Origin of the sequence: Pseudomonas sp. 7P_10.2_Bac1 (genome assembly GCF_025465935.1) — a bacterium.
In the GTDB taxonomy this organism is placed as follows: Bacteria; Pseudomonadota; Gammaproteobacteria; order Pseudomonadales; family Pseudomonadaceae; genus Aquipseudomonas.
Genome location: NZ_JANLNV010000078.1, coordinates 57672 through 115004 on the forward strand (window position 1 = coordinate 57672; position 57333 = coordinate 115004).

Annotated in this window: 54 protein-coding genes (1 of these 54 cut by a window edge); 25 read left to right on the top strand and 29 right to left on the bottom strand. The window is 58.0% G+C overall.

Annotated elements, in window-relative coordinates; all coding sequences use genetic code 11:
• Positions 1 to 67: 67 nt before the first annotated feature.
• Positions 68 to 922: a bifunctional methylenetetrahydrofolate dehydrogenase/methenyltetrahydrofolate cyclohydrolase FolD gene (gene folD / locus NTD86_RS16275; protein WP_262203696.1), complete on the top strand. Its 855-nt coding sequence runs from the start codon at positions 68 to 70 to the stop codon at positions 920 to 922.
• A gap of 136 nt (positions 923 to 1058) precedes the next feature.
• Here the strand turns inward: folD and cysS are convergent, their stop codons facing one another.
• On the bottom strand, positions 1059 to 2441 hold the full coding sequence (gene cysS, locus NTD86_RS16280; RefSeq protein ID WP_262203698.1) for a cysteine--tRNA ligase: 1383 nt from the start codon (positions 2439 to 2441) through the stop codon (positions 1059 to 1061).
• A gap of 21 nt (positions 2442 to 2462) precedes the next feature.
• Positions 2463 to 4160, bottom strand: a complete 1698-nt coding sequence (locus tag NTD86_RS16285; protein WP_262203699.1) for a glutamine--tRNA ligase/YqeY domain fusion protein — start codon at positions 4158 to 4160, stop codon at positions 2463 to 2465.
• 273 nt (positions 4161 to 4433) lie between these two features.
• Here NTD86_RS16285 and NTD86_RS16290 point away from each other — a divergent pair, with 273 nt between their 5' ends.
• Positions 4434 to 4937: a peptidylprolyl isomerase gene (locus tag NTD86_RS16290; protein ID WP_262203700.1), complete on the top strand. Its 504-nt coding sequence runs from the start codon at positions 4434 to 4436 to the stop codon at positions 4935 to 4937.
• Complete coding sequence (gene lpxH / locus NTD86_RS16295) at positions 4934 to 5689, top strand: UDP-2,3-diacylglucosamine diphosphatase (protein WP_262203702.1); 756 nt, start codon at positions 4934 to 4936, stop codon at positions 5687 to 5689. The genes NTD86_RS16290 and lpxH overlap by 4 nt, the downstream gene beginning before the upstream one ends.
• Positions 5690 to 5789: 100 nt before the next feature.
• Here the strand turns inward: lpxH and NTD86_RS16300 are convergent, their stop codons facing one another.
• The 5 genes from NTD86_RS16300 to NTD86_RS16320 form a co-directional block, all read right to left on the bottom strand.
• Positions 5790 to 7319, bottom strand: coding sequence for a DHA2 family efflux MFS transporter permease subunit (locus NTD86_RS16300; protein ID WP_262203704.1), 1530 nt, complete (start codon positions 7317 to 7319; stop codon positions 5790 to 5792).
• Between the two features lie 63 nt (positions 7320 to 7382).
• Complete coding sequence (locus tag NTD86_RS16305) at positions 7383 to 8588, bottom strand: HlyD family efflux transporter periplasmic adaptor subunit (protein ID WP_262203706.1); 1206 nt, start codon at positions 8586 to 8588, stop codon at positions 7383 to 7385.
• A 14-nt stretch (positions 8589 to 8602) separates the two neighbouring features.
• On the bottom strand, positions 8603 to 10072 hold the full coding sequence (locus NTD86_RS16310) for an efflux transporter outer membrane subunit (RefSeq protein ID WP_262203707.1): 1470 nt from the start codon (positions 10070 to 10072) through the stop codon (positions 8603 to 8605).
• A complete protein-coding gene (locus tag NTD86_RS16315) occupies positions 10069 to 10542 on the bottom strand; it encodes a MarR family winged helix-turn-helix transcriptional regulator (protein WP_262203708.1) in 474 nt (157 codons plus the stop codon). The genes NTD86_RS16310 and NTD86_RS16315 overlap by 4 nt, the downstream gene beginning before the upstream one ends.
• 204 nt (positions 10543 to 10746) lie before the next feature.
• Positions 10747 to 11355 (bottom strand): tRNA-(ms[2]io[6]A)-hydroxylase, encoded by a 609-nt coding sequence (locus NTD86_RS16320; RefSeq protein WP_262203709.1) that lies wholly within the window; start codon positions 11353 to 11355, stop codon positions 10747 to 10749.
• Positions 11356 to 11575: 220 nt separating this feature from the next.
• Here NTD86_RS16320 and NTD86_RS16325 point away from each other — a divergent pair, with 220 nt between their 5' ends.
• Entirely contained in the window at positions 11576 to 12430 is an 855-nt protein-coding gene (locus tag NTD86_RS16325) for a universal stress protein (RefSeq protein ID WP_262203710.1), read from the top strand.
• Between the two features lie 63 nt (positions 12431 to 12493).
• Here NTD86_RS16325 and NTD86_RS16330 read toward each other — a convergent pair whose 3' ends face one another.
• Positions 12494 to 12961 (bottom strand): DUF1289 domain-containing protein, encoded by a 468-nt coding sequence (locus NTD86_RS16330; protein ID WP_262203711.1) that lies wholly within the window; start codon positions 12959 to 12961, stop codon positions 12494 to 12496.
• Between the two features lie 406 nt (positions 12962 to 13367).
• On the opposite strand from NTD86_RS16330, the gene acnB reads away from it, so the two are divergent.
• Entirely contained in the window at positions 13368 to 15968 is a 2601-nt protein-coding gene (gene acnB, locus NTD86_RS16335) for a bifunctional aconitate hydratase 2/2-methylisocitrate dehydratase (protein ID WP_262203776.1), read from the top strand.
• Positions 15969 to 16038: 70 nt separating this feature from the next.
• Here the strand turns inward: acnB and NTD86_RS16340 are convergent, their stop codons facing one another.
• Both NTD86_RS16340 and NTD86_RS16345 read right to left on the bottom strand, forming a co-directional pair.
• A complete protein-coding gene (locus NTD86_RS16340; protein WP_262203713.1) occupies positions 16039 to 17109 on the bottom strand; it encodes an AI-2E family transporter in 1071 nt (356 codons plus the stop codon).
• A gap of 32 nt (positions 17110 to 17141) precedes the next feature.
• Complete coding sequence (locus NTD86_RS16345; RefSeq protein WP_262203715.1) at positions 17142 to 17381, bottom strand: sulfurtransferase TusA family protein; 240 nt, start codon at positions 17379 to 17381, stop codon at positions 17142 to 17144.
• A gap of 127 nt (positions 17382 to 17508) precedes the next feature.
• On the opposite strand from NTD86_RS16345, the gene NTD86_RS16350 reads away from it, so the two are divergent.
• Positions 17509 to 18939, top strand: a complete 1431-nt coding sequence (locus NTD86_RS16350) for a M48 family metalloprotease (RefSeq protein WP_262203716.1) — start codon at positions 17509 to 17511, stop codon at positions 18937 to 18939.
• A gap of 101 nt (positions 18940 to 19040) precedes the next feature.
• On the opposite strand, the gene nadA is transcribed toward NTD86_RS16350, so the two are convergent.
• From nadA to fabF, 3 genes are all read right to left on the bottom strand, one after another.
• A complete protein-coding gene (gene nadA / locus NTD86_RS16355) occupies positions 19041 to 20099 on the bottom strand; it encodes a quinolinate synthase NadA (RefSeq protein ID WP_262203718.1) in 1059 nt (352 codons plus the stop codon).
• A gap of 228 nt (positions 20100 to 20327) precedes the next feature.
• Positions 20328 to 21014, bottom strand: coding sequence for a type 1 glutamine amidotransferase domain-containing protein (locus tag NTD86_RS16360; protein ID WP_262203720.1), 687 nt, complete (start codon positions 21012 to 21014; stop codon positions 20328 to 20330).
• A 233-nt stretch (positions 21015 to 21247) separates the two neighbouring features.
• Positions 21248 to 22516 carry a beta-ketoacyl-ACP synthase II gene (gene fabF, locus NTD86_RS16365; protein WP_262203722.1) on the bottom strand — a complete coding sequence of 423 codons (1269 nt, stop codon included), beginning with the start codon at positions 22514 to 22516 and terminating at the stop codon, positions 21248 to 21250.
• A gap of 105 nt (positions 22517 to 22621) precedes the next feature.
• On the opposite strand from fabF, the gene NTD86_RS16370 reads away from it, so the two are divergent.
• Positions 22622 to 23125, top strand: a complete 504-nt coding sequence (locus tag NTD86_RS16370; protein WP_262203723.1) for a winged helix-turn-helix transcriptional regulator — start codon at positions 22622 to 22624, stop codon at positions 23123 to 23125.
• 120 nt (positions 23126 to 23245) lie between these two features.
• On the opposite strand, the gene NTD86_RS16375 is transcribed toward NTD86_RS16370, so the two are convergent.
• Complete coding sequence (locus tag NTD86_RS16375; RefSeq protein ID WP_262203724.1) at positions 23246 to 23764, bottom strand: hypothetical protein; 519 nt, start codon at positions 23762 to 23764, stop codon at positions 23246 to 23248.
• A gap of 197 nt (positions 23765 to 23961) precedes the next feature.
• Between NTD86_RS16375 and NTD86_RS16380 the strand changes: the two genes are divergently transcribed.
• Both NTD86_RS16380 and NTD86_RS16385 read left to right on the top strand, forming a co-directional pair.
• Positions 23962 to 24435, top strand: a complete 474-nt coding sequence (locus NTD86_RS16380) for a MarR family winged helix-turn-helix transcriptional regulator (protein ID WP_262203726.1) — start codon at positions 23962 to 23964, stop codon at positions 24433 to 24435.
• Positions 24436 to 24704: 269 nt separating this feature from the next.
• The gene (locus tag NTD86_RS16385; RefSeq protein ID WP_262203728.1) at positions 24705 to 25124 is read left to right on the top strand and encodes an organic hydroperoxide resistance protein; all 420 of its coding nucleotides are present in this window, start codon (positions 24705 to 24707) and stop codon (positions 25122 to 25124) included.
• Between the two features lie 72 nt (positions 25125 to 25196).
• On the opposite strand, the gene NTD86_RS16390 is transcribed toward NTD86_RS16385, so the two are convergent.
• The 3 genes from NTD86_RS16390 to NTD86_RS16400 all read right to left on the bottom strand — a co-directional run bounded on the left by NTD86_RS16390 (position 25197) and on the right by NTD86_RS16400 (position 28892).
• Complete coding sequence (locus NTD86_RS16390) at positions 25197 to 26372, bottom strand: cystathionine gamma-synthase (RefSeq protein WP_262203729.1); 1176 nt, start codon at positions 26370 to 26372, stop codon at positions 25197 to 25199.
• The gene (locus NTD86_RS16395) at positions 26369 to 27745 is read right to left on the bottom strand and encodes a pyridoxal-phosphate dependent enzyme (protein ID WP_262203731.1); all 1377 of its coding nucleotides are present in this window, start codon (positions 27743 to 27745) and stop codon (positions 26369 to 26371) included. The genes NTD86_RS16390 and NTD86_RS16395 overlap by 4 nt, the downstream gene beginning before the upstream one ends.
• A 169-nt stretch (positions 27746 to 27914) precedes the next feature.
• Positions 27915 to 28892, bottom strand: coding sequence for a LysR family transcriptional regulator (locus NTD86_RS16400; protein WP_262203733.1), 978 nt, complete (start codon positions 28890 to 28892; stop codon positions 27915 to 27917).
• 146 nt (positions 28893 to 29038) lie between these two features.
• Between NTD86_RS16400 and NTD86_RS16405 the strand changes: the two genes are divergently transcribed.
• The 9 genes from NTD86_RS16405 (at position 29039) to NTD86_RS16445 (ending at position 38913) form a co-directional block, all read left to right on the top strand.
• Positions 29039 to 30352 carry an MFS transporter gene (locus NTD86_RS16405; protein WP_262203734.1) on the top strand — a complete coding sequence of 438 codons (1314 nt, stop codon included), beginning with the start codon at positions 29039 to 29041 and terminating at the stop codon, positions 30350 to 30352.
• Positions 30349 to 31104, top strand: a complete 756-nt coding sequence (locus NTD86_RS16410) for a class II aldolase/adducin family protein (protein ID WP_262203735.1) — start codon at positions 30349 to 30351, stop codon at positions 31102 to 31104. The genes NTD86_RS16405 and NTD86_RS16410 overlap by 4 nt, the downstream gene beginning before the upstream one ends.
• Before the next feature lie 2 nt (positions 31105 to 31106).
• Complete coding sequence (locus NTD86_RS16415; RefSeq protein WP_262203736.1) at positions 31107 to 32039, top strand: 2-hydroxyacid dehydrogenase; 933 nt, start codon at positions 31107 to 31109, stop codon at positions 32037 to 32039.
• A 59-nt stretch (positions 32040 to 32098) separates the two neighbouring features.
• Positions 32099 to 33115 carry a histone deacetylase family protein gene (locus tag NTD86_RS16420; protein WP_262203737.1) on the top strand — a complete coding sequence of 339 codons (1017 nt, stop codon included), beginning with the start codon at positions 32099 to 32101 and terminating at the stop codon, positions 33113 to 33115.
• 332 nt (positions 33116 to 33447) lie between these two features.
• On the top strand, positions 33448 to 34173 hold the full coding sequence (locus tag NTD86_RS16425; protein WP_262203738.1) for an energy transducer TonB: 726 nt from the start codon (positions 33448 to 33450) through the stop codon (positions 34171 to 34173).
• A 79-nt stretch (positions 34174 to 34252) separates the two neighbouring features.
• Complete coding sequence (locus NTD86_RS16430) at positions 34253 to 34981, top strand: MotA/TolQ/ExbB proton channel family protein (protein WP_262203739.1); 729 nt, start codon at positions 34253 to 34255, stop codon at positions 34979 to 34981.
• Positions 34981 to 35406 carry an ExbD/TolR family protein gene (locus NTD86_RS16435; protein ID WP_262203740.1) on the top strand — a complete coding sequence of 142 codons (426 nt, stop codon included), beginning with the start codon at positions 34981 to 34983 and terminating at the stop codon, positions 35404 to 35406. Before NTD86_RS16430 ends, NTD86_RS16435 begins: the two co-directional genes overlap by 1 nt.
• A gap of 113 nt (positions 35407 to 35519) precedes the next feature.
• Positions 35520 to 37640 carry a TonB-dependent receptor gene (locus tag NTD86_RS16440; protein ID WP_262203742.1) on the top strand — a complete coding sequence of 707 codons (2121 nt, stop codon included), beginning with the start codon at positions 35520 to 35522 and terminating at the stop codon, positions 37638 to 37640.
• 7 nt (positions 37641 to 37647) lie between these two features.
• Positions 37648 to 38913 carry a histidine-type phosphatase gene (locus NTD86_RS16445; RefSeq protein ID WP_262203743.1) on the top strand — a complete coding sequence of 422 codons (1266 nt, stop codon included), beginning with the start codon at positions 37648 to 37650 and terminating at the stop codon, positions 38911 to 38913.
• Between the two features lie 27 nt (positions 38914 to 38940).
• Here NTD86_RS16445 and NTD86_RS16450 read toward each other — a convergent pair whose 3' ends face one another.
• From NTD86_RS16450 to ptrR, 6 genes are all read right to left on the bottom strand, one after another.
• On the bottom strand, positions 38941 to 39795 hold the full coding sequence (locus NTD86_RS16450) for a helix-turn-helix transcriptional regulator (RefSeq protein WP_262203744.1): 855 nt from the start codon (positions 39793 to 39795) through the stop codon (positions 38941 to 38943).
• 32 nt (positions 39796 to 39827) lie between these two features.
• The gene (locus NTD86_RS16455; RefSeq protein ID WP_262203746.1) at positions 39828 to 40451 is read right to left on the bottom strand and encodes a YbhB/YbcL family Raf kinase inhibitor-like protein; all 624 of its coding nucleotides are present in this window, start codon (positions 40449 to 40451) and stop codon (positions 39828 to 39830) included.
• A 217-nt stretch (positions 40452 to 40668) separates the two neighbouring features.
• Entirely contained in the window at positions 40669 to 41553 is an 885-nt protein-coding gene (locus NTD86_RS16460) for a LysR family transcriptional regulator (RefSeq protein WP_262203747.1), read from the bottom strand.
• 57 nt (positions 41554 to 41610) lie between these two features.
• Positions 41611 to 42363 (bottom strand): Asp/Glu racemase, encoded by a 753-nt coding sequence (locus tag NTD86_RS16465; RefSeq protein WP_315974753.1) that lies wholly within the window; start codon positions 42361 to 42363, stop codon positions 41611 to 41613.
• 25 nt (positions 42364 to 42388) lie between these two features.
• Positions 42389 to 43708 (bottom strand): MFS transporter, encoded by a 1320-nt coding sequence (locus NTD86_RS16470; protein WP_262203748.1) that lies wholly within the window; start codon positions 43706 to 43708, stop codon positions 42389 to 42391.
• 268 nt (positions 43709 to 43976) lie between these two features.
• Positions 43977 to 44864: a putrescine utilization regulator PtrR gene (ptrR, locus tag NTD86_RS16475; RefSeq protein WP_262203779.1), complete on the bottom strand. Its 888-nt coding sequence runs from the start codon at positions 44862 to 44864 to the stop codon at positions 43977 to 43979.
• A 103-nt stretch (positions 44865 to 44967) separates the two neighbouring features.
• Here ptrR and NTD86_RS16480 point away from each other — a divergent pair, with 103 nt between their 5' ends.
• Positions 44968 to 46359 (top strand): aldehyde dehydrogenase family protein, encoded by a 1392-nt coding sequence (locus NTD86_RS16480; protein WP_262203749.1) that lies wholly within the window; start codon positions 44968 to 44970, stop codon positions 46357 to 46359.
• 923 nt (positions 46360 to 47282) lie between these two features.
• Entirely contained in the window at positions 47283 to 47774 is a 492-nt protein-coding gene (locus tag NTD86_RS16485) for a GNAT family N-acetyltransferase (protein WP_262203751.1), read from the top strand.
• Positions 47775 to 48198: 424 nt separating this feature from the next.
• On the opposite strand, the gene NTD86_RS16490 is transcribed toward NTD86_RS16485, so the two are convergent.
• Both NTD86_RS16490 and NTD86_RS16495 read right to left on the bottom strand, forming a co-directional pair.
• Positions 48199 to 49068, bottom strand: a complete 870-nt coding sequence (locus NTD86_RS16490; RefSeq protein ID WP_262203752.1) for an NAD(P)-dependent oxidoreductase — start codon at positions 49066 to 49068, stop codon at positions 48199 to 48201.
• A 15-nt stretch (positions 49069 to 49083) separates the two neighbouring features.
• Entirely contained in the window at positions 49084 to 49710 is a 627-nt protein-coding gene (locus NTD86_RS16495) for an RraA family protein (RefSeq protein WP_262203754.1), read from the bottom strand.
• A 99-nt stretch (positions 49711 to 49809) separates the two neighbouring features.
• On the opposite strand from NTD86_RS16495, the gene NTD86_RS16500 reads away from it, so the two are divergent.
• The gene (locus tag NTD86_RS16500) at positions 49810 to 50709 is read left to right on the top strand and encodes a LysR family transcriptional regulator (RefSeq protein ID WP_262203756.1); all 900 of its coding nucleotides are present in this window, start codon (positions 49810 to 49812) and stop codon (positions 50707 to 50709) included.
• 61 nt (positions 50710 to 50770) lie between these two features.
• Here NTD86_RS16500 and NTD86_RS16505 read toward each other — a convergent pair whose 3' ends face one another.
• From NTD86_RS16505 to NTD86_RS16520, 4 genes are all read right to left on the bottom strand, one after another.
• A complete protein-coding gene (locus tag NTD86_RS16505) occupies positions 50771 to 52120 on the bottom strand; it encodes an MFS transporter (protein ID WP_262203758.1) in 1350 nt (449 codons plus the stop codon).
• Between the two features lie 207 nt (positions 52121 to 52327).
• The gene (locus NTD86_RS16510) at positions 52328 to 52720 is read right to left on the bottom strand and encodes a VOC family protein (RefSeq protein ID WP_262203760.1); all 393 of its coding nucleotides are present in this window, start codon (positions 52718 to 52720) and stop codon (positions 52328 to 52330) included.
• A gap of 138 nt (positions 52721 to 52858) precedes the next feature.
• Entirely contained in the window at positions 52859 to 53809 is a 951-nt protein-coding gene (locus tag NTD86_RS16515) for a D-2-hydroxyacid dehydrogenase (protein WP_262203762.1), read from the bottom strand.
• Positions 53806 to 54474, bottom strand: a complete 669-nt coding sequence (locus NTD86_RS16520; RefSeq protein ID WP_410016988.1) for an RraA family protein — start codon at positions 54472 to 54474, stop codon at positions 53806 to 53808. The genes NTD86_RS16515 and NTD86_RS16520 overlap by 4 nt, the downstream gene beginning before the upstream one ends.
• Positions 54475 to 54658: 184 nt before the next feature.
• On the opposite strand from NTD86_RS16520, the gene NTD86_RS16525 reads away from it, so the two are divergent.
• The 4 genes from NTD86_RS16525 to NTD86_RS16540 form a co-directional block, all read left to right on the top strand.
• A complete protein-coding gene (locus tag NTD86_RS16525; RefSeq protein WP_262203763.1) occupies positions 54659 to 55564 on the top strand; it encodes a LysR family transcriptional regulator in 906 nt (301 codons plus the stop codon).
• A gap of 118 nt (positions 55565 to 55682) precedes the next feature.
• The gene (locus NTD86_RS16530) at positions 55683 to 56216 is read left to right on the top strand and encodes a winged helix DNA-binding protein (RefSeq protein WP_262203765.1); all 534 of its coding nucleotides are present in this window, start codon (positions 55683 to 55685) and stop codon (positions 56214 to 56216) included.
• Between the two features lie 348 nt (positions 56217 to 56564).
• Positions 56565 to 57272 carry a 5-oxoprolinase subunit PxpB gene (gene pxpB / locus NTD86_RS16535; RefSeq protein WP_262203767.1) on the top strand — a complete coding sequence of 236 codons (708 nt, stop codon included), beginning with the start codon at positions 56565 to 56567 and terminating at the stop codon, positions 57270 to 57272.
• A protein-coding gene (locus NTD86_RS16540) for a biotin-dependent carboxyltransferase family protein (protein WP_262203768.1) crosses the window boundary here: on the top strand, positions 57269 to 57333 show its 5' portion. 892 nt of this gene lie beyond the right edge of the window; only the first 65 of its 957 coding nucleotides appear in the window; its start codon is at positions 57269 to 57271; its stop codon lies beyond the right edge, outside the window. Before pxpB ends, NTD86_RS16540 begins: the two co-directional genes overlap by 4 nt.

A 57333-nucleotide genomic window follows, 5' to 3' on the forward strand; every position in this document is an offset into this window, starting at 1 on the left:
CCCATACGCCACGGCATGCGAGAATGCACGTCCTTTCTCCACCCTTTACGATGGTTAATCACGCGTAATGACTGCACAACTAATCGACGGCAAGACGATCGCCGCCAACCTGCGCCAGCAGATTGCCAAACGCGTCGCCGAGCGTCACGAGCAAGGCCTGCGCACTCCTGGTCTGGCAGTGATTTTGGTCGGCAGCGATCCTGCCTCCCAGGTTTATGTTTCGCACAAGCGTAAAGACTGCGAAGAGGTAGGCTTTCTGTCACAGGCCTATGACCTGCCGTCCGACACTACCCAGCAAGCGCTTACTGATCTGATTGACCGTCTTAACGAAGACGCAAACATCGACGGCATCCTGCTGCAACTGCCGCTACCAGAGCACCTGGACGCCTCCAAGCTGTTGGAGCGCATCCGCCCTGACAAAGACGTCGACGGCTTCCACCCTTATAACGTAGGGCGCCTGGCCCAACGCATTCCCCTACTGCGCCCTTGCACACCCAAAGGCATCATGACCCTGCTGGAAAGCACCGGTCAGGACCTGTACGGCATGGACGCAGTGATTGTCGGCGCGTCCAACATCGTAGGGCGCCCGATGGCCATGGAACTGCTGCTGGCCGGCTGCACCGTTACCGTTACCCATCGCTTCACCAAGGACCTGGCTGGCCACGTTGCTCGAGCCGACCTGGTGGTTGTGGCTGCGGGCAAACCCGGCCTGGTCAAGGGCGAGTGGATCAAGGAAGGCGCCATCGTGATTGACGTCGGCATCAACCGCCAAGCGGATGGCAAACTGGTAGGCGACGTGGTTTACGAGACCGCCCTGCCCCGCGCCGGCTGGATTACCCCCGTGCCTGGGGGTGTTGGCCCGATGACCCGTGCCTGCCTACTGGAAAATACGCTGTACGCGGCCGAGACATTGCACAGCTAAGTTTTAGCGTCTCGAAAAAAACGGCACCCTAGGGTGCCGTTTTTTATTGCCCGCTTTCATTGCTCGCCATCAAGATCAAAAAGATCGCGAACAAACTCGCTTCTACAGGGAATGTCGCCACCCCTGCAGGAGCGCCTTAGTCAGCCAGGCGCCAGGTGGTGCCTCCCTTGCCGTCTTCCAGCACCACACCCATTGCAGTGAGCTGGTCGCGAATACGATCCGACTCGGCCCAGTCCTTGCCCGCGCGCGCAGCCAAACGGGCAGCAATCAGCGCGTCCACTTGCGCAGCATCCACTCGCCCTTCAGCGCCGGCCTGCAAAAAGTCATCGGCTTCGAGCTGCAATACACCCAGCACATCAGCCAACTCTTTAAGACGCGCCGCCAAGCCGGCAGCAGCTTGCAGATCAGTGTCGCGCAAGCGGTTAATCTCACGGACCATCTCGAACAACACCGCACAGGCTTCAGGCGTACCGAAGTCATCGTTCATCACGTGCGTAAAGCGCTCGACAAACGCCTCACCGCCGACCGGCGCTACTTTCGGCAGACCTTTAAGCGCGTGATAGAACCGCTCAAGCGCTGCTTTCGCATCCTTGAGGTTTTCTTCGGAGTAGTTGATGGAACTCCGGTAGTGGCTGGAGACCAACAAGTAACGCACCACCTCTGGATGATATTTCTCCAGAACATCACGAATGGTGAAGAAGTTGTTCAAGGATTTGGACATCTTCTCGCCATTGATGCGAATCATCCCGCAGTGCATCCAGGCATTGGCGTAGGTTTTACCTGTAGCCGCCTCGCTTTGGGCGATTTCGTTTTCATGGTGCGGAAACTCCAGATCGCTGCCGCCACCATGAATATCGAATGTCTCACCCAGGCAGCAGGTCGACATCACCGAGCACTCGATGTGCCAGCCCGGACGACCCGGCCCCCATGGCGACTCCCAGCTCGGCTCGCCCGGCTTGACGCCTTTCCACAGCACGAAGTCCAGCGGATCATCTTTCGCCTCATCGACTTCGATGCGGGCACCGATGCGCAGATCTTCGATCTTCTTGCGCGACAACCTGCCATAGCCCATGAACTTGGCTACGCGGTAGTACACGTCGCCATTGCCCGGTGCGTAGGCATAACCCTTGTCGATCAAGGTCTGAATCATCGCGTGCATGCCGGCGATATGATCGGTGGCACGCGGCTCCATGTCCGGCTTTTTGATGTTCAGACGGGCTTCGTCTTCGTGCATCGCGGCGATCATGCGCTCTGTCAGCGCTTCAAACGTCTCACCGTTTTCATTCGCACGATTGATGATCTTGTCGTCGATATCGGTGATGTTGCGCACATACGTCAAATCGTAACCGCTAAAACGCAGCCAGCGTGTCACCAGGTCGAAGGCCACCATACTGCGCCCATGCCCCAGGTGGCAGTAGTCGTACACGGTCATGCCGCACACATACATACGCACCTTGTTGCCATCCAGAGGCTTGAACACTTCTTTGCTCTTGGTGAGCGTGTTGTAGATCGTTAGCACGAGCTCTTCCTTAAAACTTGATCACTGGCCCCACGAATCACGCAGGGTCACGGTACGGTTGAATACCGGCTGACCTGGTTTCGAGTCCTTGATATCCGCGCAAAAGTAACCTTCGCGCTCGAACTGGAAACGGTCTTCCGGCTGTGCATTGCCCAACGAGGGTTCAGCACGACAACCGGTCAGCACTTGCAGTGAGTCAGGGTTGATGTTTTCCAGGAAGCTGGCGCCATCTTCTGCCTTTTCAGGGTTCGGCGAACGGAACAGGCGATCATACAGACGCACCTCACACTCGACGCTGGCGGCCGCTGGCACCCAGTGCACAACACCCTTGACCTTGCGGCCTTCAGGGTTCTTGCCCAGAGTCTCAGGGTCGTACGAGCAATGCAGCTCAACGATGTTGCCGTCAGCATCTTTAATGGCTTCATCGGCACGGATCACATAGCTGCCACGCAGACGCACTTCACCGGCAGGCTCAAGACGCTTGTAACCTTTTGGTGGCTCTTCCATGAAGTCGTCACGGTCGATGTAGATCTCACGCGCGAAAGGCAGCACCCGCACACCCATGTCTTCTTTAGGGTGGCAAGGCAGCTCAAGGTTCTCGACCTTGTCTTCAGGGTAGTTGGTGATGATCACTTTCAATGGGCGCAATACGCACATGGCGCGCGGCGCGCTGTGATCCAGATCGTCACGGATGCTGAATTCCAGCATGCCGAAGTCCACCACACCATCGGAGCGGTTGGTGCCGACCATGTCGCAGAAGTTGCGAATCGACTTGGGTGTGTAGCCACGACGGCGGAAACCCGACAGCGTCGACATACGCGGGTCGTCCCAGCCGTTCACGTGCTTTTCATCCACCAGCAGCTTGAGCTTGCGCTTGCTGGTGATGGTGTAGTTCAGGTTCAGGCGCGAAAACTCGTACTGACGCGGCTTGCTCGGCACCGGCAAGCTGTCGAGGAACCACTCATACAGAGGGCGATGGCCTTCGAACTCAAGGGTGCAGATCGAATGGGTAATGCCTTCGATCGCGTCCGACTGGCCATGAGTGAAGTCATAGTTCGGGTAGATGCACCACTTATCACCGGTCTGGTGGTGATGAGCGTGGCGAATGCGATACATGATCGGATCGCGCAGGTTCATGTTCGGCGAAGACATGTCGATCTTGGCCCGCAGCACGCGCTTGCCGTCTTCGAACTCGCCCGCCTTCATGCGCGCAAACAGATCAAGGTTTTCTGCCACGCTGCGATCACGGAACGGGCTGTTCTTGCCAGGCTCGGTCAGATTGCCGCGGTATTCCTTGGCTTGCTCTGGCGTCAGGTCGCAGACATACGCCTTGCCCTGCTCGATCAGGTAAACCGCCCAGTCGTGCAACTGATCGAAATATTGCGACGCATAGCGCACTTCGCCAGACCACTGAAAGCCCAGCCACTTCACGTCGTTTTCGATCGCGTCGATGTATTCCTGGTCTTCCTTGGCCGGGTTGGTGTCGTCAAAACGCAAGTGCGTGACGCCGCCGAATTCCTCGGCCAGCCCAAAGTTCACGCAAATGGATTTGGCGTGACCAATGTGCAGATAGCCATTAGGCTCAGGCGGAAAGCGGGTCACGATCTGTTGGCATTTACCCGAGTCAAGGTCCGCCTGCACGATTGGGCGCAGAAAATTGGCCGGTACAGCTGGGCCAGCCTTTGGATTCAGAGTGGGGTCGACAGTGGGCTTGCTCATAGGATCCTTGAACGTAACGGGTGCGCGGCCTCAAGCGGCCGACTGAATCAAAGCGCCTATCATAGCCGATGCTGTCAAGTCCCTGACAGAGCAGGCGACCAATCAAAGCAATTGAAATGGGGCTTTTAGCCCCCATATCGCAAAAACACCATCGAAATGCTCTGCGGGCAGGCTAAACTTCACCCGCGGCTGTATCTACCCAGCCTGCCTGGGGCGGACGGTGTCATACGGATTTCCCAAGCCCAACGAATTTTCTGATAGAGCGATAACGACATGTCAAAAGTAAAACTGACCACCAACCACGGCGACATCGTGATTGATCTGAACGCTGAAAAGGCGCCGATTACCGTCGCCAACTTCCTCGAATACGTAAAAGCCGGCCACTACGAAAACACTGTTTTCCACCGCGTGATCGGCAACTTCATGATTCAGGGCGGCGGTTTTGAACCTGGCATGAAAGAAAAGAAAGACAAGCGCCCAAGCATCCAGAACGAGGCTGACAACGGCCTGTCGAACGACAAATACACCATCGCCATGGCCCGCACCATGGAGCCGCATTCGGCTTCGGCCCAGTTCTTCATCAACGTAGCTGACAACAGCTTCCTGAACCACAGCGGCAAAAACGTTCAAGGCTGGGGCTACGCCGTGTTCGGCAAAGTGACCGAAGGCCAGGACGTTGTTGACAAGATCAAGGGCGTTGCGACCGGCTCCAAGGCTGGTCACCAGGACGTACCAGCAGAAGATGTGATCATCGAGAAAGCCGAGATCATTGAGTGATACTGCTGATTTCAGATTTGCATCTGGAAGAGGAGCGCCCGGACATCACCCGGGCGTTTCTGGATTTACTGTCCGGGCGAGCGCGCTCGGCACAGGCGCTGTATATCTTGGGAGATTTTTTTGAAGCCTGGATTGGCGACGATGCAATGACGCCCTATCAGCGCTCCATCTGCCAAGCGCTGCGTGAATTGAGTGACAGCGGTACGAAAGTGTTTCTGATGCACGGCAATCGCGATTTCCTGATCGGCCAGGCCTTTTGCAAGGCCGCTGGCTGCACCCTGCTTAAAGACCCGAGCGTCGTGGATTTCTACGGCGAGCCGGTTTTATTGATGCACGGCGACAGCCTGTGCACACGCGACGAGGCTTACATGCGTTTGCGGCGCTACCTGCGCAACCCGCTGACGTTGTGGATATTGCGCCATCTGCCGCTGAGCGCCCGCCACAAACTGGCACGCAAACTGCGCAGCGAAAGCCGAGCGCAGACCCGCATGAAAGCTAACGACATTGTCGATGTGACCCCCGAAGAAATACCGCGGATCATGGAGCACTTTGGCGTCAAGACACTGATCCATGGCCACACCCACCGCCCCGCGATCCACAAATTGCAACTCGGCGATTACGCTGCCAAGCGCATCGTACTCGGCGACTGGGACAAACAAGGCTGGGCCTTGCAAGTGGATGAACAAGGCATGCAACTGGCGCCATTCGACTTCGTCAATGTGCAACTGGCGCTACCTCACGCCACCCAATAAACACTGCCCACTGTAGGAGCGAGCTTGCCTCGCGATCTTTTAAAAGATCAAAAGATCGCGAGACAAGCTCGCTCCTACGAGGTTTGCGTCCAATCAAGCGTTAATGCCCGCTCGCCTCCGGCCCGGCCTTGGCTGCAAACGGTGGCTTGGCCAGCCATACCAGCAAAATCAAACCGGTAAACATCCAGCCCAATAGCGTGAAGTAATCCACGGTCGACAGCATATAAGCCTGGCTGGTCAGTACCTGATCGAGTTGGGCATAGGCCTGAGTACTCGCCCCGCCCAACGTGTCCAGCGCATGCCGAGTGATCGGGTCATAGGTACTTATGCTTTCGCTCAAGTAGGCATGATGCTGATCGGCACGACGAATCCAGATCCAGGTGGTCAGGGATGCGGCAAAACTGCCGCCCAATGTCCGTAAGAACGTGGCAAGCCCTGCACCGTCAGCAATCTGTTGCGGCGGCAAGTCCGACATCAAAATGCTCAAGGTCGGCATGAAGAACAGCGCGACACCGATACCCATGAACAACTGCACCAGCGCAACGTGCTGGAAGTCCACTTCATTGGTGAAATCAGCCCGCATAAAGCAACTCAGGCCGATGGCCAAGAAGGCCAGCCCCGCCAGCAAACGCAGGTCGAACTTGTTCGCATACTTACCTACAAACGGTGACATTACGACTGGCAAGATACCGATGGGCGCCACCGCCAACCCCGCCCAGGTCGCGGTGTAACCCATCTGGGTTTGCAACCATTGCGGCAGAATCAAGTTGATGCCGAAGAATCCGGCATAGCCCAATACCAGCACGATAGTGCCGATTCGGAAGTTGCGATACGCAAACAGACGCAGGTTCACAATCGGGTGTTTGTCCGTCATCTCCCAAATGACAAAGGCCGCCAGCGCCACCACTGACAAAGCAGTGCCAATGAGGATGAAATTGGATTCGAACCAGTCCAGATCGTTACCCTTGTCGAGCACAATCTGTAGTGCGCCAACACCAATGATCAGCGTGATAAGCCCGACATAGTCCATGGGCTGACGGGTGATGACCACCGGACGCGCCATGAGCTGCTGGCGAACCACCAGCACCGCAAAAATGCCGATCGGGATGTTAATAAAGAAGATCCACGGCCAACTGTAACTATCCGTGATCCAGCCACCCAGAATCGGCCCGGCAATGGGCGCCACCACCGTGACCATCGCCAGCAGTGCCAATGCCATCCCCCGTTTCGCGGGAGGGTAAACAGCAATCAGCAAGGTCTGCGTCATCGGATACAGCGGCCCGGCTACCAACCCTTGCAATACCCGAAAGCCAACCAGCTCAGGCATCGAGGTTGAAATACCGCACAAAAATGACGCCAGCACAAACAGCACTGTGGCCCATAAAAACAGCTTCACTTCACCAAAGCGGCGGCTCAACCAGCCGGTCAATGGCAAGGCAATCGCGTTACTCACCGCAAAAGAAGTAATTACCCACGTACCCTGCTCCGAACTCACCCCCAGGTTGCCGGAGATCGTCGGCAGCGCAACGTTGGCGATGGTGGTATCGAGCACTTGCATAAACGTCGCCAGCGACAGGCCGATAGTGGCGAGCAACAGGCTGGGCGGGGTAAAAGACGCGTTTGTACTCATCGCAAATCCTTTAAAACCAGACGTGCAGCCCCGCCAGCGCAGCGGGGCTTATGGATTGGCGAATCAGCGTGGAGCGGCGGAAGTTTCCGCCACAGCGCCGTTGCTTTCGATCAGGCGAGTAATCAGAGAATCGGCTTCAGCCAACTGTTGCTCGTACACATTGGTGGTGAACATCGCCTTTTGTGGCGGCTGTTGCGCCAGTACCGGGCCACTCTGGTCATGCAGGTTCACGTCAACGGTGGTCGACAACCCGATTCGCAGCGGGTGCTCGGCCAACTCATCGGCATTGATGTGGATACGAACCGGCACACGCTGAACGATTTTGATCCAGTTACCAGTGGCATTCTGCGCGGGCAACAGGGCAAAAGCGCTGCCGGTGCCGGCGCCGATGCTATCGACGGTGCCGCTGTATTTCACACTGCTGCCATACAGGTCAGACTCAATGTCTACCGGCTGGCCGATGCGCATTTTGTTCAGTTGGGTTTCTTTGAAGTTAGCGTCGATCCACAGCTGGTTGAGCGGAACCACCGCCATCAACGCAGTCCCGGGCTGAACCCGCTGCCCCAACTGCACCGTGCGTTTGGCAACATAGCCGGTGACCGGCGCAACCAACGTGGTGCGAGCATGCTCCAGATAGGCCTGACGCAACTGGGCAGCAGCGGCCAGCACATCCGGGTGGTTGGCAATAGCCGTGTTGTCGACCAGCGCGCTGGTGGTATCGAGTTGTTGCTCACTGTTGCGCAAGGCACTTTGAGCAGACGCCAGATCATCGCGCGCATGGGACAACTCTTCTTGCGAAATGGCCCCGCTTGCGGCCAGGTTCTTCCGGCGATTGAAATTGTCCTGAGCTTTTTGTACCGCGATTTTTTGCGCCGCGACCTGCGCCTTGGTACCGCTCACATTACTGAAAAGACCGCGAACCTGACGCACCGTGCGGGCCAGATTGGCTTCGGCACTCTGCAGCCCGACCCGCGAATCGTTGGGGTCGAAGTTGAGCAGCACCTGGCCCTCATGAACCAAGTCACCATCATCGGCGCCGATACTCACAACTGTACCCGCCACTAACGGGGTGATTTCCACCACGTTGCCGTTGACATAAGCGTCGTCGGTGCTCTCGCTCCAGCGGCCATACAGTTCATGCCAGCCCCAGACGCCCAGGCCGACCAAAATGACCAGAATGGCCAAGCCACTCAGCCACAGTTTACGTTTGCGCTGATTAACAGCGTCCTGATCGTGTTGCGCTTGATTCGGTGTTTGCACAGTAGCCATGACGATTACCTAAATTATTCTGCCAGGGAGGCTTGAACAGGACCGGCCGCAGCCGTTTTGCCGGGCTCGAAGCCACCGCCCAGGGCTTGCATCAGTTGTATCGAAAGAGTGATCTGCTCAGCGTTCAAGTCAGCCAGTTGGCGCTGCGCCTGGAGCAATTGCTGCTCGATGCTAAGTACATCCAGGTAACTACCGATGCCGGATTCATAGCGCTGCAATCCCGAGTCATAGGATTGCTGGGCAATATCGGCGGCACGCTGCTGAGTGCTGATCTGCTCGCGCATGGCGTTCAGTTGCTCGAGGGTATCGCTGACATCACCGAGCGCCGTCACCAGCGTTTTGTTGTACTGCCCGACAGCCAGGTCGTAATTGGCGTCCTCGGCATCCAGCCCGGCACGCAGACGACCACCATCGAAAATCGGCAGTGAAATGGCAGGCGCAATATTCATGAAGCGACTGGCCGAACCAAACAGCGCATCACCCAGCAACGACTGAGTACCCGCCGCTGCCGTCAGGTTGAGATTGGGGTAAAAGCGCGTTTTGGCGGCAGCAATATTTTTACTCGCCGCCTCGACCCGCCAGCGTGCCGCCACAATATCCGGGCGGCGACCCAGCAACTCGGCAGGCAACGTGCTGGGCACGGCCACGGCAGCCGGGGTCAAACTATTCGGCCGGGCAATCTCGAAACCACGATCAGGGCCTTTACCCAATAACACTGCCAGGGCAATACGGGCACTTTTGACCTGCTTCTGAGCATTGATCACCTGCTCTTGCGAGCTGGCTTCCAGGCTTTCGGTCTGCTGGTACTGATAGTGGCTGTCGATACCGGCCTGCAACCGCTGCTTGCTCAAATCGAGCATTTTGCGGGTGCGCTTGAGGTCATCTGTCGACAAATCCAGAACGCTGTAGGCATGTCCGAGGTTGCTGTAGGCCTTTGCCACATCAGCAGCCAGAGTCAGGCTCGCCGCATGACTGTCGACCTCGGCAGCACGCGCCTCGCCCAATGCGGCTTCCCAGGCATCACGCTGGCCGCCCCACAGATCAAAGGTGTAATTAAACGTCAGGCCAATATCGCGCAAGGTGTCGTAACGACCGCCCACGCCCGTCGGGTCCTGGGAGCGAGACAGCCGTGAGCGCGTCACATCGGCCTCGGCGTCCAGCGTCGGCATGCGAGCCGCATCGGCCGCACCGGCAGCAGCGCTAGCCTGATGCGCACGCGCACTGGCGATTTGCATGTCGGGGCTGTCACGCAGCGCTTCGTCGATCAATCCATTCAATTGGCGGTCGCCCAGGCGCGTCCACCAGTTTTTTTCCGGCCAGGCGGCAGGCGTCACCTGGATGCCATTCAGGGCCTGGGCAGCCTTGAGGTGCTGGGTATCCAGGCGGGTGCCTTCGGTTACCAACCCGCTGTAGTTGGCACACCCCGCCAACGCAAGGGACACACACATCAGGCTCAAGCCTGTTCGTAGCGTTTTGTTGCTCATTGTTCACCCAAGCGTTGGATAGTGATCGGATCACCGGCCGCCAGCAGTATTTTTTTGAGAATGTGTTCCAGGCTCTGCAGCTCTTGCGCAGTGATTGCCCCCGCCAACTGATTCATGGCATCAGCGCCAATCTGAGGTAACAGGGCTACCAGCCCCTGGCCGTCTTCAGTCAACACCAGACGCACTTGACGCCTGTCGGCCTCGGAGCGCTGGCGAATCAGCAGGTTTTTCTGCTCAAGACGATCAAGCATCCGTGTCATTGAGCCACTGTCCACCGAGAGGTTGCGGCACAGCTCAGCCGGCGTATCGACCGCAAACTGCTCCATGATGATCAGCACCTTGAACTGCGCCGCAGTGATGCCAAAAGGCTCCATATGGGTGTCGATGATGCGATCTTTGAGGATCGCTGCACGCCCCAGGAGCAGACCCAACATGCAGTTCTGAAAAGTATCGGGATGGAAATGTTTCATCAGGGCACCAGAAAGCTGCCTAGGCAGTAATGTAACCAAATACTACTGCTTAGGCAGCTAATGTCAAGATTATAAATAGCAGGCTAACTATATGGATATAGCAATACGACCCGCCCCGGCTGCAATCTTTGATACAAAGACCGCAGCAGAGGCAGCTCCGATTAGGCTGGGAACACAGAAACCCGTAGTCGGTACACCGGCTACTTAAGGCTGAGCGGGCACGCCGCTGTGGAAACGGAATTCAACATCCGGGGATTCAATCAGGTCTTGCTCGGCGGCGCGCACCCGCTCAATCACCTGCGCGATGTCTTTGGCGTCGCCATATTGATAAGCGAGTTTCAGATAGCCCTGAAAATGCCGCGCCTCACTCTTGAGCAAGCCGTAATAGAACTTGCCGAGTTCTTCGTCCAAATGCGGCACCAAGGCTTCAAAACGCTCACAACTGCGAGCTTCGATAAACGCCCCGACCACCAGCGTGTCGACCAGTTTGACCGGTTCGTGGTTACGCACCACTTTGCGCAAACCCGAGGCATAACGCCCCGCCGATAGCTGGCGCAGTTCGATCTTGCGCTTTTTCATCAAGCGCATGACCTGCTCGTGATGCACCAGCTCTTCGCGGGCCAGACGCGACATCATATTGATGAGGTCAACATGGGAGTGGTACTTGGCGATCAGGCTCAAAGCGGTGCTAGCGGCCTTGAACTCACAATTCTTGTGATCGATCAGCAAGGTTTCCTGGTCAGCCAGTGCCGCCGCAATCCAGCCGTCCGGGGTACGGCAGCCCAGGAACTCATGAATTTCAGGAAGATTCATGCACACGCTCCCGAATACTGGAGATTGCACAACGGGCCGAAGGTGTTTTGAAAAATCGCGGACATGAGGCTCACACAGGCTGGACGAGGCGAAAGGCGGCGATTATACGGGCCATGTGCTACAGCACCAACCGCGCCGCTTGATATGTATCAACGTCGAGATAACTGAGGAGCAACTATAGTGAGCGCGTCCGCCTTAATTACACATGGAGTGATCGGTCATGCAAACCCTACGCAGCCTGCTGGTCGTCATCGAACCGCAACTGATGGAAAGTTTCGCGCTCAAGCGCGCCAAGGAAATCGCCAAAAACACCCAGGCGCACCTGCACCTGCTGATCAGTGACAAGGAACACGATCATTCAGCCTTGCTCAACGTGCTGACCAACAGCCTGGTGAACGAAGGCTACAGCGTGACCTCGCGCCAGACCTGGCACGAAAATCAGCACACCACCATCATCAAGGAGCAACAGATCGAGGGCTGCAACCTGGTGATCAAGCAGCACGTTGACGACTCCATCCTGCGAAAAATACTGCTCACACCTGAAGACTGGAAACTGCTGCGCGACTGCCCTACTCCGGTCCTGCTGGTCAGAACCACCAGACCGTGGAGCAACGGCGTCGTGCTGGCAGCCGTCGACGTGGGCAATGGCGACGAAGACCACATGGCCCTGCACAAAAGCATCATTGATCAGGGTTTTCGCATTGCCAGCCTGATCCACGGCGAGCTTCACGTGGTCAGCGCACACCCGGCACCGACCTTGGCCGTGATGGATGCGGCCTACCCGATCGACACCGAGTACGAAGCCAGCTTCCGGGCGGCGAGTAAAGAATTCCAGCGCCGCTTCGAGATCAGCGACGAACGCATGCACATCAAGCAAGGCCCGGCCGACATCATCATTCAGCAGGTCGCCAGAAAGCTCGATGCCGTGGTGACCGTTATCGGCACCGTAGCGCGCACCGGTTTATCCGCCGCCTTGATCGGCAACACTGCAGAAATCGTGATCGACAAGCTGGAGTCCGACATTCTGGTGCTCAAGCCGGATGACATCGTCAAGGAACTGGAAAACAACGTGTAGGAGCGAGTTTGCCTCGCGATCTTTTGATCGTTCAAAGATCGCGAGGCAGAGGGCCAGGCCCCATTACCCCATCGCATCCTTGAGAAAACCCGGTGCGATGTAGCGCTCGTAATGGGCTTCGGACAAGAGGAAAAATTCCCGATCAATGGCGTCACGCAACTCTGGCAGCGCCCACTCGCGAAACTCCGGCAACAGCACCATGCCGTACATTTCCAGCTGGTTGATCACCCGCGCGCCACGGGCAATCAACTGGTACGCCCAGCAGTATTCGGACTGATGCGGCACGAAACGGATTTTGCGCGTGACCAACTGATTACGCAGCGCCTCACGGTCAAACACTTCAACCTTGGCCGCCATCACCTGCACCAGAAGGTGTTCCAGCCGCAGCCAGACAGCCCGCTTCTCGTCTTCGTTGTAACCGTTCCAGTGGATCACTTCATGGTGGAAACGTTTGCAGCCACGGCACACGAGATCACCGTAAACGGTTGAGCAAAGGCCGATACAAGGCGTCTTGATGGTTTGGTTGGGCATGGCGAAATAGAGCACTGCAGAGCGAAACAGACGGCCATGTTAGCCCTTTGTCTAACGCAGATCACCCCTCAACCTTCAGGGTCCAACTTACCTTTAACAAGTTTTTGCCGTAGAATCGGCCTGCCTTTTAAGGCGCCAATGTCCGTTGGAAGCTGTTTTCAAAGCGTCACGAGCACAGTTGATCCTGAAGAACGGTGTTGATGCGGGGTATTTGCACGGCAAATGACCGCATCAACATTCATCATCCCCACCGTTTGGATGGCGTAAAACTTTGAAAACAGCTTCTGTTGGGAATCCTTGAAACTCTGGCTAAGCGGCCCAAAAAGCCCTGCAGCGCATGAGTACCTGGCATTCCTGGATGAGCGTCCCGGACACCCATTTGGGACCAATGATGAGGGTAATAACTGTGCTTGAAGCCTACCGCAAACATATCGAAGAGCGCGCAGCACTGGGTATCGTTCCCCAGCCGCTTAACGCCGAACAAACTGCAGGCCTGGTTGAGCTGCTGAAAAACCCGCCTGCCGGTGAAGAAGAATTCCTCGTTGACCTGATCACCAACCGCATTCCACCAGGTGTTGACGAAGCTGCCTACGTTAAAGCCGGCTTCCTGGCCGCCATCGCGAAAGGTGAAGCAACCTCCCCTCTGATCACCAAAAAACGCGCTGTTGAACTGCTTGGCACCATGCAAGGCGGCTACAACATCGTGACTCTGGTTGAGCTGCTGGACGACGCAGAGCTGGCACCGGTTGCCGCCGCGCAACTCAAGCACACCCTGCTGATGTTTGACGCCTTCCACGACGTCGCTGAAAAAGCCAAAAAAGGCAATGCTCACGCTAAAGCCGTGATCGAGTCCTGGGCTGACGGCGAGTGGTTCAAGAACCGTCCGACCCTGGCTGACAAAATCAGCCTGCGCGTGTTCAAGGTGACTGGCGAAACCAACACCGACGACCTGTCCCCTGCTCCAGACGCCTGGTCGCGCCCTGACATCCCGCTGCACGCCCTGGCCATGCTGAAAATGGCACGTGACGGTATCGTGCCGGACGTTCAAGGCTCCATCGGCCCGATGAAGCAAATCGAAGAAATGCGCGGTCAGGGCTTCCCTATCGCCTACGTCGGTGACGTAGTCGGTACCGGTTCGTCGCGTAAATCGGCCACCAACTCCGTACTGTGGTTCTTCGGCGACGACGTACCTTACGTACCGAACAAGCGTGCCGGTGGTTTCTGCTTCGGTAGCAAGATCGCTCCAATCTTCTACAACACCATGGAAGATGCTGGCGCACTGCCAATCGAGTTCGACGTCAGCAACATCAACATGGGCGACGTGATCGACCTGTACCCGCACGCCGGCAAAGTCTGCAAGCACGGTACTGACGAAGTCATCACCACCTTCGAACTGAAAACCCCGGTTCTGCTGGACGAAGTTCGCGCTGGCGGCCGTATCCCGCTGATCATCGGCCGTGGCCTGACCGAGAAGGCTCGCGCCGAGCTGGGTCTGCCTCCTTCTGATCTGTTCAAAAAGCCGGAAGCACCTGTTGAAAGCACCAAGGGTTACACCCTGGCGCAGAAAATGGTCGGCAAGGCATGCGGCGTAGCTGGCGTTCGTCCAGGTACTTACTGCGAACCGAAGATGACCACCGTAGGCTCTCAGGACACCACCGGTCCTATGACCCGTGACGAACTGAAAGACCTGGCGTGCCTGGGCTTCTCCGCTGACCTGGTCATGCAGTCGTTCTGCCACACCGCGGCGTATCCTAAGCCGATCGACGTGACCACGCACCACACCCTGCCAGACTTCATCATGACCCGCGGCGGCGTTTCCCTGCGTCCGGGCGACGGCATCATCCACAGCTGGCTGAACCGCATGCTGCTGCCAGACACCGTCGGCACCGGTGGCGACTCCCACACTCGTTTCCCAATGGGCATTTCCTTCCCTGCTGGTTCGGGTCTGGTAGCGTTCGCCGCAGCCACTGGCGTAATGCCACTGGACATGCCGGAGTCGGTTCTGGTTCGCTTCAAAGGCGAAATGCAGCCAGGTATCACCCTGCGCGACCTGGTACACGCCATTCCTTACGTCGCTATCCAGAAAGGCCTGCTGACGGTAGAGAAGAAAGGCAAGATCAACGAATTCTCGGGTCGCATCCTGGAAATCGAAGGTCTGGACAACCTGAGCATCGAGCAAGCGTTCGAACTGTCCGACGCCTCGGCAGAACGTTCGGCAGCTGGCTGCACCATCAAGCTGTCCAAAGAGTCGATCACCGAATACCTGAACTCCAACATCACCCTGCTGCGCTGGATGATTGCTGAAGGTTACGGCGACGTGCGTACCCTTGAGCGCCGCGCTCAAGCGATGGAAGCGTGGATTGCCAACCCTGAGCTGATGGAAGCCGATGCTGACGCCGAATACGCGCACATCATCGAAATCGATCTGGCCGACATCAAAGAGCCTGTACTCTGCGCGCCAAACGACCCGGATGATGCCCGTCTGCTGTCCAGCGTTGCTGGCGAGAAAATCGACGAAGTGTTCATCGGTTCGTGCATGACCAACATCGGCCACTTCCGTGCGGCAGGCAAGCTGCTGGACAAGGTCAAAGGTCAGCTGCCTACTCGTCTGTGGCTGTCGCCTCCGACCAAAATGGACGCTCACCAACTGACCGAAGAAGGCTACTACGGCATCTACGGCAAAGCGGGCGCACGTATGGAAATGCCAGGCTGCTCGCTGTGCATGGGTAACCAGGCACGCGTTGAGCCGAACTCCACCGTGGTATCGACTTCGACGCGTAACTTCCCGAACCGTCTGGGTGATGGCGCGAACGTTTACCTGGCTTCGGCTGAGTTGGCGTCGGTGGCTTCGATCCTGGGTCGCCTGCCTACCGTTGAGGAATACCTGGCCTACGCGGCAGAGATCAACACCATGGCAACGGACGTATACCGTTACCTGAGCTTTGATCAGATCGCAGAATTCCGTGAGTCGGCAGCCAATGCCAACATCCCGGTCATTCAAGCGTAAGCTGATGGCGTAACGAAAAAGCCCCGGCTCGCAAGAGCCGGGGCTTTTTCATATCAGCCTTAAAAGGGCTTTATAGCAACGGCGCTACCACCTGCTGCTCTCGTGGCCAGGCATCCAGCACTGCCTTGCACAGGGTCGCCAGCGGGATGGCAAAAAACACACCCCAAAAGCCCCACAACCCACCGAACAGCAAAACCGCACAAATGATGGCAACCGGGTGCAGACTCACCGCCTCGGAAAACAACAGCGGCACCAGCACGTTACCGTCCAGTGTCTGAATGATCCCGTAGACCGCCATCAGGTAGATGAACTGATCGCTCCAGCCCCACTGAAACAGCGCAATCAGCAGCACTGGCACCGTCACCACCACCGCGCCGACATACGGCACCACCACCGACACACCCACCAGCAACGCCAACAAGGCCGCGTAGTTCAGGCCCATAGCGACGAAGGCGATGTAGGTCACGCCACCACAGATAATGATTTCAATGACCTTACCGCGAATGTAGTTGGCGATCTGCCGATTCATTTCTTCAGCCACACGGGTAATCAGCGCGCGCTCGCGGGGTAAATAACCCCGGACCCAACGGCTGATCAACACCCGATCCTTCAGGAAGAAGAACACCAGAATCGGCACCAGCACCAGATAGATCATGATGTTGACCAGCAGCGGCAAACTCGACAGGGAGAACGTCAACGCCAGCTGGCCAAACTTGCCGATCTCACCACGTGCTACTTCGATGGCTTGCAGCACTTGCTCATCCGACACCAGATGCGGGTAGCGTTCCGGCAGCAGCAACAGCAGCGACTGCCACTTGGCGAGCATGCCCGGTAATTCATTGAACAACGTGATCAACTGGTGCCACAGCAAAGGGACGACCACCACCATAAACACCAGCAGCAGCCCCATGAACAGTGCAAACACCAAGCCGACCGCCGCCCCCGCCGGCACTCGCAGCCGCTCCAGCGCCACCACCAGACCCTGCATCAGATACGCCAGCACCATGCCCGCCAATACCGGCGCGAGCATTCCGCCCAACGTCAGCACCGCAGTGAAGGCCAGCACCAACAGCACCGCCAGCACCACGGCCTCCTCATCAGAGAAGTAGCGCTGGACCCAATTTCGTAACACTTTGAACATCGACATTCCTTAAGAGAAAGCGCCGCCAGGCCTCAGGCCTTGCGTAACCAGTAGCGATAGGTGCCAGCATCTTCTTCTTCACGTAGCAGCTCATGCCCTGCCAGGCGTGCGAAAGTTCGAAAATCGCGCTGCGAACCGGCATCCGTCGCGATCACTTTCAAGGTCTGGCCCTGGGCCAGACGGTTGAGCTCCAGCTTGGCCTTGAGCAACGGCAATGGACAGTTCAGGCCACTGGCATCCACTAGCGCATCATGCGCCAACGCATCAGTCATGTTTACTTCCTCAGGCATGCCTATGGGTGGCATTTTTTAGCTCGCTAGAATACCCCAAGCAGACCGCCACTGGTCGCCAGCCAAGTGTCCAGCTACAGTAAGCGCTTTATTGACTAGAGCTTTGTGCATGAATTTTCTGCGCCCGACCCTGTTGACGCTCGCTTGCCTGCTCGCATCACCGAGTTTTGCAGACGATTTACCGTCTCTGGGTGACGCCAGCTCAGCCATCGTTTCTCCGCAGCAAGAATACCAACTGGGCCGGGCCTGGTTGAGCATGCTGCGCAGTCAGGTGTCACAGCTTAACGACCCGCAACTCAAGGACTATGTCGAAACCAGCGTGTACAAACTGGTTGAAACCAGCCAGGTGCAGGACCGTCGCCTGGAATTCATTCTGATCAACAGCCCGCAGCTCAACGCCTTTGCGGCGCCGGGCGGGATTATCGGGGTCAACGGCGGGCTGTTTCTCAATGCCCAGACCGAAGGCGAGTACGCCTCGGTACTGGCCCACGAACTCGCCCACTTGTCCCAGCGCCACTTTGCCCGAGGCGTAGAAGCCCAGCAACGCATGCAACTGCCCATGATGGCGGCCCTGCTCGCCGGTATCGTGATCGCCGCCTCGGGCGCCGGTGACGCCGGTATTGCCACCATCGCCGGTACCCAGGCGGCGGCCTTTCAGGAGCAAAGGCGTTTCTCGCGCCAGAACGAGCAAGAGGCTGACCGAATCGGCATCCTCAACCTGGAAAAAGCCGGCTACGACCCGCGCTCCATGCCCACCATGTTTGAGCGCTTGATGCGCCAATATCGCTTTGACGCCAAACCGCCTGAATTCCTGCTCACTCACCCGGTGACCGAATCGCGTATTGCTGACACCCGCAACCGCGCCGAACAGGCCAAAATCGGCGGCACTGAAGACAGCCTGCGCTATCAACTGATTCGTGCCCGGGTCCAACTGCAATACGAAGACACCCCTGGCCTGGCCGCCAAACGCTTCCGCCAACAATTGGACGATAACCCGAGAAACGACGTCGCGCGTTATGGCCTGGCCATTGCGCAAATCAAGGGCAGCCAATTCAACGAGGCGCGCGCCACCTTGAAGCCGCTACTGGACAAGTCGCCCAACGACATCACCTACAACATGGCGCAGATCGAACTGGACATGGACAGCAACCGCCTGGCTGACGCCCAGCAGCGGGTCGACAGAATGCGCACGCTTTACCCCGGTAATTACCCGCTGAATCAGGTCCGGGTCGACTTGCTGCTCAAACAAAACCGCCCGGCCGATGCAGAGAAAGCCCTGGATGCTTTGCTCAAAAGCCGCCCGGATGATCCGGACGTCTGGTATCAGGTGGCTGAAACCCGCGGATTGTCGGGCAACATCATTGGCTTGCATCAAGCCCGTGCCGAGTACTTCGCCTTGATGGGCGACTACCGTCAGGCCATTCAGCAAATTGCCTTCGCGAAAAAGCTCACCAACAACTTCCAACTGTCGTCACGCCTGGATGCGCGCCAGAAAGAGTTGATGGATCAAGAGCAAGCAATCAAAGACATGATGAACTGACCCAACGGCATAAATCGGTAGGAGCGAGCCTGCCTCGTGATCTTTTAAAGGTTCAAAAGATCGCGAGACCAGCTCGCTCCCACAAACGGATCTATCAGTGTTTAGGCGTTACCCGCCAGTTTCAAACGAGCAGCCTGGGTGAAATCCAGCATGCGTTTGAGCGGGCGAATAGCGTGTGGCACCAAAGCCGGGTCGACGAAGATCTCGTTCGTGCCTTTTTGCAGGCACTCCAGAGTGCGCTCCAAGGTGTTCATGGCCATCCACGGGCAGTGCGCGCAACTGCGGCACGCCGCGCCGTTACCGGCAGTCGGGGCCTCAACAAAGACTTTATCCGGACACAACTGCTGCATTTTGTAAAAAATGCCGCGGTCGGTGGCCACGATAAACGTCTTGTTCGGCAGCTTTTGCGCCGCAGCAATCAGTTGGCTGGTAGAACCCACCGCATCTGCCAACTCAATCACCGACTCCGGAGACTCCGGGTGCACCAGAATCGCGGCATCCGGGTACAGCGCCTTCATGTCTTCCAGTTGCTTGGACTTGAACTCTTCGTGAACGATGCAGGCACCGTCCCACAGCAACATGTCGGCACCGGTCTGGCGCTGGATGTAACGCCCCAGGTGTTTGTCCGGGCCCCAGATAATGGTTTCGCCGTTGTCCATCAGGCTTTCGACAATTTCCAGTGCGCAGCTGGAGGTCACCACCCAATCTGCCCGCGCTTTAACAGCAGCCGAGGTATTGGCATACACCACCACGGTACGCTCGGGATGCTGATCGCAAAACGCCGAGAACTCCTCGACCGGGCAGCCCAGGTCCAACGAGCATGTGGCCTCCAGGGTCGGCATGAGGATGCGCTTTTCAGGGGTCAGGATTTTGGCTGTCTCGCCCATGAACCGCACGCCCGCCACCAGAACGGTCTTGGCTGGGTGAGAAGCGCCGAAACGCGCCATTTCAAGGGAGTCAGACACGCAACCACCGGTTTCTTCGGCCAGGGCCTGGATTACCGGGTCACAGTAAAAGTGCGCGACCAGTACCGCATCACGCGCTTTGAGTTCAGCAGCAATGGCTGCACGCAGCGTCGCCTCTTGCTCCGCCGTCAGCGCTTTAGGCTGCTTGGCATCGAGGTGGGCTTGGACCAGAAGTCGTTCAGAAATTTGCGTCATGTTCGCAAGACCTGCAAGCGCTAAGGCGCGAAAGTCGAGTGTACCACCGGCTCCGGACTGTCGAGTCCCGCCGGGAGAATGTGTGTTATCAGGCACGGACCAGCTATCAAGCGCGCTAAGGCTACAGAATAAGCATGCGATTCAAAAGTTTAATGTTGGTTTTGCCAGTGCAGGCAAGGTGCCGATGCGGGCAGGCAAACCCGCATCGGCCGGGAGGGGCCGGGCTATTTACTGGAGTGCGGCCAATACACGCTCTGCCACCGGGCCACCCGAGGCCGGGTTCTGCCCGGTGATCAAGCGACCATCAGCAATGGCGAAAGGTGCCCACGCAGCGTCGGCTTTTTCATAGTGAGCGCCGCGCTTCACCAGCTCGGTCTCGGTGAGATACGGCACCACATCAGCCAATCCGACCAGCGTCTCTTCTTCATTGGAAAAGCCGGTGACCCGCTTACCTTTAATCAATAACTCGCCATTTGACAGCTTGATATTGAGCAAGCCCACGGCACCATGGCACACCGACGACACCACCCCGCCATGCTCATAAATGTGGCGACTGATCGCCTGCAACTGCGCGTTGTCCGGAAAGTCCCAAATCACCCCATGCCCACCGGTGTAATAAATCGCCGCGTAATCGTCAGCAATGATCTCCTGTGGTTTCAGCGTGGCGCCCAGGCGATTCATGAAGGCCTTGTCGTGATACCACTGCCAGTCAAGCGGCGAGGCCATGTCCTTGGCCAGGCTATGCGGGTCGATCGGGGTGTAGCCGCCCAGCGGGCTGACATAATCCACCGTGTACCCAGCGGCCTCGACCTTGTGCACAAAATGTACAGCTTCACCCAGCCATAAACCCGTCGCGCGATCCAGATTGGGGTACTTCTCGACACTGGTCAGTACCACTAATATTTTTTTGCTCATCCCTGCCTCCAGTCAGTACGACGGGCTTTGTCGCCCTCGAACTGCACGACATGATTTCGTGCAGAGCCTGGAGGATAGACAAGTGGCATCTGGCATAAGTGCCGTGCATCCAAAGCCCCTGCCCATTCATCGGCCGGGGCAAGCCGCCTCAGAACATAACTGGCGCATAACCCGCTGAAGGGCCTCACGCCTCACGACGCGAAGCCCACACAGGCTTTGAGCTACATCAACGCTCACTGCCAACGCTTGAACAGCACGCTGGCATTGACCCCACCAAACCCAAAGCCATTTGAGATCGCGTATTCAATCGCCAACGCCTGCGCTTGCCCGCGAATCAGGTTCAGCCCGGCAGCCGCGGGGTCCGGTGTCTCCAGGTTCAAGGTCGGCGGGGCGATCTGATCGCGCAAAGCCAGCAAGGTAAAGATTGCCTCGATGCCGCCCGCCGCGCCCAGCAGGTGGCCGGTCGCCGATTTAGTAGCGCTGATGGCAACGCCGGGGTTGTCGCCAAACAGGCTGTTGATGGCGGCCAACTCGCCTTTATCCCCCACCGGCGTCGAGGTGGCATGGGCGTTCAAATGCTGGATTTGTGCCGGTGTGATGCCTGCCTGTTTAATTGCTTGCTCCATCGCTCGGCGTGCACCTGAGCCATCTTCCGGCCCGGCGGTCATGTGATACGCATCGGCGCTGGTGCCATAACCCACCAGTTCCGCAATCGGCGTGGCGCCCCGGGCCAAGGCGTGCTCCAGTTCTTCGATCACCAACAGGCCCGCCCCCTCGCCCATCACAAAACCGTCCCGCGCTTGGTCAAAGGGGCGCGAGGCGCGCTCAGGGGTTTCGTTAAAGCCCTGAGACAAAGCCCGCGCCGCCGCAAAACCACCCAGGCTCACACGATGGATGCACGCTTCGGCGCCTCCACACACAGCCACGTCAACTTCACCGGCGCGGATCATCCGCGCCGCATCACCAATCGCCTGGACCCCGGCAGCACAGGCCGTGACCGGCGCGCCCAGTGGCCCTTTGAGATGATGCAGGATCGACACATGCCCGGCCGCCAGGTTGCACAGGAACGACGGAATCGTGAACGGCGACAAGCGACGTGGGCCCTTGCTGTCGGCGGTGCGCACCGCCTCGGCAATAGCCGGGAAACCGCCGACCCCGGAGGCAATAATCGTTGCCGTGCGCTCTTGCTGCAATGGGGTTTGCGGTGCCCAACCGGCCTGCTCCAGCGCCTCTTTGGCGGCGGCCAGAGCGAACAGAATGAAGCGATCCATCTTGCGCTGCTCTTTTGCGGGAATCAGCGTATCTGGATCAAACCCGGCATCCGGGTCCTGGTTGCGATCAAGCACCTGTGCGCCAATACTGACCGCCAAATCACCGACCAGTGCTTCGGGCAACCGACGGATTCCGGACTGGCCCGCCAACAGCCGGCTCCAGGTCTGCTCTACACCACAGCCAAGCGGGGTCACTGCGCCCATGCCGGTCACAACAATGCGTTTATTCACGATGACTCACTCCATAAATTGTGCTTGGTAGCAATACAGAGACGAAACTATCATTATGAAAGTAACAACCGTAAGCAAAACTTTTCGAGCCCCTCAGGAACTGCCATGCAACGCACATCGCTAACAAACGCCGAATGCCCTGTTGCACGGGGACTGGAACGGGTCGGGGAATGGTGGAGCATCTTGATCATGCGCGACGCGCTGCAAGGGTTAAGGCGCTTTGATGAGTTTTCTCAGAGCCTGGGCATCGCCCCGAACATGCTCACCCGCAGGCTGAACACCTTGGTTGAAGAAGGACTGCTGGAACGCAGGCGCTACAGCGAGCGCCCGCCTCGGTACGAATACGTGCCGACAGCGATAGGAGAGGACTTCAAAATCGTGATCATGGCGTTTATCGCCTGGGGCAATCGCCATTACGCGCCCGAGGGTGAAAGCCTGCAAATCGTAGACACACAGACCCAACACCCGATTGAGGTGGTGATGATGGACGCGGTGGCAGGCAATGTGGTGCCGATCGAACAGTGCACCGTCAAGGCGGGGCCTGCCGCGAGTGCGGGCATGCTAGAGCGTTTGGCACTACTGGCTGACAGGCAGCTTGAGGACGCCTGAAGCGGTAGCCAGGCGAAGAATAAAACGTAGTCGCTGCCCCAATGACAATGCAGTGATCGGTGTGATGCGGCACCCCTGATCACCACGCTGCCGGCCTCAGCAGCGACTACAGGAACAGGTTTAGTGGCAGATTTTGGCCGCTGCCGGATCGTTGGGGACAAACGAATCCGCTGCGCCTGGTTTCAACACCACGTAGCCACGGCGCCAAGGTTGGTCATCGACCATTTTCCAGCGGTGACCCGAGCCCGTGTTGTCGGCGGCCAGCAGCACTTCACCCGGATGCAGGGTGAACTTCTCACCGGTGCGGGTCTCGAAGGCCAGCGTGCCGGACAAGGTCATGACGTATTGCGGTTCCGGGTCGTTATGCCAGTCAAACGAGGCATGCGCCGGGGACTGCTTGAAGTGAATGGCCGTCACGTCGTTGCGCATGGTCTGGTCGATGGTCCCTTCCAGGACGTGCGAGGCGTTGTCCGCACCAGTGCACAGCTTGTAGGCCTTGATGGTATCAGTGGCGGACGTGGCCGCTTGAGCGGCGCTCAGCGTGGCGAGCGTGATTGCCACAGCACCCGCGGTACGCAAGCTGAGGCGGCACAGGCCATGAATGACCGTGTCCCGCGACGAACGTTTTTTCTGATGCATGAAACCGATTTCCCTAGTACTGAAATAGCCTGATTGGCGTTGATTCCAGACCATGTTCGACGGCCAAGTCATTCAGGACAACTAACAAATAATTCATTGAGATCAAAGCAACTGGCCAGCATCGCATGGGAAGTTGCATTGTGCGCTAAAGGTATAGACGCTAAATTGTTGACTCTTCCGACGCTAAGGTTCACGTGATGACTGTCAACGACCCCACCACCCCGGCAGACGCTGGCAGTTGTGATCACATGCTGCTGCAAAACCAGCTGTGTTTTTCACTCCACTCCACCTCCTTGATGATGACCAAGGTCTACAAGCCCCTTCTCCAGGCTTTAAACCTGACCTACCCGCAGTACCTGGCAATGCTGGTGCTATGGGAAAGTGACGGCCTGACAGTGGGAGAAGTCAGTTCACGCTTGCTGACCGATCCTGGCTCACTGACACCATTGCTCAAGCGGCTGGAGGCCGAGGGCCTGCTCAAGCGTGTACGTAGCCCGCAAGACCAACGCATGGTTCACCTGCTGTTAACCGACCAGGGCAAGGCGCTGTACGAAAAAGCCAAAGATATTCCACAGTGCATTCTGGCCGCCAGCGGGTTGAGTCTGGAACAGTTGAAAGCCATTCAGGAAAGCCTGCTGCTGCTGCGTAAAAACCTGCACACCGGTCTCTGAATCAGTGACATCGGCTGGGACGTGCTTGACTCGAGATCGTTGCTTTGAGGCAAAAAAGATCGCGAGGCTAACTCGCCCCTGCTGACCGCCGCGCTTCGAAAAATAAATAACCTTTTAAATCAGATAGATAGACCAAATTCAGGTCTCTCACAAAAAATTAACTTGCGCGCAAAATAATTGAGCGCTAACTTTTAGCCATCTAATTAGCGCGCAAACAATTAGCGCTAAAGATAAAGCCTTTCAGCCACCCTCTCGCAGGAAAAACCGTTATGAACGTTCTCTATACTGCCGTTGCAACCGCTACCGGTGGCCGTGATGGCCGCGCTGTTTCGAGTGACAAGCTTCTCGACGTCAAACTGACCACCCCAAAAGAACTGGGTGGAGCTGGCGGTGCAGCCACCAACCCGGAGCAACTGTTCGCGGCCGGCTACTCGGCGTGTTTCATCGGTGCCTTGAAGTTCGTGGCTAGCCAGAGCAAGCGCAGCATTCCTGCCGACACCTCGATCACTGCTCACGTGGGTATTGGCCAGATTCCTGGCGGTTTCGGGCTGGACATTGATCTGCACATCAACCTGCCGGGCCTTGAGCAAGCCGATGCTCAAGCGCTGGTAGAGGCAGCACACCAAGTGTGCCCTTACTCCAACGCCACCCGCGGCAACGTCGACGTCCGCCTGCACGTGAGCGTTTAAAGCCCGACTGTTAACAGAAAACGCGCCTGGCCGGATGTGCTCCAGGCGCGTTTTTACTGTCAATCACTCCAGTCAAATCTTCGCCAACGCTTGTGCCAGATCAGCGCGCAAGTCTTCGACATCCTCAACACCCACCGACAAGCGCACCAAACCATCGCCAATGCCCAGTTGCGCACGGGTTTCGACCGGGATAGTGGCATGGGTCATGATGGCCGGGTGCTCGATCAGGCTTTCAACACCGCCCAGGCTCTCGGCCAAGGCAAAAATCTGCACGTTTTCGAGAAAACGTCGGGCTCCTGCCAGGTCAGTGTTCAGATCGATGGATATCATCCCGCCAAAACCGCGCATCTGCCGACGTGCCAAGTCGTGCTGCGGGTGCGAAGCCAGGCCGGGGTAGTAGACGCGGGCGACTTGCGGCTGGCGCTCCAGCCACTGCGCAAGCTCCAACGCGTTGCTGCAATGGCGCTCCATGCGCAAGGCCAGGGTTTTGACGCCGCGCAAGGTGAGAAACGCGTCAAACGGTCCAGCAATCGCACCCACAGCGTTTTGCAAGAATCGCAGGCGTTCCGCCAACTCAAGATGCTTGACGATGGCGATGCCGCCGATCACATCAGAGTGGCCGTTCAAATACTTGGTGGTCGAGTGCACCACCACGTCAAAGCCCAACTCAAGCGGGCGCTGCACCCATGGGCTGGCGAAGGTGTTATCGGCCACGCAGAGGATCCCGCGGTCATGGCAAATACGAGCGATGGCTGACAGGTCCGTGAGGCTGAGCAACGGGTTGCTCGGGGTTTCGACCCAGACCATCCGCGTGTTGTCCTGCAGCGAAGCCTCAAATGCGCCAAGGTCCGTCAGGTCGACGAAGCTGAAGCTATGCCCGGCGCTACGCTGGCGCACCTTGTCAAACAGACGGAACGTACCGCCGTAGAGGTCATTGCCCGAGACGATGTGTGAACCGGCATCCAGCAACTCCAGCACGGTCGAAATGGCTGCAAGACCGGACGCAAATGCGAAGGCATCCGTTCCGCCCTCAAGGTCCGCGACACAGCGCTCAAGGGCAAACCGCGTCGGGTTGTGCGAGCGCCCGTAGTCCAGGCCCTTATGCACGCCGGGACTTTCTTGCAAATAAGTGGAGTTGGCATAAATCGGTGGCATCAGCGCCCCTGTAGAAGGGTCGGGCTCTTGCCCCGCATGGATCACGCGGGTGGCAAACGCCTGTGATGCAGCGGTTTCATCGTGCTGACTCATGCAAGGGATCTCCGTAAATGATTGAGCAAATCGACGCGGGTAATCAGGCCATGAAAGCCTGAAGCGTCAGCGATAATCGCCACCAGCCCGCGAGCCAGTTCAGCCTGAAGCTCAGCCAAACTGGCGTGTGGCGGCAAGGTTTGCAATGTGTCGGTCATGGCGCTGGCGACCGTGCGGCTGAAGTGTGCTGCGTCCTCGTGAAGACCCAGCAGAATGTCGGACTCATCAATCACCCCAACCAGCCGCTTGCCGTCTACCAACACCGGCAATTGCGACACATCAGCCAGGCGCATGCGCTGGAAGGCGGTAAGCAAGGTGTCGTCCGGGCTGGCGCTGATGACCCGACCGTCCTCAAAACGCCGGGCAATCAGGTCGCGCAGGTCGCCGTAGTGCTTGAATTGCAGCAGCCCCTGATCCTTCATCCATTGGTCGTTGTACACCTTGGACAAATAGCGGGTGCCCGTGTCACACACAAAACTGACCACGCGCTTGGGCTCGGTCTGCTCGCGGCAATAACGCAGCGCGGCGGCCAACAAGGTGCCGGTCGACGAGCCGCCCAAAATGCCTTCAGCCCGTAGTAATTGCCGCGCATGGTCGAAGCTTTCTTCATCGCTGATCGAGTAGGCGTGACGCACGCTCGACAGATCGCTGATCGAGGGTATGAAATCTTCGCCAATGCCCTCTACTGCCCAGGAACCGGCTTGGCCAATCACACCGCTGCGGCTGTATTCGGCCATCACCGAACCTACCGGGTCGGCCAGTACCATTTCCAGATCCGGTTGCACACGCTTAAAAAAGCGCGTCAGCCCGGTCAGCGTACCGGCAGAACCCACACCTACCACAATCGCATCCAGGTCATGCTGGGTTTGCGACCAGATTTCCGGCGCAGTGCTGCACTCGTGCGCCAGCGGGTTGGCCGGGTTATTGAATTGATCGGCGAAAAAAGCGTCCGGGATTTGCGCCGCCAAACGTGCAGCGACATCCTGGTAATACTCCGGGTGGCCCTTGCCGACATCGGAGCGGGTGATATGCACCTCAGCGCCCATGGCCTTGAGGTGCAAGACCTTCTCGGTGGACATCTTGTCCGGCACCACCAGCACCACCCGATAACCTTTGGCGCGCCCGACCAGCGCCAGCCCCAGGCCCGTGTTACCGGCCGTTGCTTCAACAATGGTGCCACCGGAGCGCAAACGCCCGTCGCGCTCGGCGGCATCAATCATGGCCAGCCCGACCCGGTCCTTGATCGAACCTCCAGGGTTTTGCGATTCAAGCTTGAGAAACAGCGTACAAGGGCCAGTATCGAACCGGCTGACACGCACCAGCGGCGTATTGCCGATCAATTCCAGAACGGCAGGTTGAGCATTGTTTGGCATTGAGTCACTTCCCGTGTTTTGGCACTGGATGGACAGCGACGGGCGACGATTGCTGTCGCGCCAGTCACCGAAAACCTACTACGACCATAGGCCGGGATGGAGTGAGTCGCAACCTGGCGGATCGGCGCAACGCTCACGCGTCTGGCAAGAATGAGGGCCGACCAGACCGCTAAAACCGATCAGCCACATCCGTGGTCATGAGCATTTGCTGAAAGCGCTCAAGAAACACCGACTCGGCGCGGGTCATTTTTTGTTCGCGGTTCCAGAGCAGGTAGATATTCACGTCAATCACGCCCTCCCATGGCGGCAGGCGCCACACTTCGCCAGCCAGCACATCCGCTGCGACGATGTGTTCCGGCAGGCAGCCGATCCCGTAACCGGCTCCCACCAGACGACGGATCTCATCCAGGCTCGGTGAGGAGGCGACGATGCGCCCGGTGAAGCCTTGCTGGTCACGAAACATCGTAAGCGGCGACAGGTTTCCACCAATCTGATCGCTGGTGAAACTCACAAAATTTTCGCTCTGCAAATCCGCCAGCGTCAGATTCTTTCGACCAAACAGTCGGTGCCGCTTGCCGCAGAAGAAGGCATAGCGTTGTTGCAGCAACACTCGCTGCTCAAGCTTGGGCTGCGGTGTACGGCACAGGCTCAGGCCAAACGACGCGGTTTTCTGCAACAGCGCGCTGACCACATCCGAGCTTCGCAACACATCGACGTCGAACTCCACCTGGGGAAACTCAGTGTGAAATTGCGCCAGAAAATCGTCATAACAACGTGACTGGACACGGCTGATGGTCAGCATGCGGATCTTGCCCACCACGGTGTCGGCAGGTTTGTCCAGGGCAGGCCCCAGACGTGAGACCGTGCCGTAGAGTTCACTGGCAATCTGCATCACCCCCTCCCCGGTCTTGGTCAGGCTGATACGGGGTCCACGGCGTATTACCAAGGCTGTGTCCAGTTGATCTTCGAGTCGACGCAAAGCCTGGCTTATCGCCGGCTGACTCAGGTGCAAACGCGCGGCGGCCCGGCTGATGCTGCCCTCCTGGCCGATCACCAGAAAAGTACGCAACAGGTTCCAGTCCAGACGGTCGTTCAGGAACCGCTTGGCTTCGGGATCTCGGGCAGGAAGAGTCGGGGGCAGGCTCATTATTGGCTGTGCTTATACTTAAGTATTTAGATTAGAAGCTTTTCCTAGAATAGGTGTTGGCGCACCATCACACAACGCACCACAAGAGTGTGCTTGCTAGACCCGACCTTCCTCCTGCCAAAAACAATGACTCCCAGGAGCCTCAGATGACCAGCACCACCTCAACGCCACGACGTGCCGCGGCGGCGGCATTCATTGGCACGACCATCGAATTCTATGATTTCTACATCTATGCCTTTGCTGCGGCGCTGGTCCTGGGGCAACTGTTCTTCCCCAGTGAAAACCCGATGCTCAGCACCATGGCGGCCTTTGGCAGCTTTGCCGTTGGCTTTATCGCACGCCCTTTCGCGGGCATGGTGTTTGGTCATCTTGGCGACCGCATAGGGCGCAAGAAAATGCTCTTGGTCACCATCGTTCTGATGGGCGTTGCGACCACCTGCATCGGCCTGTTGCCCACCTATGCGCAAGCGGGGATCTGGGCACCCATCGGGCTGATATTCCTGCGCCTGCTGCAAGGCATTTCAGTCGGCGGCGAATGGGGTGGAGCGGTGTTGATGGCCAGCGAACACGCGCCCAAAGGCCGCAAGGTATTTTTTGCTTCGTTCGCCCAGTGGGGCAGCCCTGCCGGTTTGCTATTGGCGTTGATCGCCTTCCGTTGCATCAGCGAAATGGAGCAGGACACGCTGATGAGCTGGGGCTGGCGCATTCCGTTTCTGCTGAGCGGGGTATTGATGATTGTCGGTCTGGCGATTCGTTTCGGCGTGCCGGAGTCGCCCGAGTTTGCCGAAGTCAAAGACAACGACCAGACCTCGGCCAACCCGGTACTGGAAGTCCTCACCAAAGGCTGGAAAACCATTATTTTCGCAGCCCTGGCAGTGACCATCGGATCGGGCGGATTCTTCTTTACCAACACCTTCATGATCACCTACGTGACCCAGTATCAGGGCATCGCCAAGACCACGATTCTGAACTGTCTGTTCCTGGTCACCATCCTGCAATTTCTGTCTCAACCCTGCTCTGCCCTGCTGGCTGAGCGCCTGGGCGAGGGGCGCTTCCTGAAATGGGTGGCTACGCTGTGCATCATCGTGCCCTACCCCATGTTCCTGCTGGTACAGACCGGCAACCTGTTCTACATGACGGCAGGCATTACCCTGGCAGTGGTCCTGCTGGCCGCGCTGTATGCGGTGATCGCTGGTTACATGGCCGAAGCATTTGCGGCACGGGTGCGTTACTCGGGCATTTCGATTTCGTATCAACTGGGCAGCGGCTTGACCGGAGGCCTCACGCCGATGATCGGCACCTTCCTGGCCGGTTACTTCGCCGGTGAATGGTGGCCATTGGCAGCATTTTTCAGCGTGCTGGCGCTGATGTCCTTGATTGGCGTCCAGGGCCTGGCCCATCAACGGATTGTTAACCGCGCGTCGGATGCCGTATCCCCTTTGCAAGGAGTCGCCCCATGAGCAAGCCAACCGACATCTCAGAGATCGAATGGCAGTCGCGTTGTGACCTGGCAGCGTTGTATCGCCTGGTCGCCTACTACCGCATGACCGACCTGATCGACACCCACATCACCTTGCGTGTACCAGGACCGAACCGGCATTTCCTGATCAATCGCTACGGCGTGGCGTTCGAAAAGATGCGCGCCAGCGATCTGGTCCTGATCGATCTGGAGGGCACTATCGTTGACAGCCGGTTCGCCAAAGGCCACGTCAACGTCGCAGGCTTCGTCATCCATTCAGCCATTCATGAAGCGCGCCCGGACCTGCACTGCATCGTTCACACGCACACGGCAGCGGGCATGGCCGTCGCTGCACAACGCGAGGGTTTGCTGCCGCTGACTCAGCACGCCCTGAAGTTCTACGGCAACCTGGCCTATCACACCTATGAAGGCATTGCTCTTTCGTTGCAGGAGCGCGAAAGGCTGGTCGCCGATCTGGGTTCACACAACGCCATGATCTTGCGCAATCACGGTTTGCTCGCCGCAGGAGCCAGCGTGGCCGCGGCGTTCCACGAAATCTACTTTTTGGAACGCGCCTGTCAGGCACAGATTCAAGCGCTGTCTGGGGGCGTGGCGTTGAACATTCCAGACGAAGACGTCTGTCGCCACACGGCCGCGCAGTTTCGCCGTGACGGCATCGACGCGATTATTGGCTTGGCCTGGAACGCCGCGCTGAGCCTGATCGACGAACAACGCGCAGAGTGGTGCCAATAACCATGATCAGTCTCGTATTGCTTTGCCAGGACCCGGCGCTCACGGATTGGTTGGCTGCTGTATTCGCCCGCCATGCCCCTCACTTGCAGGTTCTGCGCCCCGATGATGACGGCGCGCAGCAAGCGCAGGTCGCGGTTTGCTGGTTTCCGCCCGCTGGGAGCCTTGGCACGTTCACGCAATTGCGTCTGGTGTATTCGGTTGGCTCGGGGGTCGATCACCTGGCTCAAGACACCTCGCGCGATCCCTCTGTGCCGGTCTGCCGAGTGGTTGATCCTGACCACACCTTGGGCATGAGTGAGTACGTGCACTGGGGCGTGCTGCACTTTCATCGCGGCTTCGATCAAGTCATCGCCGGCAACGCCACGCAGCACTGGCAGCGCCCCGTCCAGCGCCGTGCGCAAGCGTTCAAGGTCGGTGTGATGGGCCTTGGGGCAATTGGTGCGCCCGTGGCCGCACGATTGGCGCAGGCCGGCTACGACGTACGCGGCTGGGCGCGCACACCGCGAGTGATCGATCAGGTCCAGACATTCAGCGGGGCATCCGCGCTGCCCGAGTTTCTGCAAGGGCTCGATGTGCTGGTCAACCTGTTGCCGCTGACCGCCAGCACCAAGGGCGTGTTGTGCCATGAGGTTTTCGAGCGCATGGCCCACGGCAGTGCACTGATCAACTGCGGCCGTGGCCAGCATCTCAACCAGGCTGATCTGCGTCAGGCACTGGCAAGCGGACAGTTGCGTGGCGCATTGCTCGACGTCTTTGAGCAGGAACCTTTGCCTGCTGATTCGCCGCTCTGGCACACACCCGGTGTCTGGGTGACTCCGCACATGGCCTCAGCCGCTTCTGACCAATGCATTGCCCAACAAGTGGCGCAAAACGTGTCGCGCCTGAACGCCGGGCAGGCATTGATAAACCGGGTCGATCCCGAACTGGGCTACTAAGAGCGCCCCCATCCAGCACTGCCCGCGTGGCCTGAACTGATCGTTGAAAGAGGTTATCCATGAAAGCGTTTTTCCATCCGGCACAGCGCCTGCATCATCCACGTTCTTACCTGTCTCGCGGGCAAATGCGCGAGCCGCAAGAACTGCCCTCCCGTATCGACCCGCTGCTGGCGGTCATCGAAAAGCTCGGTTATCCGTTGATTGAACCGGCTGACCATGGCCAGGCACCGCTGGCCGCCGTGCACGGCACTGCTTATCTGGACTACCTGAGCAGCGCTTACCAGCAATGGCATGAGGTGCCAGAAGACTGGGGTGACGAGGTGATGTCCAACATTTATATCCGTGAAGGCAATCCGCTGCGCGGCATCCTTGGCAAGACTGCCCGCTACCTGGCCGATGGTAGTTGCCCGATTGGCGAGCACACCTGGCAGGCCGCCTACTGGTCAGCACAAAGTGCCGTGGCGGCCGCACAAGCGGTAATGGATGGCGACGTCGCGGCTTACGCCCTGTGCCGTCCACCCGGGCACCATGCCCGCGCCGAGGCTGCAGGCGGCTTCTGCTTTCTCAACAACGCCGCCATTGCTGCCCAGGTGTTGAGAGGCCAGTTCGGCAAAGTCGCAGTGCTGGATACCGATATGCACCACGGCCAGGGCATCCAGGAAATCTTCTACGATCGCGACGACGTGTTGTATGTGTCGATTCATGGCGACCCCACCAACTTCTACCCGGCAGTGGCCGGCTTCGATGACGAGACCGGCACGGGCCGTGGCCAGGGTTTCAACCTCAACCTGCCAATGCCGCACGGCGCCAGCGAAGCGGATTTCTTTGCCCGCATGGACGAAGCCGAGGCCGCTTTACACGCCTTTGCACCCGACGTGCTGGTGCTGTCGCTGGGCTTTGATATTTATGAAAACGACCCGCAATCCAGAGTCAGCGTCAGCCACGAAGGTTTCCGTTTGCTGGGTCAAAGGATCAAGGCCCTGGGGCTGCCTTGTGTCGTCGTTCAAGAAGGCGGTTATGACATCGCAACGCTGAATGAAAATGCCACGCGCTTTTTCGACGGCCTGACCGCTTAGCACTGAATCTGACGTTCCCGGGCTGGTTCTCAGCCCGGGCTTGAGCAACCCTTGTGTAGTCGCTGCCAAAGGCTGTGATCTGGCGCGATACAGCAGTGCTTTTTGTGTAGCGTGGGCAGAGCAAAAAATCGCGAGACAAACCCGCTCCCACAGAGGTGTAGTCGATATGAAAAGCTCACCATTAACAATTTTTCATGTCACGCCCCCGTCATTTTCCATTCCTATATTCCTACGTCACAAGTGACGACGGCCTTTCCCCGGCCGTAAAAACCAACTTTCGCAAGGAGTGCGCGTGATGTGCCCGGCAGCCAGGTCCGGGGAGGAAATATATTGTGGATGCAACGCTGACAATCCTGCCGCCGCTTCAGCCATTACCGGCCGGCAGTGCCTCGCGTTTTTTGCGCCGTGCAGGTGCGGTGGTGCTGGTGGTGGCCCTGCATGGCCTGGCACTGAGCATGGCGAACCGCTCCTCACCCGCGACGGTGACGCCAATCGTGACGCGTACGATCTATGCCTCGGTCATTCATGAGCCCACTCCCGCACCTGCCGCCAGCGCCGCCCCGACGCCACCACCACCCGCCCCGCCTCCGCCGCCGGTGGCTCCGGTAACACCCCCGCCTGCAGCCGTACGCCCGGTGGCCAAGCCCAAGCCGGTGGCCAAACCGCATGTGATACAGCACCCGGCTGCGCCAGTTGCCCAGTCGCAACCCGCTCCCTCGACACCTGTGGCCGCCGCCCCCGTCGCGACGCCTGCACCCGCCCCGCCGCCCCAGCCCAAGACGATTACGCGAGGCGTCGAGTACGTGCACGAACCCGAACCCGAGTACCCCGACAGCGCCCGCGAAGAAGGCCACGAAGGCACGGTGATTTTGCGGGTGCTGGTAGACATCCATGGCCAACCCGGCGCCGTGGACATCGTGCGTTCTTCCGGTTTTGGCAGCCTCGATGAGGCCGGCAAAACGGCAGTGCGCGGCGCGCTGTTCAAACCGTATCTGGAGGATGGGCACGCAGTGTCGGTGTACGTGATCGTGCCGCTGCGATTCCAGCTCGACACCTAGCCTCACCTCAATTCATCGCTTCTTTTATCGCAGGGCCTCCCGGTCAGGGCAGTGCTCACCCCAAAGAAAGGAAAGACACATGGAAACCGGAACACTGGGTTTGAATGTTTTGTGGCAACAGGCCGATTTAGTCACCCGTGGCGTGGCCTTGATGTTGTTGGTGATGTCGATTGCGTCCTGGTGCGTGATGCTCGACAAGCTGCTGCGTCTGGCGCTATTTCGTCTGCGCTCGGCTAAGTGGCTGGCGGCATTCTGGAGTGCACCGACGCTCAAGGAAGGCGTGCAGCAATTAGGGCAACGCAGCGCCTATGCCGAGCTGACCCACGCTGGCATCAATGCCGCGCGCCAACACCGTGACGCTTTGGATGCCGACATGAACCCGCCCGCGTTCAGCGAATGGCTGACCCGCGCATTGCGCCAGTCGACCCTGACCATTGGCGGCAAGTTGCAAGGCGGCATGGCGATTCTGGCCACCGTGGGTTCAAGCGCCCCGTTCGTCGGCCTGCTCGGCACTGTGTGGGGCATCTACCACGCCTTGATGAAGATCGGTCTGTCCGGCGATGCCAGCATCGACAAAGTCGCCGGCCCTGTGGGCGAAACCCTGATCATGACTGCGCTGGGCCTGGCCGTGGCCATTCCGGCGACCCTGGGCTACAACCTGCTGGTGCGCAGTAACAAACAGACCCTGGCTGAGTTGGGCAAGTTTGCCTTTGAACTGCACGACCTGCTGGTGATCGGCGCCCGCGCAACCCCGCGTGACGGCCAGCCTGCACGCAGCCTCTTCAACGCCCAGGCGGAGTACGTCTGATGGCCGGTGGATTGTTGGGCGGCGACGACCTCGAAGAAGACGGCTTCAATCCCGAGATCAACACCACGCCGCTGGTGGACGTGATGCTGGTGCTGTTGGTGATTTTCATCATCACCGTACCGGCCATCCAGCACTCGGTGAAGATCGACCTGCCCAAGGCCGCCGCGCAGCAGGACAACAAACCGCCACCCGCTGTCGACCTGGCCCTGGACAACGATGGCCACCTGCACTGGGACGACCACGCTATCAGCGACAGCGAATTGCCGACCCTGATCGCCGAGGCCGCCGCACGTCAGCCTGTGCCCGAACTGCACCTGCGCGCCGAGCGCAACACGCCCTATGAAAAGGTGGTGCAGGTCATGGCTGCGGCGCAGTCCGGCGGGTTGGACAAGATCGGTTTTGTGACCCAGGCCGTTACTCCTTAAACACTGCGTCGCCTTTGCCCAAACGTTTTGGCCGGCTGTTTCAGCCGGCCACGGCCAAGTGCGCGCCACAACAATTATCCCGGCCGTGAATGGCCGTTTTCGAAGGTGCAGTCATGTTTCGCAAATCCCCGTTGTATGTGCGTGCAGGTCTCGGTTTCGCAGCGCTTGCCATGGCCATGCCATCATTTGCTGCCGACGCAGCTCCGGCCATCGACGACAGCGCGCTGGCCACCCTGCCGCAAGTCACGGTAAAGGCCGCCAAGCGCAAACCGGCGCTGCACCAGCAAACCAACAGCGGTGCCTTGGGCAGCCACGCGGTGATCGACACGCCGTTCTCGTTCAAGAGCGTCGGCAGCAGCGAAATCCAGGACCGTCAGGCGGGCATTTTGTCTGAAGCCGTCAAGTACGATGCCTCGGTCACCTCAATCAGTTCCAGCTATGGCACGCACCCCGCCACCCTGGCTGTGCGCGGCCTGCCGCTGGATGACCTGAACGGCTACAAGGTCGACGGCATGGCCAACATCAACCGCGGTGTAGAAATGCCGCTGGAGATGTTCGACCGCATCGATGTGCTCAAAGGCCTGTCGGGCTTCATGTACGGCTTCGGCAGCCCGGGCGGGATCGTCAACTACGTGACCAAACGGCCTACCGACAAAACCACCTTCAGCGTGGACGCCGGCTACGAATCCAACAACCTCTACAAGGAACACCTGGACGTTGGCGGCCGCCTGGGTGATCCGCGCTTCGGCTACCGGGTCAACCTGGTGCACGAAGAAGGCGATGCCATTTCGGGTGATGCCAAGGTCAACCGCACGGCGGTGGGCGTGGCCCTGAGCGCACAACTGAGCGATGACCTGAGCCTGGACTTCGACACCCTGTACCAGAAACGTGATACAAGCGGTGGCACCGACATCATCGTCAACCCTAAAAATGCCTTGCCCAAACCCATTGATGGCAGCAAACGCCTGTACAGCAACGGCTCCTACACCGATGTCGACTACAGCTTGTCGACGATCAGCGCGACCTACAAATTCTCGCCCGACTGGACCGGCAAACTGGCCTATCGCTACAGCGATTCGACACGCCGCTACATAAAAGACCAGTACCAGATTTCCAATGATGCAGGCGGCTACTCCGACAAGGTTTCGACCGAGTACCACGGCTATGACTACAACGACGCCATGGGCACCCTGGAAGGCAAGTTCAACACCGGCTGGTTCAGCCACGACGTGGTCGTGGGCGCCACGTATTCGCAACTGAACTCGGAAAAATCCGTGATTAGCCCCAAGGGCACCGTCGGCAAGGGCAACCTGTACGACCCGACGATCTTCTCGGTGTACAACTTTGACTACAGTGGCGGCACCTACGGCGATGACAACGTCAAGGAAAGCGCCGTGTTCGCCAGCGACACCATCGGCCTGGGCGAACACTGGTCCTTGCTGGCAGGTCTGCGTAACGAAAACTTCATTGAAGATACCCACGCCTCTGCCACGGCACCTTCGGTCCAGTACAAAGCCCGGCCCGCCACCCCAACCGTTGCGCTGATGTACAAACCGAACAAAGACGTGACGTTGTATGCCAGCTACGTCGAGTCACTGGAAAACGGCGGCACCGCCCCCACCACCGCCGCCAACTCCGAACAGACATTAGGCCCATTGCTCAGCAAGCAATACGAAGTGGGTGTAAAGGCCCAGCAACGAAACTGGAGCGCCACCGCTGCAGCGTTCCGCATCGACCGCGGCGCCGAATACACCAACGACGCCAACGTATTCGTGCAAAGCGGCATCATTCGCTATCAAGGCCTGGAGCTGAACGGCAGCATTGATGCCACACCGAACCTGACCGTAGACGGCAGCGTCATGTCGCTGGACTCGGCCTACCACGATGCGGGCGACGGCGTAGACGGCAACCGCGCCGCCGGTGCGGCGCATTACCAAGCTGCAACACAAGTCACTTATCGTGTCCCTCAAGTGCCCGGCATGTTCCTGCGTACAGGCGCCCAGCGGATCGGCGAAATGGCGGTGGACTCAGGCAACGTGCACACCCTGCCCGCCTACAGCCTGTTCGATGCAGGCGGCGGCTATCGCATGCACCTGAGCGGTGGTCACTCGCTGACCTTTGGCGCCAACGTCACCAACCTGGCCAACAAAAAGTACTGGACCTTCTACCAGGAAAACTACCTGCAGCCGGGTTCGCCTCGTACTCTGACCTTCAACACGCGTTATGACTTCTAGGCCAGCGATGATAAATACAACGTTGTTGAAGTACACGGTTCTGGCGCTGGGCATCTGCCTGGCGCTTCCCGCAGCGGCTACACCCCTGGATACCACCGGGCTGCGCCTGGACAAGGTGGTGCTGGTGATGCGTCACGGCATCCGCCCGGCGACCGACACCGCCGCGCTGCAACGCTGGTCGGCCAAGGCATGGCCAGCGTTTGAAGTGCCCGACGGCCAGTTGACCGACCACGGCCGGGCAGCCACGGTGCTGCTCGGCCAATGGCAACGCGGCTTGCTTAATTCGCTCGGCCTGTTCAAGGCCGGGCAATGCCCGCAGGTAGGCGACGCTTACGTGTGGTCAAGCCCGGTCGCGCGGACCCAGGCCACCAGCGCTGCGCTGGTGGAGGGCATGTTTACGGGCTGCAACATCGCCGTGCAGCATGCACAAAAAAACCAGGACCGGCTGTTTCACGCCACTGAAAATGGCCTGGCGCCCCTGGACCCGACACGCACCCAGGCTGCATTGCTGAGCGCCATGGGCGGCAGCATCGACACCGCCCGTGAACGCTATGCCAAATCGGTGCTGACCATGCAGCAAGTGGTAGGTGTGCCAACCACCTGCGAGCAAAAAAATTGCGCCCTGAGCGAGCAACCCTGGGCGCTTAAAGAGAAAGCAGATGAGATCAAACTCAGCAGTCCCTTGAGCATTGGCGCCGCCATGAGTGAAACCTTTCGCATGCAATATGCCGAAGGCCTGCCGCTGGGACAGGTCGCCTTTGGGCAAGGGCGCAGCGCCGCAGACGTCTCACGTTTGATGGCATTGCGGTCTGCGAAGTACACACTCAGCAACCACGTCCCTTACATCGCCCAGCGCGGCGCGTCGCAATTGCTTGGGCAAATCCTCCTGGCCCTGCAACCGTGCTCGGCGGGCAGCCCGCCCGGGACCAAATGGTTGGCCTACGTGGGTCACGACACCAACATCGCGCAGTTACGCACGCTGCTCGGGTTTGACTGGAAAATCGCCGAATACCCGGAAAATGACGCTGCACCGGGCGGCACCATCCTGTTTGAACGCTGGGTTAACGACCGCACAGGCGCGCAATTTGTGAGCGTGGCTTATGTCGCGCAGAGCCTGGACCAACTGCGCAACTTGTCCGATGCAGCGCCGTATGTGGTGCAGTACCCAGGCTATGCGGGCGAACCATTAATGCCGTTGAACGGGTTCATCGCCCAGATGCAAAAGCGCATCGATCCTTCGGCGACCGAGGTGCAGCATTACAGTAGTAAATAACAGCCTGCAGACGCTGCCTGTTTTTGCTTAACGCTGTGGAGAAAACCCGAACCGACGTTTAAAGCGCATTGAAAACCGTGAAATGGAACGGTAGCCGCAGGCGTCGGCTATCTGCGAAAGACTGAAGTGCGTCGTTTGCAGGAGCATCATGGCATGGTGCATGCGGATCTCCGTCAGCACCGTGCTGAAGCTGATGCCTTCTTCTGCGAGGCGCCGCCTCAAGGTCGCTTCACTGACCGCCAGCTCGCGCCCTGCCTGTGCTGCCGTCCAGTGTTGTTCCGGAGCCTTGGCCAGCAGCTGAGTCAACCGCTCGGCCAGACCGGGCGCTGAAGGGCGGGCAAAGACAATACTCCGCTCTTGCAGTGCCAACAAAAGTCCCATCAAGCGATGGGTCTGTTGCGTGTCAGACACGGTTCGTGAATCGATACCTCTGATGCAGAACTGCAGCGCATCATTCAAATCTTCGTCGAGTTCAAGGGTCTTGCATTCAGTGACTGGGCTTGAGGGCGTAAGCATGTGGCCATAGCGTTGGTGGAACTCGGTGATGAGGCCAGGTGCAAGCGCCAAATAAAGTGAGGTAAATTTAGGGCTGTTTTGACCTGGCGTTTTTTCGATGTCAGCGAGGGTGTTTTTGGGCACCACCATCAGGGTATGAGGGTCAGTCAACGTCCAGGAGCCGTCAGCACATTCCAGGGTTAAGCGCCCCGATGTCACAACCAGTAGCGTCGCTTCAAAAAAGCGGAAGCCCGTCGCATGCTGCGCGTGAATCAGATGCGGCCTGGCCAGCAGGCACAGCGTTTGTGCTTGCTGGCTCGCGCCCGATGGCAGCAGCCAGCGGGCGTCGTCTGGTTGCGAGGCAGTCACAGGTTTAAACCGATCCATGGTCAGTCAGTGGCTCCTGGCGTTCATGAAGTTCACAGGTTCATATTGAGGGTATAGGTGCCTGTCAGGCTGGCCTTGGCCAGAACGTGCCCTTGCAGTGCATCCAAGACAGACTGGCTCGTGACCGGCCCTTCAATCAGCAGGCTGGGCACGTCTAAAGCGTAAACGGTGAAGATGTAATGGTGTAGCCGCTCATCGTTCCACGGCGGGCATGGACCGTCGTATCCATAATATTCACCAGCCATTTGTGGGTCCGATGCAAACCAAGCGGTGTAATCATTAATACCGTGGCGCTGCCCATTAGCTGTGTGAGGGCCGTTTTTACCTTTTGGGGTAATACCGGAGCTATGGCTGCCTTCAGTGATTTCACGTTGCGTCGCGGGAATATCGATCAATAACCAGTGGTAAAAATCTACGCGCGGCAAGGACACGGCAATCGTTTTGCCCTCCTGATTCACATCATCGCCCACACTGGGAACATCAGGATCGTGGCATATCACGACAAAAGACTGAGTATTCGCCGGAACGTCTGTCCATGCCAGATGCGGGTTGCGGTTGCTTGACAGTGCGTAGTGACTGTCAGCGTTCGGAACAGCAAAGGCGTATTCGCCCGGGATGGCTGCGTTGTCACTAAATGCGTTACTGCTCAGTTTCATGATGGGCCTGCCTGTGCGGTGAGTATCGGAGCGTTTACCAGCCTGGTAGAAGCAACGGCTGTGGGAGTGATTTTAGAGTGCAAGTGAGTGCCGCTTTTGACCCGGCCAATCATTAACTGCACAGATCCAGTCAACATGTTCGCTCCCAACGGACGTAGCCTCGCAAGGCTCGCCAGCGACTTCGGGTTGTGAGCACCTCACACACCATTTGCGCCGGTCACGGCCCTTCCAGCAAATGATCCAGAAACAATCCTGCCGCGACCGACAAGGCTTCCCTTGATCTGACACACACGCTGATTTCACGGGACGTCCAGGACTCGTCAAGACTGATCACCGTCGCCCGCTCGATGTTATAGATGCTCAGACTGCCTTCGGGCAGGATGCCAATCCCCACGCCCGCCTGAACCATGCCGCACAACGCATCGTAGCTGGACACTTCCATGCGGATTTTCAGTGAGCGCCCCAGATCATTGGCGGCTTTGATTAGCTGAAAGTTGAGATGAGTACCGCTGCTCAGCGCAACATAAGCGTAATCAAGGGTTTCATAAAAGCGCACCGAGGTACGTGCGGCCAAAGGATGATCCTTGGGCACCAGAAGCACCAATTTGTCGTGACGAAACGCAAAGACTTCTATGTCTGCCCCATGCGGCAAGCGAGTGAAGACGCCGATGTCGGCACGGTTCTCCGCCACCTCTTTGGTAATGGCCAGGCTTTGCCGTTCTTCCATACTCACGCTGATCAACGGGTATTGGTCCATGAATGACTTGATCTTGGCGGGCATGAACTGAGTGATGGCTGAGATATTGGCCAGTATCTGCACCGATCCGCGGCGACCATGGGAGTAGTCGCGCATTTGTACAACGATTTCATTGAGATTGTTGAGGGCACTACGGGCCATGAACAACAGCGAAAGGCCCGCGTCTGTGGGGGTGATTCCCTTGTTCGAGCGATCCAGCAGTTTTGAGTCCAGCAACTCTTCCAGCTCGCTGAGCCGCTTGCTGATTGCTGCAGCAGCGATGTGCTCGCGTTTGGCAGCGGCAGCGATAGTGCCCTCTTCCACCACACTGACAAAAAGTCGCAATGAGACAGGATCAAGTTTCATATGAGGTACCGTGGCATCTAGGCCTAAGGCTGTAAGCGTACCTCACTCAACATTGACTCAGAATGCACCCGACAATAAATGGCCAGCATTCGGGACCCGGGCCTCAAGCCCCAAGGTCTTGAGCATTTGGTAAACCGTCGCGATCGATGCTGACAGCACAGGTTTTTCGAGGCGATCCTGAACCAACTGAATCGCAGGCAAAGAAGGCATTTGCACACAGCACGACAGCACCACCCCGTCGGCCTGGCCTATGTTGAGTTTGTCGGCGTAGCCTACCAGGTTCATCGGGTCCAGGCGTCCGACTTCCAGGTTGTCAGACACCTGCAGGCTGATTGAATCGACAACCTCAATGCCTGCCGCTTCGATGTAGTCAATCACCTGTTGGGTCAATGGCTTCATGTACGGGGTGATGATCGCGATTTTTTTGTAGTCGAGCAGGTTGAGGCTGTCGATCAAGGCACCAGCAGAACTGAGAACCGGTGCATTCGATTGGTTGGCACTCACGGTGTTCTTCAGACGCTCTTGCGAGACTTTGTGGTAACCCGCGCCCTGGCACATGATCGCCACCAGGCAGGCATACGCCATCACATCAACCCGCGCATCGCTTAGCTCCAGCGCGCAACGGTCGCTGTCGATGTCCATCTTTTTCAGCTCTTCAGGGCTGACATGCATCATGCGCATACGTGCCGAGTGGAACGTGAAATGCTCCTCTGGAAACAGCGGGTAACGCGAGGTCAGCATCGCCGGAATTTCGGTCTCCATGGTGGTGTTGGAACTGGGAACAATCTGTCCGATTCGAAAGTTTTTCATGTGCGTGTTCTCTGTGAAGTCCAGGTCAGTTACCGCTGGTGAGTTGAACGCCCTTGGTTTCCTGAAGCGTGAACACCATGATGGCGGCTATCACATAAGCAACGGAGGCAAGGGAAATGGTGGCCGTAAAGCCGACAATCGGGATCAGAACCGGTACCAGTTTGATTCCGGCGATAGCGCCGATACGGCCGAAGTTGAAGCAAAAGCCCGAAGCGGTTGCGCGAATGCTGGTCGGGAACAACTCGGCATACCACGCACCGAAGCCGCTGAAATAACCCGTAAAGAAACCCAACAGTGCGGCCAGAGAGCCCAGCGTGATGACGTTTTGGGTGGTGAACATCAACGTGCCGTCAGTCAACGGCATCAATGTTGCCGAGTAGGCAAAGACGGGCACCATGATTGCCATGCCGGCAAAGAACGTTGCAAATGCCAGGCGTCGCCCGATGCTTTCGGCAAGGTAACCGTAAGCCAGGTAACCGATGGTGGCGCCGATGCCGATCCAGATAATAAAGACCGGTGCCTGATCGATCCTCACGTTCAAGATGTTCTGCAGGTAAGCCGGCATAAAGGTCGTAATGATCCAGTAGCCATACATCCCCAGCACCGAAATGCTGAGCCCCAGCAGAGTTGTTTTCAGGTACTGAGGGCTAAAGATTTCGGTGAGTCGGCCTTTGTTTGCGTTGTTGCGCATGAACTCGCGGTTGGCCAGCCAGACCGGTGATTCTTTGACAAACAGCCAGATGAATATCAGGGTCAGAAACGAAGGAATAGAGGCGTAGACGAACAGCATCCGCCAGGATTCCGGGTTATTGCTGTCCAGGAATGTCCAGGCAAACACTGCGGCGAGAAGACCGCCCCCGGACCAGCCGGTCTGCATCACCGCGAAAGCCTTGGCACGCCCGGCGGGAGGCCAGATTTCAGACACCAGTGCAGCAGCGGCGGACCACAAACCGCCAACGCCGATACCCACGCAGAATCGAAAGATATCCAATTGCCACAAGGTCTCTGCAAAGCCGCAGAGAAAAGTGCCGGAGCCATAGACTAAAACCGACAGCATCATAGTTTTCTTGCGCCCGATCTTGTCGCAAAGATTGCCCAGAAAGAAACCGCCAATCCCCGTGGCGAGCAAGAACCACGCAACCGTCGACACGACATCGCCCAAGCCAACTGCGAAGGTCGTCGCAATAGCCAGCAGCACGAAGCCAAAGATGGTTGCGTCCAGCGCATCAAATAACCATGCAGCCCAAGAGCCTCCCAACGTTATGTAGCGCTGGTTGGTGGTCAACGCTTGAATGCCGTTGTCGGCAGAAGCACCGGCTAAAGATCCGGAAGCAGGGTTTTTCATGAAGAAACCTCATTGAGATGAACTTATTATTCTTGGAGAAAGACGCATCGGCAGTGGGTCATTGCCGGGCGAATGTTCATGAGGTTGTGATGGTAGAGTCGGCGCAGACTAGGCGTATATCAGGCATTGGCGAGCTTGCCATCGCGCTTGGCGATGGCAGGCCCGGATGGCGGAAACCACCTGTGTTGGCAAATGAGCAAGGGTAAACATGACGACGAAGCGATGCTTTTGGGAAAGCCACAAATTAGATAACCGTGGCAGATAGCCGTTACTTTTTTAAATCCTCTGGAATCGTCATCCCTTGCGCTTGCAGCAAGTGCACGAAGCTACTCAGGTTTCGCGACACGGCCCCGCGTCGCCATACGAGCCAGGTGGTCAGGTAACGGAATTCAGCGGCCAGTGGCCAGATGCTGACCGTCGTGCACCCCGGCATGCTCTGCAGCATGCTGCGCGGCATCAGTGCCAAGCCGGCCCCGGCACTGACACAGGCGAGCATGCCGTGGTACGACTCCATTTCGAAGATTTTGCCGGGCACCGCGGCGTCGGTGTTGAACCACTTTTCAAAGTAATGGCGGTACGAGCAATTGGCCCGAAAGGCATAGATGTTCTCGCCGTTAACGTCAGTAGCGCTACGGATGGGTGCGTGATGGAGCGGCGCAATGATGACCATTTCTTCTTCAAACACCGGCACGCCTTCCAGCACCGGATGCAACACCGGGCCATCAACGAACGCGGCCACTAATCGACCCGCCAGCACGCCTTCAATCATGGCCCCTGACGGTCCTGTCGACAGATCCAGATCCACACGGGAATGCTGTTGGTTATAGGCCGCCAGCAAGGCAGGAATCCGCACCGCCGCGGTACTTTCCAGCGAACCCAGCGCGAACGCCCCCTGGGGCTCTTCGCCCGCCACCGTCGCCCGCGCTTCTTGCACCAGGTCGAGAATGCGCCGCGCGTAGTCGAGGAAGCTCCAGCCCGCCGGTGACAGGCGCAAACGGCTTTTCTCGCGAATAAACAAATCAACCCCCAAATCTTCCTCAAGCTGTTTGATCCGGGTCGTCAGGTTCGAGGGCACACGATGGATGTGGGCTGCTGCCGCGCTGATGCTGCCGTGATCAACCACCGCCTTGAAAATTTCCAATTGCACCAGATCCACAGTCATTCTCCAATCGTGAAAGAAACGATCTTTATTATTCAGTTTAAAGAAATCATTCGCCACCCTACTCTGTGTTCATTCACTCACACAGCAGGACCATGCCATGAGCTCGATTTCCAGCCAGACCCACGCTATTTCGATCAACCCGACGACGGGCGAACAAATTGGCCATTACGCGTTTGAGTCCGACGAGGCTCTGGACGCAGCGCTCACCCGTGCAGCATCGGGTTTTAACACCTGGAAACGCAAATCGCTGCAAGAGCGCTCGGCGGCCATGGTCGCGCTGGCCAAGGCGCTGCGCGACAACGCTGACGCTATGGCAACCATGATCACCGAGGAAATGGGCAAGCCGATCACCCAGGCCCGTGGCGAAATCGAGAAATGCGCCAAGCTCTGCGAGTGGTACGCCGAACATGGCCCGGCCATGCTTGCGGCTGAACCGACCCAGGTAGAAGGCGGCAAGGCGCGTATTGAATACCGTCCGCTAGGGCCGATCCTGGCGGTCATGCCGTGGAACTTCCCGGTCTGGCAAGTACTGCGCGGCGCAGTCCCGGCATTACTGGCAGGTAACACCTATGTGCTCAAGCACGCCCCGAATGTGATGGGCAGCGCCTACCAGATTCGTGACGCCTTTGTGCGCGCCGGTTTTGCCGAGGGCGTGTTTGAAGTGGTCAACGTCACCCCGGACGGTGTATCGCGCGCCATTGCCGATCCACGCATCAGCGCCGTGACACTCACTGGCAGCGTTCGGGCCGGTACCGCGATTGGCGCCCAGGCCGGTGCCGCGCTGAAGAAATGCGTACTGGAACTGGGCGGTTCGGACCCGTTTATCGTACTGAACGACGCCGACCTGGATGCTGCCGTTCAAGCTGCAGTGATCGGTCGTTACCAAAACTCGGGGCAAGTTTGCGCGGCCGCCAAGCGCCTGATTATTGAAAAAGGCGTGGTCGAGGAGTTCACCCAAAAATTTGTCGAAGCCACGCGCAAACTGGTAGTGGGCAACCCGCTGTCCAACGACACCTACATCGGCCCGATGGCACGCTTTGACCTGCGTGATGAACTGGACCAACAAGTGCGCGACACCCTGGAAGAAGGTGCGACTTTGTTGCTCGGCGGTGCTAAGGCCCAAGGGGCTGGCAACTTTTATGAACCGACGATTCTGGCCAACGTGACCGACCGCATGACCTCGTTCAAACAGGAACTGTTCGGCCCGGTAGCATCGATCATTACTGCCGAGGACTGCGCCCATGCCGTGGCGCTGGCCAACGACAGTGAGTTCGGCCTGACAGCAACGATCTACAGCGCCAACGTCGAACTGGCCCAGCAATTGACCGGCGAACTGGAAACCGGCGGCGTGTTCATCAATGGCTACTCGGCCAGCGATCCCCGCGTGGCCTTTGGTGGCGTGAAGAAAAGCGGGTTCGGCCGTGAACTCTCGCACTTTGGCGTGCGCGAGTTCTGCAATGTGCAGACCGTGTGGCTGGATCGCAACTGATTCAGTTTCGTGTCGGATGATTACGGGTATGACTCACCCACATGGGTAACAGTTTTGGTCTGTGCTGATGTGCGCAGGGACAACGACAGAATCACTGGGTACATATCCATTTGAGGCGCAACGGCCACTTAGGGTTACGCCCTTACGGCGTGCCACTTTGAAAAGCGCAAAGTGGCCAAACGCTTTCGCCCCTACCCCTCGGTGCCTCGCTGTGGCTCGGCATGCCCTCACCACAGGCCTTGCTCCGTGGGCCCGCCGCGATCGGCCATCCATGGCCGTGTCGCGGCTAACCCGGCGTCCTGCCGGGTTACCCACTACGCAAAACCTGCGCTCGGCCAGCAGGGTTTAATGGGGCCTTTAACATCAAGATCACAAGCCAGATCAACAGCCAGATCAAAAACCACACGACCTGCTACCAAGCTGCCGCAGGCTGCGATCTTTTGATTGTTGCTGTTGCTGTTGCTGTTGCGGTTGCTGTTGCTTTGGTTTTTGATCTATCCGCCCCTTCGGGAGGCCGAGTGTAGGTTCTGCGTAGTGGGTGTCCCGGCATGGATGCCGGGAGAGCCGCGATGGGCCATGGATGGCCCGTGGCGGCGTGCTCACGGAGCGGGATAGGCCCATGGGTACTTGTGTGGCTGTTTGACAAAAGTGCCTCGCCGTAAGGGCGAAACCCATAGATCGCCATAACGGATCAAATGGATATGTACACCGCCCCACTCAAAGCACTTCGCGCCAGAACGCAGCCTTCAGCAGTCACTACAGGGAAAATAGTGTCATCGAGTACATATCCGTTACAGCCGTTCAATCATGCCCCACCCTTCTGACGCCTACCTCTCCCATAACACACTGGCGGTGACGCCTTGTTTCATGTTTGATGACAGCCCGTTTAGGCAAGCGGGCAACACAGAACAGGATAAAACCCAATGTCAGAACTGATTTTTCGACAAGCCATACCCGCGGACACAGATCGCTGCTACGAGATCGAAACGGTGGCTTACGAGGGTGACGAAGCTGCAACCCATGCCAAAATCGCGACGCGGATCGACCAGTATCCAGAGGGCTTTCTCATCATGGAGCTGGATGGAGAAATCGCCGGCTTCATCAACAGTGGTTGCGCCCATGAAGTCATCATGTCTGACGAAGCGTTCAAAGAGCTAAAAGGCCACGATGCCGACGCCCCCAATGTCGTCATCATGTCGGTCGTGCTGGACCCGGCTCACCAAGGTAAAGGCCATTCATCCAAGTTAATGCGCCAGTTCATCGAGCGCATGCGTGGCATGGGCAAATCAAGCATTCACTTGATGTGCAAAGAACAGCACATCGACCTCTACGCACATTTTGGCTATCGCTACGTGCAGCCTTCGCCCTCAGATCACGGCGGGATGGCATGGCATGAAATGGTCATGGCGCTGTAGAAGCGCTGACGAACGCGGGGCACGTAAAGTTCTCGGGAATGCGACCAAGCCCCGATGAGCTTTGGCTCGAGGAGGTACGGAGGCGTTTCTGCTACGAAATTCGCACAATCTTTTCTACAGGCGGGCTGATTCGACTTGAGCAATGAAAATACAGACGCTTGCATCAAAGCCGATCACGAAGCCAAACACTCATTTTTGTACCTGTTTCGCACAGTCAATGCCCTGATCTATGTAGATCTGAAGCGGGAACTGCACATCCAACTGTTCGCAGTGTTGGATTCGCTGACAGTTGCGCTCACGCCAAAGCACAATTGATCCAAGAGAGGAGCCAGACCTTTCTGATATTCATCTGGCATGACTGAAAGCCAACTTCGGGTTCACGCAGGGCAAGGACACCTAACCTGCCCTGCAAAACGGGGATCTTTTACCGGCTGACGCCATTGGCCTTGAAGAGCCATTCAAACGCCTGCTCCACGGTGGGTGCAGGCGTTTCCAGCGGGCTTGAGCTGATCTGTCCGGCGGTACGCTGGAACAGGTCTTTTACCCCCGGCAGCACGGCCACGGGCATATCCGCGGCGCGCAATTGGCGCTCAGCCTCTTCAACCTCTTTGAGACGACGAGGCGCATGCACGACGTGCGTGCGGATCAAGGCGCCGAGGAAATCCCGCAGGCTGGCTTGATCGATGTCGCTCAAGGCGTCGTGCAGTTTGTCGGTCACGCCTTGTTTTTCTGCGGCCATGAAGCATTCGATGGTGAGGGCTTCCAGGCCTTTGGTGAACACGCTTCGCAGGATTTTCAGTGCCGCCGCATCGCCGGCCGCACCACCGTCGACCGATTTGAGCGGCGCGCCTATGCCAGCAAACAGCCCCAGGGCGCGATCAATCCCGGCGCCCGCTCCCAGTAAATTGGTTTTCTCATGGGTCAGCGCGATGGCCCCAAGGATTGCTACGTCGACATAATCGATGCCCGATTGCGCCGCCCGTTCGGCAGCGATTCTGATCTGCTTGGGGTCCGCGGTCGTCATGTCGATGTAGAGCGCATGCTTGCGCATGTGGGCCAGCGCCTGTTCGGCTACGACCAGGGAAACCGTGCCGAAGACACACGACACGACGATGTCGCATTCAGGCGCGATCTCGGCGATCGAGGTGCAGACGCCCAGCCCTAACTCGGCAGCAAACGCCTTGGCGGTGGGTGACGGGTTCAAATCGCACAGGATGATTTCATGCCCGGCCGCTGCCCATGGCCGTGCATACGTAAGGCCAACTTCACCCGCTCCGACTATTCCGATTTTCATTGTTTTAATTTCCGCTTATTTGGCCCCGTAGGCGCCCTTGTAAGTTCCGGACGCAATTTGCGCCAACATCTCTGCTTCTTTTTGCTCAGTGCCGAGGCACCGTTGCAACAATTCTTCAGCCTGCTCGGCAGGGAACGCCACGATGCCATCGTGATCACCGACAACAATGTCACCCGGCGAGACGATCATGCCGCCAATGCTGACCGGCACGTTGATTTCACCCGGCCCGTTTTTATACGGGCCGCGGTGGTAGGCAGCCCGGGCAAACACCGGGAAGCAGCCTTTGCCAATCGTCGCCAGGTCACGAATGGCGCCGTCCACCACGATACCCGCTGCGCCACGCTTCTCAGCGATGGCCGTCATGATGTCGCCCATCAAGGCACGGCTGATATCTCCTCCGCCATCCACCACCAGGACCTGGCCCGGCTCGAGAATTTCCAACGCTTGATGGATCGCGCGATTGTCACCGCACGGTACTTTCACCGTCAGGGCCGGGCCGACCATGGTGCCTTCGATGCGATGAAACGGCGTAAGGGGGGCGCCGGGCAGACGGTCCAGACAATCGCTGATGATAGACGTCGAAGTGCGGCGATAAGCGGCCAGCAGCGCGTTGAAGTCTGAAAGTGAGGCGGTCGCGTTCATGGGTGTTCCTCAGGTGGCTAATGGCTCCGAGGATAAAGACCCTGAAAAATAGAAAAAGCGATATTATCGTATGCCCAAACATGCCTAGCTGGAATGTTAATGATCAACCTTCGGCAACTCCTCGCCCTGCACTGGATCGAACGTCTCGGCACTTTCGAGCGCGCGGCAGAACACCTCAATACCACGCAGTCAGCCATTTCCAAGCGAATACAGGAACTGGAAGCGTCCACCGGCCTGCAATTGTTTGATCGGTCGCAGCGCGGCGCGCGCCTTACCGCAATCGGGGAGCAAATGCTGGTGATCGCCCGGGAGATGCTCACCCTGGCCGAACGCATCACTTCACTGAAGGACGGCACGCACGTCGTGACTCGACGGCTGCGGCTGGGCGTGACCGAGCTGACAGCGCTGACCTGGCTACCCAAACTGATTGCCAGGCTGGTAGATGACTTTCCGGGCCTTACCGTGGAGGCTGAAGTCGATATGAGCCGTAACCTCCATGAAAAGCTCATGGATGATCTGGTGGACCTGATCATTATCCCGGACACCTTCACCGCGCCCGAGATCACCTCGGTCCCGCTGACCCTCGTTGAAAACGCATGGATGGCGGCCCCCGGGCTGATCGGCCACCCGCAGGTGGTCGGGCTTGCCGAACTGGCCAAATACCCTTTGCTGGTGCAGGGGAAGAAGTCGGGGTCCGGACTGTTCGTCAACAAATGGCTGGGCGCCATGGGCATCGAACTTCCGAAGATGCTGTCCTCCGATAGCCTCACGGCCATGGTCGGGCTGACGGTTGCTGGTTTGGGCGTCACCTACCTGCCACTGGAGTGCTTTCGCCCACTGGTCGATGAGGGCAAGTTGACGATCATAAACACAGAACCGCCTTTGCCCCCTGTCCCTTATATGGCGATGTACCGCAATGATCGGCCGTCAGCGTTCGTGAGCGAGGTGGCGGTGCGGGCTGTGGATCTGTGCGATTTCACACGCCAGCTGCAAAGTTGATTCGCCCGCAGACCATCAACCGATGCAGCCCCAAGGCTGCATCAGCCAACGCGTCGCAGGCTTAGTCTGCGCCGCTGGCCGGTTCGTCGAGGTTAGCTGGCTCAGTGATCGACAGTACAAATACCAACGCAGCCAGTGAGCACACGCCCAGAAAGATGAACACTGCCGTCCAACTGTAGCTGTCCAGGAGCATGCCTGTGATAAGCGGTGCCATGGCGCCACCGGCCTGCCCCGCGCTGTTGACCACAGACGCCGCCACCGGGTACGTGGTTCGCGTGGTCAGGCCCATGGAATACACGGAAAACGAGGAATAGCCGACGTTCAGCAGGAAGCCGGTGCCGAACAGCAGCAGGCTGACGGACAGCAGGTCATTGGGTGCATAAACCAGAGCAATCATCATCAGGCACGTCGCAACGGCACTGATCATCATCGTGGGTTTTCTGCGGCGATCCAGAACGGTATCGGACAACCAGCCCCCGACAATATTGCCTAGCACGCCCCCGGCAAACGGCAACGACGCGACAAAACCGATCTGCATCAACTCAAAATGCTTCACTTCCCCCAGGTACTTGGGCAGCCAGGCGAGCAGCACGTTGACCACGCCGGTCATCAACAAATAACCCAGACCGCAACCCCAGATATTCCATGATGCAAAGACAGACCGCGACGTTGCCAACCGCGGGGTTTGCTTGTAGCGCAGGGCTTTGTCCAAGGCCCCAAAGCTCTTGTGCTTGCGGACACCGTTGCTTTCGCTCTTCTGCTGGTCTTCGATGTAGATCGCTTCCGCCTCGTTGACCCGCCGACCTGAGCGCGGATCGTTGGGCACCAGCCACCACCAGATCAGCGCCAGCAACACGCCGGGGATGGCGAAGGCAAAGAACATCGTGCGCCAGCCATCGAGCATAATCAGCGCTGCGCCCACAGGCGGGGCGATAACCGCGCCCATCTTGGCCGCCGACAAAAAAGCGCCTGTCGCCAATCCTTTTTCGCGCGGCGGGAACCAGCGATTGATCGTACTGAGCATCGACAACGGAAGCGCCGCTTCTGCTACACCGAGTGCCGCACGATAAATTTTCAGCAACCCGAAGCTGTTCGCGGTGCCAATCAGCAAGGTGAACACAGACGTCAAACCGATGGAGACCGGCGCGACCAGACGCACACCCACCCGGCTGAGCAGAAAACCCGCCGGGATTTGGCCCAAGGAGTAAAACAGGAAAAACGCACTGACGAGCAAGCCCGCCTGGGCGTTCGTTGCGCCGAATTCTTTCTGGATGTAGGGCAAGGCGATGCCGATGTTGGCACGGTCGGCGGCGGCCAGCATGTACACGACGACAATGACCGACAGAACAACCCAGCGATACTTTGACCTGGCCACCTGGGCAGCAGAGTCGGTGGTGGCAATTACCGTCATGAACATACCTTTTTTATGCTTATTGGAGCAGGCATGTTCAGCATTCAGGGATGTCAAAAAAAGCGATAAATTAGAAACTCAAACCATTCCATATGGGCATTAATTGTCGTTAAAAAACCATAATCTGAAGACCTGCCTTGATGCAGGAAGGAACGGCACAAGGCTTGACCCGATGAGGTCAAGCCCGTGCCAAGGCGCTCGTTGGCTTCAGGCCTGCCCGGACGGGTACAGTTCGCAGAGCTCGATCAAATTAAGGTCGGGATCGCGCAGGTAAATCGAACGAATCGTGCCGGTTGCCCCCGTACGCTGCACGGGCCCTAGCAGGATCGGCCAGTTTTCAGCTTCCAGGTGGGCGATCACCTCATCCAGGCTTATGGTGGTGATGAAACACAGATCCAGCGCCCCCGACACAGGCAAGTGCGCCTTGGGTTCGAACTCATGCCCCCGCACGTGAACGTTGATCTTCTGAATGCCAAAGTGGAAGGCCATACGGCCTCCCGGCGAAGGCACGAATTGCATGCCCAGCACACGCATATAAAAGTCTTTGCAAGACTCGACATCCACAGTGGTCAGAACCAGGTGATCCAGGTGTTTAATCATTTTTCGCTCTCCAACATTTCAGACACAACCTGCTAACTCCAGGTTGATATGAGCTTCAACAGCAAAGGCAAAGCAACGCCCTATCAGCGTTCAATCGCTCATTCGATAACCCGCACTCTTGGGCGGTTCACCTCTTTTTTAGACCACGTTTCGAGGCTCGCCACGTACAAAGGCTTCGATATTATCGATCAACTGATCTGCCAACCCTTGCACGGCTTCATCACTCGCCCACGCAACATGGGGGGTGAGAATAAAGTCGTGACGATCAACCAGGCCCATGAAGGGATGAGTCGGGGCCGGCGGCTCTGTCATCACCACATCAAAACCTGCTCCAGAGATCTGCCCAGCCTCCAATGCCGGCCCGATCGCACTCTCGTCCACTAACCCACCGCGTGCGGTATTGATCAGCAGCGGCTTGCGGCGCATCAGCGCAAATTCCGGGGCTCCGATCATGTTGCGTGTTTCAGGCAGCAGCGGGCAGTGCAAAGTCAGAATGTCCGCTTCAGCAAGGGTCTGCTCAAACGGTACATACAGCGAACCCAGGCCTGAATGGCCTTTGTAGCCGGCGAAAATCACGCGCATGCCGAGGCCGCGGGCCATATTGGCGACAGCCTGGCCCAGCACGCCATCCCCGATGATGCCAATCGTAGAGCCGGCCAGATCTTTGATCGGATAGTCGAAGAAGCAGAACTGCTGCGCCTCTTGCCATCGGCCCGCCCCGACCGCATCGCGGTACGCGCAAATACTCCTGCGCAGCGCAAAGATCAGCGCGAAAGTGTGCTCCGGCACGGTGTTGATAGCGTAGTTGCGGATATTGCTGACCACGATGCCGCGTGCCTGGCACGCCGCGATGTCAACGTTATCGGTGCCCGTCGCGGCAATCGCCACGAGACGAAGGTTCTTCGCGGCGGCGATCGCTTCACGTCCCAACTTCACCTTGTTGAGCACCACAATTTCGGCGTCAGCGATCCGCTCAGCCACCTGGTCGGCGGTCGTGCGCCCATACGATTCGATTTCGTGGGCAAAGGACGGCGTGCGCAGAACGGTCTGCGGCGACAGCGTGTCCCGGTCCAGGATGACGATCTTCATGCCTTGTAACCCAGGCGTGCCAATTGAGCATCAATCCAGGTGGTATCAAGGCGCCCTTCTTCGATTTCTTTGACGGTCACTTTTTCGGCTGCGGACTTGTCCAGCGCGGCTTCCAGAATGTCTTGCGCCGCATCGAACGGGACGCACAGCAAACCGTCTGCATCACCGAGTATCAGATCCCCCGGATGGATAACCATGCCACCAATCGAGATCGGGACGTTGATCTCACCCGGCCCGTCCTTGTATGGCCCGCGATGGGTGACCCCGGCGGCAAAGACCGGGAAGGTACCGGCCTGGATGGCATCGACATCGCGAATCGCGCCATTCAATACGATGCCGCCAAGGCCACGCTTGATCGCCGTGGCAACCATCAACTCGCCCATCAGCGCGTTAGTCAGATCGCCACCCCCGTCCACCACAATGACGTCTCCCGGCTGCGCCAGGTGCAAGGCCTTGTGGATCATCAGGTTGTCACCCGGGCGCGCTTTCACAGTGAAGGCCGGGCCCGCCAGCACACCCTCTTTATGATACGGACGCAGTTGGGCGCCGCCCGCAGTCATGCGTCCCATACAGTCACTGACGTTGGCGACCGGGACAGCGCGAAAGCTTTCGACCAGAGCGTTAGAGATTTGGCGTGTACGCGGGAGGATTTGAAGTCCGATCATTATTGTTGTCCATCTTGACGTTGTGAGCGGTCGGCAAGGTGCCAGCCAGTGAGTACAGGTATGAATGCCTAGCGCCGTCAGCGCCATGGGGCAATCGGCATCACCTGCGCATTGACGCCACTCTAGGAGAAGGCTCAGCATGTAAAAAGCGAATTTAAGAAGACTTAAATGTTCGAAGAAAGCGATGAGTCAGATGACCTTTAAACAGTTGGAAGCGTTCTACTGGGCCGCGACGTGCGGCAGCTTCGCGATCGCGTCCGAAAAGCTGCATATCTCGCAATCGTCTCTCTCCAAACGCCTGGTCGAACTCGAAACGGCGTTGAAGCGACCACTGTTCAATCGGGATGGGCGCCGAGCCGTTCTGACGGCAGATGGACGAGCCTTTTTGCCCCGCGCCAAGGCACTGTTGAATCATGCCGACGAAGTGGCTGCGTCTGTCGGCGCCGCCGAAGCCATTCAGGGCCGTTGTCGATTCGGGGTTGGCGAAATTGCCGCCTCTTCCTGGTTGCCCAAGTTGGTGTCAGTACTACGCGCACGGCATCCCCAGCTCAAACTCGAACCCTATGTGAACCTCGGCGTAGAGCTGGAAAACAGCCTGCTGAGTGGCAAACTGGATGCCGCCATCATCGCGCGCCCCTCATCCCATCCCGCCCTGCAATCCGTTCTGCTGGCTCAGGCGGAATACATCTGGGTTGCGGGACACGATGTCACTCAGCCCGGGCGGCTGGTCGAAGAACTGGTTGGGGAACTGCCCGTGGTCACCATGGCCCCGCACGCCGGTTCGACCCGCTTGTTCGACGACTGGCGGCGCGAGTCAGGTGCGGTCGCCTGTGATGTGATCGAGTCTAATAGCATGGCAACCATAGCGGGCTTGATCTCTGCCGGTGTCGCCATCGGTTACCTGCCCCGTGGCTGGCTGAAACCCATGCTGCAAAACCAGGCCGTGATCCCCGTTCCCAGCAACACGCCCCTTCAAAAGCTGGATTACCGTTTTTACTGGAGGCAGGACGATACAAGGCCGGTCATTGGTGTTTTGCGAGAAATGGCTCTGAAGGTGGTGGATTACGACACGCCGTTCCTCATGCTTTGATCCCGCCACGCTTAAAGGCCGCCATGGCGACCTGCAACGCCTGCCCGCGAACAGCTATGGTAGATTGCCGCGTGAACCGATGGCTCTTCGATTGAGTCTTTGTCATTACGGAGGATATATGTCCGACACGCTTTCTCAGCTCGAATCCGACCTCAACGGTCCCTTGGTTGCGTCTGCCCATCTGGTGGTAGAAGGGCAAGTGCCGGCGTCGGAGTTTGAGTTCGGTATGATCCTGACGTGGAACGCGTTTTCCCGGTGGGCCACCTCCTGCATGAGCGCGGCCGGAGCACCTGACCTGGGCATGGTCGACATCATGGTGCTGAATCATATTTGCCACCGTGGCAAACAGAAGAAACTGGCGGATATCTGTTTCACGTTGAATTTTGCAGATACCCACATCGTGTCTTACTCCCTGCGCAAGCTCTCGGGGAGCCAACTGATTACCTCCAAAAAGATCGGCAAAGAAGTGTTCTACAGCCCCACGAAAAAAGGCCTGGCGCTGGTCGAGCGGTACGTTACCGTGCGCACCAAATGCCTGGTCCCCAGCATCGATCAAAACCTTGTCGAAAAACTCAGCGCGACGGCCCGTACGCTAAGGGAAATGTCAGGCACTTATGATCAGGCGGCCCGTGCCGCATCCTCGCTGGTTTGACTCACCAACCACCTCGCCACAGGCTCGATTGCCTTTCTCTTGCGAGTCTCGAACACATCGAAGCGATGTTACCTTTTGTAGCGAGCTTGCTCCCTTAGGTAGCATTGCCGAGCGAGCCAATCGCCCCGGACAACTCCCTCTCCTGTCACTTTTCGCCGCGAAAACACCACTAATTAATTTTTATTTTTTTCATTATTTTCATTATTTTCAATTAGTTAAATTCACTCAAAATCATTTCAAGCACTAAACGATGACAAAACACCTATAAATCGTAAACGTTGGCTTGCTCCATGCATCAAGCCTCGCACGGCACCTGTCGTTCGATGAGCACCTGCACTTGGAATAGCCATGACTCTTTTTGAACCTCATTTAGCAACGTCACACGCCTTTGATACCGCTGTGCGAATCTCGCTGGCCGGCACCGACGGCCTGCTTCTGGACGTGTCCTGTGGCCCTTTTGACAAGCAACTGCAGCAAAGACTTTGGGCGTTAAATACCTCCCTGCGTGATCAGCACCGCCTCCCAGGGCTGGTGGAAACAGTCCCGGGGGTTAATAACCTGTTGGTCATCTACGACCCACACAAGATCCACCCTAATGCGGCCGCGCAAGTGCTGTCTGATCTGTGGCTCACCACACAACCCGCGCCCCTGAAGGGCAACACCTTCGTCATTGAGGTGACCTACGGGGGTGAACGCGGGATGGATCTGGACTATCTCGCCGAACAGACAGGCCTCTGCGCCGATGAAATCGTCACGTTGCACAGCGCGGCGACTTACACCGTGGCTGCGATCGGATCGATGCCTGGTTTTCCCTACCTCGTGGGCTTGCCCCGCGAATTAGAAGTCCCCCGCCGCCAAATACCGCGCACCTTGATTCCAAAAGGGAGCGTGGTCGTCGCTGGTGAACAGGCTTCGCTGTTCCCGTGCGCAGGGCCCTGCGGCTGGCATGTCATCGGTCACGCAGACTTCGATGGCTTTGACAGCCAGGCAATACCTCCCGCGCTATTGAGCCCCGGAGACACTCTTGTGTTTCGTCCAAAGGGCCAAGTGAAATGATGGAAATCCTCTCCAACGGTCCCCTCAATATCCTCGTCGATCAAGGCCGTATCGGTCACCT

Excerpts from the sequence above, each read along its gene's own strand:
- NTD86_RS16435 (WP_262203740.1), top strand. The coding sequence starts at position 34,981 with ATGGCCGGTGGATTGTTGGGCGGCGACGACCTCGAAGAAGACGGCTTC.
- NTD86_RS16450 (WP_262203744.1), bottom strand. The coding sequence starts at position 39,795 with ATGGATCGGTTTAAACCTGTGACTGCCTCGCAACCAGACGACGCCCGC.
- NTD86_RS16500 (WP_262203756.1), top strand. The coding sequence starts at position 49,810 with ATGATCAACCTTCGGCAACTCCTCGCCCTGCACTGGATCGAACGTCTC.
- NTD86_RS16375 (WP_262203724.1), bottom strand. The coding sequence starts at position 23,764 with ATGCATCAGAAAAAACGTTCGTCGCGGGACACGGTCATTCATGGCCTG.
- NTD86_RS16390 (WP_262203729.1), bottom strand. The coding sequence starts at position 26,372 with ATGAGTCAGCACGATGAAACCGCTGCATCACAGGCGTTTGCCACCCGC.
- NTD86_RS16300 (WP_262203704.1), bottom strand. The coding sequence starts at position 7,319 with ATGAGTACAAACGCGTCTTTTACCCCGCCCAGCCTGTTGCTCGCCACT.
- NTD86_RS16455 (WP_262203746.1), bottom strand. The coding sequence starts at position 40,451 with ATGAAACTGAGCAGTAACGCATTTAGTGACAACGCAGCCATCCCGGGC.
- NTD86_RS16320 (WP_262203709.1), bottom strand. The coding sequence starts at position 11,355 with ATGAATCTTCCTGAAATTCATGAGTTCCTGGGCTGCCGTACCCCGGAC.
- NTD86_RS16460 (WP_262203747.1), bottom strand. The coding sequence starts at position 41,553 with ATGAAACTTGATCCTGTCTCATTGCGACTTTTTGTCAGTGTGGTGGAA.
- NTD86_RS16405 (WP_262203734.1), top strand. The coding sequence starts at position 29,039 with ATGACCAGCACCACCTCAACGCCACGACGTGCCGCGGCGGCGGCATTC.
- NTD86_RS16340 (WP_262203713.1), bottom strand. The coding sequence starts at position 17,109 with ATGTTCAAAGTGTTACGAAATTGGGTCCAGCGCTACTTCTCTGATGAG.
- NTD86_RS16525 (WP_262203763.1), top strand. The coding sequence starts at position 54,659 with ATGAGTCAGATGACCTTTAAACAGTTGGAAGCGTTCTACTGGGCCGCG.
- NTD86_RS16380 (WP_262203726.1), top strand. The coding sequence starts at position 23,962 with ATGACTGTCAACGACCCCACCACCCCGGCAGACGCTGGCAGTTGTGAT.
- folD (WP_262203696.1), top strand. The coding sequence starts at position 68 with ATGACTGCACAACTAATCGACGGCAAGACGATCGCCGCCAACCTGCGC.
- NTD86_RS16350 (WP_262203716.1), top strand. The coding sequence starts at position 17,509 with ATGAATTTTCTGCGCCCGACCCTGTTGACGCTCGCTTGCCTGCTCGCA.
- NTD86_RS16290 (WP_262203700.1), top strand. The coding sequence starts at position 4,434 with ATGTCAAAAGTAAAACTGACCACCAACCACGGCGACATCGTGATTGAT.
- NTD86_RS16495 (WP_262203754.1), bottom strand. The coding sequence starts at position 49,710 with ATGAACGCGACCGCCTCACTTTCAGACTTCAACGCGCTGCTGGCCGCT.
- NTD86_RS16470 (WP_262203748.1), bottom strand. The coding sequence starts at position 43,708 with ATGAAAAACCCTGCTTCCGGATCTTTAGCCGGTGCTTCTGCCGACAAC.
- nadA (WP_262203718.1), bottom strand. The coding sequence starts at position 20,099 with ATGACGCAAATTTCTGAACGACTTCTGGTCCAAGCCCACCTCGATGCC.
- NTD86_RS16480 (WP_262203749.1), top strand. The coding sequence starts at position 44,968 with ATGAGCTCGATTTCCAGCCAGACCCACGCTATTTCGATCAACCCGACG.
- NTD86_RS16485 (WP_262203751.1), top strand. The coding sequence starts at position 47,283 with ATGTCAGAACTGATTTTTCGACAAGCCATACCCGCGGACACAGATCGC.
- NTD86_RS16285 (WP_262203699.1), bottom strand. The coding sequence starts at position 4,160 with ATGAGCAAGCCCACTGTCGACCCCACTCTGAATCCAAAGGCTGGCCCA.
- NTD86_RS16415 (WP_262203736.1), top strand. The coding sequence starts at position 31,107 with ATGATCAGTCTCGTATTGCTTTGCCAGGACCCGGCGCTCACGGATTGG.
- NTD86_RS16515 (WP_262203762.1), bottom strand. The coding sequence starts at position 53,809 with ATGAAGATCGTCATCCTGGACCGGGACACGCTGTCGCCGCAGACCGTT.
- NTD86_RS16345 (WP_262203715.1), bottom strand. The coding sequence starts at position 17,381 with ATGACTGATGCGTTGGCGCATGATGCGCTAGTGGATGCCAGTGGCCTG.
- NTD86_RS16490 (WP_262203752.1), bottom strand. The coding sequence starts at position 49,068 with ATGAAAATCGGAATAGTCGGAGCGGGTGAAGTTGGCCTTACGTATGCA.
- NTD86_RS16505 (WP_262203758.1), bottom strand. The coding sequence starts at position 52,120 with ATGACGGTAATTGCCACCACCGACTCTGCTGCCCAGGTGGCCAGGTCA.
- NTD86_RS16330 (WP_262203711.1), bottom strand. The coding sequence starts at position 12,961 with ATGCCCAACCAAACCATCAAGACGCCTTGTATCGGCCTTTGCTCAACC.
- NTD86_RS16520 (WP_410016988.1), bottom strand. The coding sequence starts at position 54,474 with ATGATCGGACTTCAAATCCTCCCGCGTACACGCCAAATCTCTAACGCT.
- NTD86_RS16385 (WP_262203728.1), top strand. The coding sequence starts at position 24,705 with ATGAACGTTCTCTATACTGCCGTTGCAACCGCTACCGGTGGCCGTGAT.
- NTD86_RS16360 (WP_262203720.1), bottom strand. The coding sequence starts at position 21,014 with ATGAGCAAAAAAATATTAGTGGTACTGACCAGTGTCGAGAAGTACCCC.
- NTD86_RS16410 (WP_262203735.1), top strand. The coding sequence starts at position 30,349 with ATGAGCAAGCCAACCGACATCTCAGAGATCGAATGGCAGTCGCGTTGT.
- NTD86_RS16395 (WP_262203731.1), bottom strand. The coding sequence starts at position 27,745 with ATGCCAAACAATGCTCAACCTGCCGTTCTGGAATTGATCGGCAATACG.
- NTD86_RS16465 (WP_315974753.1), bottom strand. The coding sequence starts at position 42,363 with ATGAAAAACTTTCGAATCGGACAGATTGTTCCCAGTTCCAACACCACC.
- NTD86_RS16420 (WP_262203737.1), top strand. The coding sequence starts at position 32,099 with ATGAAAGCGTTTTTCCATCCGGCACAGCGCCTGCATCATCCACGTTCT.
- NTD86_RS16370 (WP_262203723.1), top strand. The coding sequence starts at position 22,622 with ATGCAACGCACATCGCTAACAAACGCCGAATGCCCTGTTGCACGGGGA.
- NTD86_RS16315 (WP_262203708.1), bottom strand. The coding sequence starts at position 10,542 with ATGAAACATTTCCATCCCGATACTTTTCAGAACTGCATGTTGGGTCTG.
- NTD86_RS16400 (WP_262203733.1), bottom strand. The coding sequence starts at position 28,892 with ATGAGCCTGCCCCCGACTCTTCCTGCCCGAGATCCCGAAGCCAAGCGG.
- NTD86_RS16305 (WP_262203706.1), bottom strand. The coding sequence starts at position 8,588 with ATGGCTACTGTGCAAACACCGAATCAAGCGCAACACGATCAGGACGCT.
- NTD86_RS16430 (WP_262203739.1), top strand. The coding sequence starts at position 34,253 with ATGGAAACCGGAACACTGGGTTTGAATGTTTTGTGGCAACAGGCCGAT.
- NTD86_RS16445 (WP_262203743.1), top strand. The coding sequence starts at position 37,648 with ATGATAAATACAACGTTGTTGAAGTACACGGTTCTGGCGCTGGGCATC.
- pxpB (WP_262203767.1), top strand. The coding sequence starts at position 56,565 with ATGACTCTTTTTGAACCTCATTTAGCAACGTCACACGCCTTTGATACC.
- NTD86_RS16530 (WP_262203765.1), top strand. The coding sequence starts at position 55,683 with ATGTCCGACACGCTTTCTCAGCTCGAATCCGACCTCAACGGTCCCTTG.
- NTD86_RS16325 (WP_262203710.1), top strand. The coding sequence starts at position 11,576 with ATGCAAACCCTACGCAGCCTGCTGGTCGTCATCGAACCGCAACTGATG.
- NTD86_RS16510 (WP_262203760.1), bottom strand. The coding sequence starts at position 52,720 with ATGATTAAACACCTGGATCACCTGGTTCTGACCACTGTGGATGTCGAG.
- NTD86_RS16440 (WP_262203742.1), top strand. The coding sequence starts at position 35,520 with ATGTTTCGCAAATCCCCGTTGTATGTGCGTGCAGGTCTCGGTTTCGCA.
- NTD86_RS16310 (WP_262203707.1), bottom strand. The coding sequence starts at position 10,072 with ATGAGCAACAAAACGCTACGAACAGGCTTGAGCCTGATGTGTGTGTCC.